Here is a 57,671-nt window from a genome sequence, read left to right as displayed (position 1 = left end):
CGGGCAGGAGCTCGCCCGCTACACGCTGGCCGGCGGCGGCGCCTACACCGCCCAGATCATGGCCAAGGTGCACCGCTCGGGCCCCGGCTGGACGATGACCGCCCTCGGCACCCCGGCCAACGGCCGCACCTTCCAGGACCTGATGCCGTCGATCCTGCCCCTGCTCTAGCAGGCGGTGCGGGGCGAGCGGACGAGCGGTACGGACGACGACACAGTGACACGGGGGGACGGAAGGCGATGACGGCCGAGCTGGTGCGGGGGCAGAACCACCCGCTCACCCAGGTCCGCCTGGAGGTCAGGGTCTCGGCCGGCACACCGGTCGTGGCCGCCGCCACCCTCAGCGACGAGCAGGGCACGATACGGGGCGTGGAGTGGGTGGCCCACCCCGGCGCCCCGGCCCTGCCCGGCCTGGAGGTGTCCCGGCAGGCGGCCGCCGACCACCGTCTCGCGGTGGACCTCGACGCCGTACCGGACGCCGTGCACCGCGTCGACGTACTGCTCGCCCTGCCCACCGACGGCCGGGGCCCGGTCCGTTTCGGTGCGGTCGCCGCGCCCTTCGTCGCGGTGACCGGCCTCGACGGCACCGAGGTCGCCACCTACACCATCACCGGGCTGGACGCCGAGACCGCCGTCGTCGCCCTGGAGCTGTACCGCCGCCAGGGCGCCTGGAAGGTGCGTGCCGTTGGCCAGGGGTACGCCGGCGGGCTCGCCGAACTCTTCGCCGACCAGGGGCTGGCCGAGGCCCACGCCCTCGCGAACTGCATCCAGTCGGCCGTGGCTCAGAGCCACGCCCGCGCGGTCCCGGCCCCCGCGTCCGGCACCACCGACACCGACCGCGTCCACCGCCACGCGGCAACCACCCCGGACTCCGGTGTCCACGCCACCCAGCCCGGCCAGCACGCCGGCCCCACGCAGCACGGCGGGCCCTACGGCCGCGACGCGTCGCACGGCATGCCCGCGGAACCCACTCCGGCCCAGGCCGGGCAGGGCGCCGACCCGGCCCGGCCGGGACCGGCGGGCCCCGTCGACTACACCCACCCCGGCCGGCAGCGCACCGCGCCCCCGCCGTCCCCGCCGACCGCTCCGCCGGCCCCGCAGGGGCAGCCCACGGGGCCCGTGGCGGGCGACGCGACCGGGTGGTCCATGGACGAGCGGCTCTACAACCAGGTGTGGGGCATGTTCGAGGATCTGGCCCGCACCACCGCGGCGTATCGCAGCGCGGTCGACTTCGCGGACTCGCGCATGGAGAAGGAGCTGGACCAGGTCCTGTCCGACCCGCGCAGCCGTATCGGCGGCCAGGGCGACGCGGCGCGTGAGGCGGCCCGGGCCCGGCACGCCGACCTCGTCGGCCAGGCCCGGCAGGCCCTGGACCGCGACCTCGCCCAGCTCCAGGCCGAGGCCGACGTCGTGGAACCGGCCCTGCCGCCCGCCTACGCCCGCTGGGACAACCCCGTCTGGCACGGCTACCGCGTGCCGATGGAGATGCCCATGGCGCTGCGCGTCGGCGACCTGCACCTGCCCGAGAGCGACCCTCTGCGCATTCCCCTGCTGGTCCGGCTGCCGCTCGAACGCGGACTGTGGATCGACAGCGGACGCGCGGGATCGCTCGACGGCTCCTTCGCCGACTCCCACGAGCTGCGGCAAGGTGCGATGGAGACAGCGGTGGCGCTCGCCGCCCGGCTGCTCGCGGTCCATCCGGCGGGCGAGTTCACGCTCCATGTCATCGACCCCGCGGGCTCCGCGGCCGGGTCGCTGGCCCCGCTGACCCGGTCCGGCGTCCTGGCCGGACCGCCCGCCGTGGGCGCCGCGGGGGTCTCCGAGGTCCTGGCCCGGCTCACCGAGCGGGTCGACCTCGTGCAGATGGCGGTGCGCGGCGGCGCGGCCGACGCCCTCCCGCCCGGCCTCGACACCGCCCAGCAACTGCTGCTGATCAACGACTTCCCGCACGGCTTCGACGATCGTGCCGTGACCCGGCTGCGCTACCTCGCCGACGAGGGCCCGGCCGTCGGCGTGCACCTGCTGATGGTGGCCGACCGGGAGGACGCCGCCGGTTACGGTCCGTTGCTGGACCCGCTGTGGCGTTCGCTGCTGCGGCTCACCCCGGTGGCCGACGATCATCTCGCCGACCCGTGGGTCGGGCACGCCTGGACCTATGAGCCGTCCCTTGTCCCGCCCGGCAGCCAGATCCTCCAGCAGGTGCTCACCCAGGTGGCCCAGGCCCGCACCAAGTACATGTAAAACCGTCTGACCAGGGAACTTGGCATTTTCTTTGCCGAGCACTTTACCTTTCCTTGGTGATTGGCTAAGCTGGTCACCACGGAGGGGAGTACTCCCTGTCACTGCGGTGTCCCCGTCAATACGGATCAGGCCAGATCCCGGGGCGCCGGCCCATCACGGGTGGAAGAGACCTCCGGCGCGCGACGACGCTGATCACCTGCCGTTACGACTGCCGGAGGCGCAGTGGAAGTTTCCGCGACCCTGTGGGTCCTGACCATCGTGGGCCTCGCCGCCCTGATCGCGGTCGATTTCTTCATCGGCCGCAAACCGCACGACGTGTCCATCAAGGAAGCCGGCATCTGGACGGCCGTCTGGATCGCCCTGGCCGGCCTCTTCGGCCTCGGCCTGCTCCTCTTCGGCGGCGGCCGGCCGGCCGGGGAGTTCTTCGCCGGCTTCATCACCGAGAAGTCGCTGAGCGTCGACAACCTCTTCGTCTTCGTCCTGATCATGGCGAAGTTCGCGGTGCCGTCGCAGTACCAGCAGCGCGTGCTCCTCATCGGCGTGCTCATAGCCCTGGTGCTGCGGGCGATCTTCATCGCCGCGGGCGCCGCGATCCTCGCCAGCTTCTCGTGGGTCTTCTACCTCTTCGGCGCCTTCCTGATCTGGACCGCCTGGAAGCTCATCCAGGAGGCCCGGGCCGACGAGGAGGACGAGGAGTACGAGGAGAACAAGCTGCTGAAGGCCGTCGAGCACCGCTTCGGTGTCGCCGACCGCTACCACGGCACCAAGCTGTGGATCCAGCAGAACGGCAAGCGGGTCATGACCCCGATGCTCGTCGTGATGCTGGCCATCGGCACCACCGACGTCCTGTTCGCGCTGGACTCCATCCCCGCGATCTTCGGCCTGACGCAGGACCCGTACATCGTCTTCACCGCCAACGCCTTCGCGCTGATGGGCCTGAGGCAGCTGTACTTCCTCATCGGCGGCCTGCTGAAGAAGCTGGTCCACCTGTCCTACGGCCTGTCGATCATCCTCGGCTTCATCGGCGTGAAGCTGGTGCTGCACGCCCTGCACGAGTCCGGGGTGCACGTCCCCGAGATCAGCATCCCGGTCTCGCTGGGCGTGATCTGCGCCGTCCTGATCGTCACGACGATCACCAGCCTGCGGGCCTCGAAGAAGCAGGCGGCGGCGCGGGAGGCGACGGAGACGTCCGTCGAGAGCGCCGCGAAGGACAGCGTCCAGAGCTGACCACCCGCGAACGCAGGAGCCGGCCCCCGGGAGCGGCACCGTTCGACGGCCGACCGCCGCTCCCGGTGGCGCGCCGGGGGCACTGCACGCCCCCGGCGCGCCAAGCGCACCGACCCCGACCTACAGGAGAGGACCGATTTCGCGCAGCACCCGGACTCACGACAAGCACACCGACCGGAATGCGAACCCCCAAGGCCTCTGCGACGATCGCCCCATGATCGCTCGGCTCAGGTCGCTCACCACCCGGTGGACCACCGTCGTGCCGGTCCTGGCGGTCGTCCTGCTGGCGTTCACCTGGGGGCGCGACCTGCCCGGCTGGCTGGTCGCCCTGGTGACGCTGGTCCTGGCCGGATCGGTCCTGGCCGCAGTCCACCACGCCGAGGTGGTCGCCCACCGGGTCGGGGAGCCGTACGGATCGCTCGTTCTCGCCGTCGCCGTCACCATCATCGAGGTGGCGCTCATCGTCACCCTCATGGCCGACGGCGGCGACAAGGGCGCGACCCTCGCCAGGGACACCGTCTTCGCGGCCGTGATGATCACCTGCAATGGCGTCGTCGGACTGAGCCTGCTGGTCGGTTCGCTGCGGCACGGCACGGCGATCTTCAACCCCGAAGGCACCGGAGCGGCCCTCGCCACCGTGGCGACGCTGGCCACCCTCAGTCTGGTGCTGCCGACCTTCACCACCAGCAAGCCCGGCCCCGAGTTCTCGACGGTGCAGCTCACCTTCGCCGCCGTGTCCTCATTGATCCTGTACGGCCTGTTCGTGGCGACCCAGACCGTGCGCCACCGCGACTACTTCCTGCCCCTCACCCGCGAGGGCCAGGTGATCACCGCCGACGACCACGCCGAGGCGCCGTCCGCCCGCACCGCCCTGGTCAGCCTGAGCCTGCTGGGTCTGGCCCTGGTGGGGGTGGTGGGGCTGGCCAAGGGCGTGTCACCGACCATCGAGTCCGGCGTGGAGGCGGCGGGCCTGCACCATGCGGTCGTCGGCGTGATCATCGCGCTGCTGGTGCTGCTCCCCGAGACCATCGCCGCACTGCGCGCCGCCCGCCGCGACCGCGTCCAGACCAGCCTCAACCTCGCGCTCGGTTCCGCCATGGCCAGCATCGGCCTCACCATCCCCGCGGTCGCGCTGGCCTCGGTCTGGCTCTCCGGTCCGCTCGTCCTCGGCCTCGGCCCGACCCATATGGTGCTGCTCGCGCTGACCGTCGTGGTCAGCTCGCTGACCGTGGTGCCCGGGCGGGCGACACCGCTCCAGGGCGGGGTGCACCTGGTGCTGTTCGCGGCGTACCTGGAGCTGGCGCTCAACCCCTGACCGCGAGGCCACCACCCTCACCCTCACCGCGAGCCTGCCACGCTCACTCCATGGCCGGCTCCGCCACCGGCACCCCCACCGGACGCGTCTCCGGCAGCCGGGCGAAGCAGGCGAGGCTGAGCAGCGCGACAGCGGTGAGGTACGCGCCGACACCCCAGGGGACCCGGCCGCCCTGCTCGGCGAGCGCGGTGGCCACGATCGGGGTCAGCGCGCCGCCGAGGACACCGCCGAGGTTGTAGCCGACCGCGGCGCCCGTGCAGCGCACCCGCGGCTCGTACAGCTCCGGCAGGTACGCGGCGATCACGGCGAACATGGTGATGAACGCGAGCATGGCGCCCAGGCAACCGAGGAACATCAGCAGGGGTTCACCGGTCGCCAGCAGCGCGACCATCGGGAACATCCACAGCGCCGTCGCCGCGCACCCGGCGAGGCACATCGGCCGGCGACCCAGGCGGTCGCCCAGGTGCGCGGCGACCGGTGTCAGCGCGCCCTTCACCACCACGGCGGCCATGACGCAGGCCAGCATGACGCCGCGGCTCACGCCGAGCCGCTCGGTGGCGTAGGCGAGGGACCAGGTCGTCACGGCGTAGAAGACGGCGTAGCCGACCGCGAGCGCGCCCGCCGTCAGCAGCACGAGCCGCCAATGATCGCGCACGACCTCGGCGAGCGGTACGCGCGCGTGCCGGTCGATCTCCAGGAAGTGCGGGCTCTCGACGAGGGACGACCGCAGCCACAGCCCCGCCACCGCGAGCACCCCGGCCACCCAGAACGGCACCCGCCAGCCCCACGCGGCGAACTGCGCGTCCGTGAGCGTCGCCGCCAGCCCGAGCACGACCCCGTTGGCGAGGAGGAACCCCACGGCCGGGCCGATCTGCGGGAAGCTCGACCACAGGCCGCGCCGCTCGGCGGGCGCGTGCTCCGCCGTCAGCAGCACCGCCCCGCCCCACTCCCCGCCCAGTCCCAGCCCCTGCAGGAACCGCAGCACCAGCAGCAGCAGGGGAGCGGCGACCCCGATCGCGTCGTACGCCGGCACACAGCCGACCGCGACCGTCGAGCCCCCGGTCAGCAGCAGCGAGGCCACCAGCACCGGCCGCCGCCCGCGCCGGTCCCCGATGTGCCCGAACAGCACCGAGCCGAGCGGCCGCGCGACGAAGCCCACGCCGAACGTCGCGAAGGCCGCCAGTGTCCCCGCGAGCGGGGAGAAGGTGGGGAAGAACAGCGGGCCGAGCACCAGCGCCGCGGCGGTGCCGTAGACGAAGAAGTCGTAGAACTCGATGGCCGTCCCGGCGAGCGAGGCGGTGGCGAGCCGGAGCATGGAGAGCGCCCTCACGGTGCGTACGTCGTGCATGCCGCGTCAACCAGCCACGGTGATCACGGGTTACGGGGGCGCGCGACGGGGCGCGCCCCCGGCCGGGAGCGCGCCCCGGCCGGTCAGTAGGTGACGGTGATGCGCCGGGCGGGCCCGTCGACGCGGATCGTGCCGCCGTAGGGGAGGACGAGCTGCGGATCGGTGTGGCCGTAGTCCACATCGAAGACGATCATCGTGTCGGGGGCGTACGTCCGCATCGCGCGCAGGATCGCCTCCCGCTGCTCGGCGGCGTAACGGGCGCCCTCCTCGGGCGAGTTGGGCTGCTCGAACGACCAGGTCTTCGGACGGCCCACCAGCAGGGCCGGGAACCGCCGGAGCAGCCCGCGCTCGCCCATGTTGCGCAGGGTGCGGAACACCTCCGTGCCGCTCGGCATCTCCTCGGAGGTCTCCAGGAGCAGCACACCGCCGTCGTACACCGACAGGTCGTGGGAGATCTCGCGGTCGGCCATCAGCAGCATGGCGAGGATCTCCACGCAGCCGCCCCAACTGCGGCCCTCCACCACCCGGTCGGCGTTCACCCAGTCCCAGCCGGTGCCGGGCCGGGTCTCCGGCTCCGCCTCGAAGGTCGCCGGGTCGGCCCAGTCGCGGTCGACGTCCCGCCAGCGCTCGGCGGGCCGCAGCTCGAACTCGCCCGGCGTGAACAGCGCCGCCCGCAGCGACTCCTCGGTCAGCGGGTGCATCGCGCCGGGGCGGCCGACCGCCGCCATCACGGTCGCGCCGTGGAAGCCGACGATGCCGGTGTTGTACAGGTACGCCAGCAGGTTGGTGTTGTCGCTCATCCCGAAGAACGGCTTCGGGTTGGCCCGGATCAACTCCCGGTCCAGATACGGCAGGACGGTGATCTGGTCGTCGCCGCCGATCGACGCCATGACCGCCTTCACGGACGGGTCGGCGAACGCGGCGTGGATGTCGTCGGCCCGCTCCCGCGGCGTGGCCCCCATCTTCCGGGTCGCCGGGTACTCCACCGGCTCCAGGCCGAAGTCCTCGCGCAGCCGCCGGAGCCCCAGTTCGTGGGGGAGCGGAAGGATGCCCGGCAGCCCGGCTCCCGGGGAGATGACGGCTATGCGGTCGCCGGGCGACGGCTTGGGCGGGTAGGAGATCGTCGTCATGCCCGGATGCTAGGGGCCCTGACCACGCCCGTGCACCGGGATAAAAGCGCAGCGTGATAGACCGGGTGCGAGCAGCGGCCCCGCCGGGCCGCCCCACCGCGAACGGACCGGAGGAACCGTGCCCCGCACCCTGGCCAACGCCCCGATCATGATCCTCAACGGCCCCAACCTGAACCTGCTGGGGCAGCGCCAGCCGGAGATCTACGGCTCCGACACACTCGCCGACGTCGAGGCCCTGTGCGCCAGGACGGCCGCCGCGCACGGCGGGACGGTGGACTTCCGCCAGTCCAACCACGAGGGCGAACTGGTCGAGTGGATCCACGAGGCGCGCCTCAACCACTGCGGGATCGTCATCAACCCGGCCGCCTACTCGCACACCTCGGTCGCCATCCTGGACGCCCTCAACACCTGCGACGGACTGCCGGTGATCGAGGTGCACATCTCCAACATCCACCAGCGCGAGGCGTTCCGGCACCACTCCTACGTCTCGCTGCGCGCGGACGGCGTCATCGCCGGGTGCGGGGTGCAGGGGTACGCGTTCGGAGTGGAGCGGGTCGCCGCGCTGGCCGGCCCGGCGCGGGCGGAGGCGTGAGGACCGCCGACGTGTAAGGACCGCCCTCCGTGGCGAGGCGCCCCTTACCGCGGCGGCCTGCGTACGCCCTACAGGCGTCCCGCCTCCACGATGCGTCGCAGGAAGCGTCGCGTGCGCTCCTGCTGCGGATCGCCGAAGACCTGCTCGGCGGTGCCGCGCTCCAGCACCACACCGCCCTCCAGGAAGCAGACCTGGTCGGCGACGTCCCGCGCGAAGCCCATCTCATGGGTGGCGAGCACCATGGTCATGCCCTCGTCCTTCAGGTCGCGCACGACCGCGAGGACCTCTCCCACCAGCTCCGGGTCGAGCGCGGCGGTGATCTCGTCGAGCAGCAGCAGCCGGGGGCGCACGGCGAGGGCGCGCACGATCGCCACGCGCTGCTGCTGCCCGCCGCTGAGCCGGTCCGGGTACTCGCCCGCCTTCGCCGCGAGCCCCAGCCGCTCCAGCAGCTCCCGCGCCCGCTCCTCCGCCTCCGCGCGGCCGACGCCGTGGACGCGGCGCGGGGCGAGGGTGATGTTCTCCAGCACCGTCATGTGCGGGAAGAGGTTGTAGGCCTGGAACACCACGCCGATACGGCGCCGTACCGCGTCCTGGTCGGCGCGCGGGTCGGTGATCTCCTCCCCGTCCAGCCAGATGGCGCCGTCGTCGATCTCCTCCAGCAGGTTGGCGCAGCGCAGCAGCGTCGACTTGCCGGAGCCGGACGCGCCGATGAGCGCCGTCACGGTGTGCGGGGCGACCTCCAGGTCCACGTCCCGCAGGACGACCGTGGAGCCGAACGTCTTGCGGACCGACTCCATCCGCAGCACGGGCGCCTCGCTCATGCCGTCCCTCCCTGGGTGCGCCTGCGGTCCAGCCGGGCCGTCACCCAGTCCGTGAACCGTGTCATCGGGATGGTCAGTGCCACGAAGACCAGCCCCGCGACGATGTACGGCGTGTAGTTCAGGCTGCGGCCCACGATGATGTCCGCGGCCCGTACGGCGTCCACCGCGCCGCCGATCGACACGAGCCCGGTGTCCTTCTGCAGCGACACCAGGTCGTTCAGCAGCGGCGGCACCTGACGCCGTACCGCCTGCGGCAGGACGACGTAGCGCAGCGCCTGCCGGTTGGTCAGGCCCAGCGAGCGGGCCGCGGCGCGCTGCGAGGGGTGCACGGACTCGATGCCGGCGCGGAACACCTCGGCGACGTACGCCGAGTACGTCAGCGTCAGCGCCGTGCCGCCCAGCAGCACCGGGTCGACGGTCACGCCCTGCAGCCGCAGCGCCGGCACGCCCAGCACCACGATCATCAGGTTGATGATCAGCGGCAGTCCGCGGAAGAAGTCGGTGTAGGCGGCGGCCAGGACCCGCAGCGGAAAGAACACCGGCCCGCGCAGCGTGCGCGCGATCGCGATGAGCATGCCGAGGACGAGCACGGCGGCCCCGCACACCAGCAGCAGCCGGACGTTCAGCCACAGCCCTTCGAGCACCTTGGGCAGCGCCTCGCGCGCGTACCGCCCGTCGAAGAACGTCTCCTTGGTGCGCGGCCAGCCGGGCGCCCCGACGACCACCAGGTACAGCGCGACGCCGGTGACGAGAGTGGACAGGGCCGCGATCGCGGTAGCGCGGCGCGCGCGGGCGCGCTTGAACCGCTCGCGCTCCAGGCGCCGCTCGGAGGGGACGTACGCGTCCTGCGTGTCCTTCGGGTCCTCGGTGAGCGTCACTTGAGCACCGGGGCGTCGACGGCGTCGGACAGCCACTGCTGCTCCAGCTTGGCCAGGGTGCCGTCCTTGCGCAGCGCGTCCACCGCGCCGCTCACGCACGGAGTGAGGGCGCTGCCCTTGTCCAGGACGAGGCCGAACTGCTCCGGCGCGCCGCCCTGGTTCTCGAACTGGCCGACGATCTTCGCGTCGGTCACCTCGGCGGCGGTGATGTAGAAGGCGGTCGGCAGGTCGGTGACGATCGCGTCGACCTGGCCGTTCTTCAGCGCGGACTTGGCCTGGTCGTTCTTCGCGTACACGGCGGCCGCCTGCTTCGGCTTCACCACGTCGTTGATGTAGTCGAGGCTGGTGGTGCCGACCTGGGCGCCCAGTTTGACGTCCTTCAGGTCGGCGATGCTCGTCGCCTTCGCGGCCTTGGAGCCCTTCAGCGCGATGACGGCCTGGCGCACGTCGTAGTAGCCGGAGGAGAAGTCCACGGCCTTCCTGCGCTCGTCGCTGATCGAGACCTGGTTGATGTCGAAGTCGAAGGTCTTCTCGCCGGGCGCGAACGCCTTGTTGAAGGGCACGCTCTGCCAGACCACGGCGTCCTTGCCGTAGCCGAGCCGCTGGGCGACGGCGTAGGCGACGGCGGACTCGAAGCCCTTGCCGTTCGCGGGCTTGTCGTCCTTGAACCAGGGCTCGTAGGCGGGCTCGTCGGTGGCGATCGTCAGCTTGCCGGACGTCTTCGTGGCCAACTCGCCCTTGGCGCAGCCGGTGCCGGCCGACCCGGACGGCTTGGCGGCGGCGTCCTGCTCCGGCTGCGGCGCACAGCCGACGGCGGCGGCGAGGAGAGCGGCGGTGGTGGCGACGGCGGCGCGGCGCAGGGTGCGAGCGACAGAGTGCATGGCGCGAGATTGGCAGCGCGCCGCGCGTTTGTCGAGGTCACACCAACGTTTGTCCGGATAGTGGGAACGGGTGTTGCGGCCGTGTGAACGGCGCGGACGTCGCCGGGGGCCGCCGGTCGAGGGCGGGGAAAAGGACCGGCGGCCCCGACCGCCCGGGAGCCGTCATCCCGTGCGGGGCTGCGTCCAGTTGACCGTGCCGCCCTGGCGCTCCGGGAGCGCGCGCGGGGCACCGGCGCGTGCACGCCGTTCACACGGGGCGCGCGCAAGGTGCCGCGCGCCCCCAATACGCGCCGGGCGCGCCGCCGTTCACCGACTCTCGGTGCCCGACGTGCCCCGCGGTCACCACCCGCGCGCGTGCCACTCCGGCAGATGCGGCCGTTCCGCGCCCAGCGTCGTGTCGTTGCCGTGGCCGGGGTAGACCCAGGTCTCGTCCGGCAGTACGTCGAAGATCTTGGTCTCCACGTCGTGGATCAGGCGGGCGAAGGCCTCGGGGTCCTGGCGTGTGTTGCCGACGCCGCCGGGGAAGAGGCAGTCGCCCGTGAAGACGTGCGGGTGGCCGTGCGGGTCGTCGTAGACCAGCGCGATCGAGCCCGGCGTGTGCCCGACGAGGTGGCGCGCGGTCAGCTCCACCTGCCCCACCCGGATGACGTCGCCGTCGTCCACCAGGACGTCGGTGGGCACCGGGATGCCCTCGGCGTCGTCGCGGCCGGCGTGGGTGCGGGCGCCGGTGGCCGCGACGACCTCGGCGAGCGCCTGCCAGTGGTCGGCGTGCCGGTGGGTGGTGACGACGGAGGCGATGCCGTCGTCACCGATCATGCCGAGCAGCGTCCGCGCCTCGGCGGCGGCGTCGATCAGGAGCTGCTGGTCGGTGGCCCGGCAGCGCAGCAGATAGGCGTTGTTGTCCATGGGCCCGACCGCGATCTTGGTGATCATCAGGTCCTTGAGCTCGTGCACGTCCGCCGGGCCGCCGACCGTCACCTGTCCGCTGTACGTCATGGACGTCAGCCTAGTGCCGAGCCCCCGCGAGCGACCGCCGGGCGGCCGCCCTCCGGGCCTCGGCGCCGCTCCGGGCCCGCACACGGGCCGCAGCCGCTCCGCGTCCTACAGCGGCGGCAACGCCGGCAGCGCGCCGCCGTCCACCCTCAGCGCACCGCCGTCGCGGCGGCCCGCCAGCCACCCCAGCAGGTCGGCCGGGGCACCGCTGACCGTCACCTCGGGCCCGGCCGCCTCCCGCCCGGTGCTCCACGCGCGCGTGCCGTCGGTGACCCGGGTCGGCGGCACATCGGGGTGCCCGGAGAAGCGGGCCGCCAGGAAGTCGATCTCGCGCTCGGTGAACTCCTCCGGCAGGTCCTCCAGCTCGTAGCCGATGCCCAGGTCCACGTGGTGCAGCTCGACCTCGGCCCAGCGCCGGAACGGCACCCGGGCCGCGCTGTCGGTGACGCCGTTGCGCAGCTCCACCGTGCGCGACCAGTCGGCCGGCGCCGCGCCCACGGCCTGGAAGCGGGCCGCGGTCTCGCGCACGTCGGCGAGCTGCGCCTCCAGCGGGCGCGGGGCGTCCCGCTCGATGTCGGCGTCCCGGGCCTCGCCCGAGACGTACATGGGGCGGCCCTCCAGGACGTTCACGAGGGCGTCCGCGTTGCGGGCGAGGTGGGCGAGGACGTGGCCGCGGGTCCAGCCGGGGAGCCGTGACGGTTCCGTCACGCTCGCGTTGTCCAGCTTGGCGGCTGCCGTGAGCAGCCGCTCGGTCGCGTCCTGTACAGACGCCAGGTCACGTGCGTGATCAATCATGCTGCTGACACTAGTCCGGCCACACCTTCGGGTGAAGGTGGTCGCGGCGGTGCCGTAAATCGAATGCACGTGCTATATGGTCGGACGTGGCGTCGGGCATGCTGGATGGCCGGGGATTGTTTGCATCCGGTGAACCAACCCGGGAATCCGACCGGCGTTGTCAGTGGCTCCCCCTAGTCTGGGAAAGACGGGGGCCCCGCCCCTGTCACTTCTCTCAAGAAAGGTGCGGACCGGCGTGGCCGACCGTCTCATCGTCCGTGGCGCGCGCGAGCACAACCTGAAGAACGTCTCGCTCGACCTGCCCCGTGACGCGCTCATCGTCTTCACGGGCCTGTCCGGGTCGGGCAAGTCCTCCCTGGCCTTCGACACCATCTTCGCCGAGGGCCAGCGGCGCTACGTGGAGTCGCTCTCCTCGTACGCCCGCCAGTTCCTCGGCCAGATGGACAAGCCGGACGTCGACTTCATCGAGGGTCTGTCGCCCGCCGTCTCCATCGACCAGAAGTCGACCTCGCGCAACCCGCGCTCGACGGTCGGCACCATCACCGAGGTCTACGACTACCTGCGCCTGCTCTTCGCGCGCATCGGCAAGCCGCACTGCCCGGAGTGCGGCCGGCCGATCTCCCGCCAGTCGCCGCAGGCCATCGTCGACAAGGTCCTGGAGCTGCCGGAGGGGAGCCGCTTCCAGGTGCTGTCGCCGCTGGTGCGCGAGCGCAAGGGCGAGTTCGTCGACCTCTTCGCCGACCTGCAGACCAAGGGCTACTCCCGCGCGCGTGTCGACGGCGAGACGATCCAGCTGTCCAACCCGCCGACGCTGAAGAAGCAGGAGAAGCACACCATCGAGGTGGTCGTCGACCGCCTCACGGTCAAGGACTCCGCCAAGCGCCGCCTCACCGACTCCGTGGAGACCGCCCTCGGCCTGTCCGGCGGCATGGTCGTGCTCGACTTCGTCGACCTCCCCGAGGACGACCCCGAGCGCGAGCGCATGTACTCGGAGCACCTGTACTGCCCGTACGACGACCTGTCCTTCGAGGAGCTGGAGCCGCGCTCCTTCTCCTTCAACTCGCCCTTCGGCGCCTGCCCCGACTGCACCGGCATCGGCACGCGCATGGAGGTCGACCCGGAGCTGATCGTCCCGGACGAGGACAAGTCCCTCGATGAGGGCGCCATCCACCCCTGGTCGCACGGCCACACCAAGGACTACTTCGGCCGCCTGATCGGCGCCCTCGCCGACGCCCTCGGCTTCCGCACCGACATCCCCTTCGCCGGGTTGCCCCAGCGCGCGAAGAAGGCCCTGCTCTACGGCCACAAGACGCAGATCGAGGTCCGCTACCGCAACCGGTACGGCCGCGAGCGCCGCTACACCACGCCCTTCGAGGGCGCCGTCTCCTTCGTCAAGCGCCGGCACAGCGAGGCCGAGTCCGACGCCAGCCGCGAGCGCTTCGAGGGCTACATGCGCGAGGTGCCCTGCCCCACCTGTGAGGGCACGCGCCTGAAGCCGATCGTCCTCGCCGTCACGATCATGGGCAAGTCGATCGCCGAGGTCTCAGGCATGTCCATCAGCGACTGCGCGGACTTCCTGGGCGAGCTGAAGCTCAACGACCGCGACAAGAAGATCGCCGAGCGGGTGCTGAAGGAGGTCAACGAGCGGCTGCGCTTCCTCGTCGACGTCGGCCTCGACTACCTCTCGCTCAACCGCGCCGCCGGCACGCTCTCCGGTGGCGAGGCCCAGCGCATCCGGCTCGCCACCCAGATCGGCTCCGGCCTCGTCGGCGTGCTGTACGTCCTCGACGAGCCGTCCATCGGCCTGCACCAGCGCGACAACCACCGGCTGATCGAGACCCTGGTCCGGCTGCGCGACATGGGCAACACGCTCATCGTCGTGGAGCACGACGAGGACACCATCAAGGTCGCCGACTGGATCGTCGACATCGGCCCCGGCGCCGGCGAGCACGGCGGCAAGGTCGTGCACAGCGGCTCCCTGAAGGAGCTGCTCGCCAACGCCGAGTCGCAGACCGGCCAGTACCTGTCGGGCAAGAAGGCCATCCCGGTGCCCGACGTGCGCCGCCCGCGCGACCCGTCCCGGCAGCTCACCGTGCACGGCGCCCGCGAGAACAACCTCCAGGACATCGACGTGTCCTTCCCGCTGGGCCTGTTCACCGCGGTCACCGGCGTCTCCGGCTCCGGCAAGTCCACGCTGGTCAACGACATCCTGTACACGCACCTGGCCCGCGAGCTGAACGGCGCGCGGAACGTGCCGGGGCGGCACACGCGCGTGGACGGCGACGACCTCGTCGACAAGGTCGTCCACGTCGACCAGTCGCCCATCGGCCGCACCCCGCGGTCCAACCCGGCGACGTACACCGGCGTCTTCGACCACATCCGCAAGCTGTTCGCCGAGACCACCGAGGCGAAGGTCCGCGGCTACCTGCCCGGCCGCTTCTCCTTCAACGTCAAGGGCGGCCGCTGCGAGAACTGCGCGGGCGACGGCACCATCAAGATCGAGATGAACTTCCTCCCGGACGTGTACGTCCCGTGCGAGGTCTGCCACGGTGCCCGCTACAACCGGGAGACCCTGGAGGTCCACTACAAGGGCAAGTCCATCGCCGAGGTCCTGAACATGCCGATCGAGGAGGCCATGAACTTCTTCGAGGCGGTCCCGGCGATCAACCGCCACCTCAGGACGCTCCACGACGTCGGCCTCGGGTACGTGCGCCTCGGCCAGTCCGCGACCACGCTGTCCGGCGGTGAGGCCCAGCGCGTCAAGCTCGCCAGCGAGCTGCAGAAGCGCTCCACCGGCCGCACGGTCTACGTCCTCGACGAGCCGACCACCGGTCTGCACTTCGAGGACATCAGCAAGCTGCTGAAGGTCCTCTCCGGCCTGGTCGAGAAGGGCAACACGGTCATCGTCATCGAGCACAACCTCGACGTGATCAAGACCGCCGACTGGATCGTCGACATGGGCCCCGAGGGCGGCGCGGGCGGCGGCCTGGTGGTCGCCGAGGGCACGCCGGAGGAGGTGGCCGGCGTTCCGGCCAGCCACACCGGCAAGTTCCTGCGGGAGATCCTCGGCGCCGACCGGATCAGCGACGCCTCGATCCCGGCGCCCCGCGCCAGGACGACGGCGAAGAAGACGGCGGCCGCCAAGAAGACCGCGGCCACCAAGAACAGCACGGCCGCGAAGAAGACCGCGACCGCGAAGAAGACCGCCACCAAGGCGGCGGCGAAGAAGACGAGCCGGTCCGCCAAGGCCTGACCGGCCCGGAAGTCCTCCGTACGACGCCCGCGGGCCCCACCGGACCATCCCCGGTGGGGCCCGCGGGCGTCTGCGTCCGCTCAGCCGCCGGCCGGCTGCACGAACTGCAGGTCGAGCTGGATCCCGACCACGTCCCCGAGCACCCCCGGCGCGAAGTCCAGCCCGAAGTCGCTGCGCCGGATCCGGCCCCTCGCCCCGAACCCGGCATGCCGGGCGCTGCCGACGGGCGAGTCGCCGAGCCCGCCGAAGTCCACCGCGAGCGACACCGGCCGGGTCACGTCCCCGATCGTCAGCTCGCCGTCCACGGTCCATTCCGCGCCCCCGCCCCGCACCCGGGTCGAGCGGTACGTCATCGTCGGCCGCCTCGCCACGTCCAGCCGGTCGGCGGCCCGCAGGTGCGCGTCCCGCTCGGGGCTGCCGGTGTCGACGGAGGCCAGCTCGATCGTCGCCGACACCCGCACGTCGTCGGCGGTCGCACCGACGTACAGCTCGGCCCCGAAGGCGGAGAAACGTCCCCGCACCGTGGAGATGCCCAGGTGGCGGATGGTGAAGTGCACCGAGGAGTGCAGGGGGTCCATGGTCCAGTGCCCCGGAGCGAGCGGCAGCGCGGCCGTCGTGATCGCGTCGTTGGTCATGCCGCCACCCTGCGGCCCGCGCGCCGGGCCAGGGAGGCCGGGCGCAGCCTGGTAGCGACAGGGCCACCCTCGGACGGAGGGGCGTTGGTACGTTCGACGCCGTGAGCGACAACGAGTTGGGCACGTTCCTGCGCGGCCGGCGCGAAGCCGTCACCCCGGCCGAGGCCGGGCTGCCCGCCGGCGTCCGCCGCCGCACCCCGGGCCTGCGCCGCGCCGAACTGGCCACGCTCGCCGGCATCAGCGTCGAGTACCTGACCCGTCTGGAGCAGGGCCGCGACCGCCACCCCTCGGCGCAGGTGCTCGGCGCCCTCGCCGACGCGCTGCGGCTGACCCTGCGGGACCGGCTGGCACTGCGCCGCTACGCCAAGGAGGCGGAGGGCGGCGACCCGCTGATCTGCGCGGCCGCCCCGCCGCACACCCGCACCGCGCGCCCCGCCGTACGGGCCGTCGTGGACCGGCTGGAACCCGCGCCCGCCGCGGTCCTCAACCGGATCGGTGACGTCCTGCACCGCACCACCGGCTACGAGCGCCTGTGCGGGCCGCTCGGGCTGTTCGACACGGACCGCCCCAATCTGCTCCGCCACCTGTTCACCGACCCGCGCGCCCGCCGCGCCTACCCGGCCTGGGACCGCGTCGCCGACGACCTGGTCGCCCACCTGCGGCACGAGGCCCCGGTGAACGACCCGTACGTGGCCGAGCTGGCCGAGGAGCTGACCCTGACGGCGGGGGCGGAGTTCGCCGACCGGTTCGCCGACCTGTCCGTGACGCCCCGGCGCACCGGGAACCGGCGGATCGAGCACCCGGAGGCGGGCCCGCTCGACCTGCTGTACGAGACGCTGATGCTGCCCGACGACGGGCAGCGGGTGCTGGTCCACCTCCCCGCCGACGAGGCCACCGCCGCCGCCCTGGACCGCCTCACGGGCCTGCGCCCCGGCGCGCTGCGGGCGGTGGGCCGGGCCGGCTGAACGGCGCCGGGGTCAGTCCGACGGGCCGTCCAGCTCATGGGCGTACGGCGGTTCCGCTCCCGCCCGGGAGCAGGTGACGGCCGCCGCGCGGGCCGCGAACCGCAGCAGCCGGGTCCAGCCCTGCGCGCCCAGGGCGGTCAGGGCCTCGGGGGAGAGGGCGTCGCGGGCGGCCAGGCCGTGCAGCAGGGCCGCGTTCACCGTGTCCCCGGCGCCGATGGTGTCGACGACGTCGACCCGCTCGCCCGGCACGGCGTGCACGGCGCCGTCCGCCGTGTAGGCGGTCAGCCCGTCGCCGCCGTGCGTGATCACGACGGCCGCGGGACCGGCGGCCAGCCACTCCTGCGGGGTGCCGCCCAGCCAGCGGGCGTCCTCCTCGGACAGCTTGAGCAGTGTCACCGACGGCAGCCAGTTCTTGAACCGCGCCCGGTAGGCGTCCGCGTCCGCGATGAGCCCCGGCCGGATGTTCGGGTCGAGAGCGGTGAACACACCCCGCGCCGAGGCGTGCCGCATCAGCTCCTCGTACGCGCTCGCCCCCGGCTCCAGCACCAGCGAGCACGTGCCGAAGGACACCGCGCGGGTGCCGGCGGGCAGCGTGGCGGGCGCGGTGAAGAGCCGGTCGGCGGTGCCCTCGACGTAGAAGGAGTAGGCGGCCGAACCGCCCGCGTCGAGTGTGGCGACCGCGAGCGTGGTCGGCTCCGGCCCGCGCCGTACGGCCGTGACGTCCACCCCGGCCCGGCGCAGCCCGTCGAGCAGGGCCTCGCCGAACGCGTCGTACGACACCCGGGAGCAGAAGGCGGCGGGCGAGCCGAGGCGGCCGAGCGCCACGGCGGTATTGTACGGGCCGCCGCCGAGTGCCGGGGTGAGAGCGGCCAGGGCGCCCGTGCCCTGCGGTACCAGGTCGATCAGGGCCTCACCGGCGACGACGATCACGAGTCGGTTCCTTTCTCGGGGCACCCGCAGGAGGTGCGGTGTACGAAGGCGCACGGCAGCCGTACGGTCCGGGCGGGCCGGTCCGGCCGGCCGAGCCGGTCGAGCAGCACCCGCACCGCCCGCGCGCCGATCTCCCGGCTGGGCTGGGCGATCGCGGTGAGCCGGGGCGAGAACAGGTCCGCCCAGGCGAAGTCGTCGAAACAGCACAGCGCGATGTCCCCGGGCACGGACAGGCCGTGCGCGCGCAGGGCCCGCAGGGCGCCGAGGGTCATCGCGTTGTTGGCGCTGACCAGGGCGGTGGGCCGGGAGCCGAGGGACAGCAGGGCGGCGGTGGCCTGTTCGGCGCCGGCCGAGGCGGAGTCGCCGTGCACGACGAGCCGCTCGTCGTACGGCAGCCCGGCGGCGGCCAGGCCCTGCCGGTACCCGCTGATCCGCTCGGCGGTCGTGCTCAGCCCGGGCAGGCCCGCGACGAGGCCGATGCGCCGGTGCCCCAGCTCCGCGAGGTGGGTGACGAGCCGGGCCGTCGGAGCGGCGTTCTCGGCGCACACCTGGTCGAAGGGCGGCGCCCCCTCGGCCGTGGTGTCGAGCACCCGGTCGAGGAGGACGGCGGGCACCCGGTGCCGTTCGAGGTAGGCCACCAGCGCGGCCGGCCGGGCGGACGGGGCGACGATCATGCCGTCCACCCGGCGCTCGTGCAGCAGCTGGACGACCTTGCGCTCGTGGTCCGGATCGTCGTGCGGGTCGGCGATGAGCAGGCCGTACCCGTGCTCCAGGGCCGCCGCCTCGACGCCCTGGAGGATCTCCGTGAAGTAGGGGTTGCTGATCGCGGACACCGCCAGCCCGATGGAGCGGGTGCGGGACGTCACCAGGGAGCGGGCGAGGGTGTTCGGGGTGTAGCCCAGCTCCTCGATGGCGTCCAGGACGGCCTGGCGGGTGTGGGGGAGCACCGGGCGGGTGCCGTTCAGCACGTGCGAGACGGTCGCCACGGAGACCCCGGCGGAGCGTGCGACGTCGGCCATGGTCGGCATGCGGTCTCCCTTCCGGACGGCGGCCCGCGGGGCCCGGCGGGTGGGCCCTGGCCGGGAAGCTATCCCATCCGAGGGGTGGACGTAAACGCTTGCGCAAGCGTTTACGTCCCCGAGACCGGCGTGCCGCCCCCTGATCGTCACCGGGTATCGTCGGCACCCACCCCGTCGGACCAGCGATCCCCTGGAGACCCCCTATGCCCGGCCGCCCCGCCCCGAGCCGTCGCGCCCTGCTGAAGGGAGCGGCCGTCACGCCCGTCGCCGGGTTCGGGCTGGCCGCCTGCTCGGCCGGGGACTCGCCGGGCCGGCCCACGGGGCCGGTGGAGCTGGGCGCGGAGAGCGAGGTCCCGCAGGGCGGCGCCCGGCTGTACCGTGACCACAACGTGGTCGTCAGCCGGGACGCGAGCGGCGGGCTGAAGGCCTACAGCACCATCTGCACGCACGCGCAGTGCCCCATCAACAAGCTGGAGGGCACCAAGCTGATCTGCCCGTGTCACGGCAGCCAGTTCGACGCCACGACCGGCGAGGTCCTCCAGTCCCCGGCCACCACGCCGCTCAAGCAGCTGCCCGTGCAGGTGAAGAACGGCAAGATCGTCGCCGGGCCCGACGCCTGAGCCGGGCCCCGCTCCCTCACCCGCTCACCGCCCCCCGCGGGCTACCGCCTCACTCCCACTCCCAGCCGATCCCCACCACCCCCGCCCGCACCCGTGGCTCCACCAGGTGCACGGAGCGGTGCCGTCCGCTCAGCGGCAGATCGTGGCGGGCGCTGCGCGGGGCCGCGGGCGAGTTCTGGGTGAAGCGCTGGCAGCGCGCCGGCAGCGCGTTCTCGTCGAACCGCACCTGCAGCGCGTACTGCCCGCCCGGGACGCCGAAGTCCCGGACGTACTCGTGGCAGACACCCGCGGTGCCGTCCTCGACGGCGTACCGGAACAGGAAGGTGTCCCCGGCCCGCAGCCGCGTGTCGAACAGCAGCTCGGCCACCAGGATGCCGGTGCCGTGGTGCAGCCGGATCCGGCCGGTGCGGCAGTTCTCCAGGGCGTGCACGGCCATGCGCTCCGGCACGCACCCCGGGTCGCCGTGGTGGACGGCCAGAAAGCGGTCCACGCCGTCGCGGTGGGCCCGCACGATGTGGTGGGACTCACGGGCCAGCAGCTCGCGGCGCGCCCCGATCCGCACCCGCTCGTGGTGGCCGAGGGCGTGCAGCCCCCCGTCGGGCGGCGCGTCCAGCTCGCCGAGCAGCCGCTCCAGGGTGCCGGAGGCCTCGACGAGGGAACGGTAGGAACGGGCCGCGGGCCGGTCCGGCCCGGTGCGCCCGTCGGTACCGGCCAGCAGCCGGATCAGTGACTCGTCCGGCAGCTGGAGGATCTCCTCCAGCGCGCGGACGGCGCGCAGGGACTCCGGGCGCTGCGGGCGCCGGGCCCCCTGCTGCCAGTAGCTCAGGCTGGTGACGCCGACTCTCACCCCGTACCGCGTCAGATGGTGCTGCACCCGCTGGAGCGGCAGTCCGCGGGCGGCGATCGCGGCGCGCAGCGCGACATGGAAGGGGCCGCCCCGCAGGGCCGTGTCCAGTTCGGTGGCGGCGACGTCCGCGTGCTGTGTGGCGTGCGGCATGCAGGCGCCTTTCTGTGAATGATCACAACGGCTGGTCAGACCGTTGGCTGGTGGTCGGGGCCGCCCGTCGGCGCGGGACGGTTCTTCACATCCGTAAGCCGGCGTTCCCGGCCCCGAGTTCCCCCGCATTGAAGCGTGTTGACCAAGTCCCGACAACACCCGCAACCCGGCCGCCGCGCGCCTCTGGCCGAGACGGAACGCCTCCGGCGCCGCCGCGGACGCGGACGGGGCGTTGTCCACAGGCCCGCCGCGCTGTCACCCCTCGCCAGTAGGGTGTGAGACATGGCCGATCCCTCCAGCTACCGCCCCAGGCCGGGCGAGATCCCGGACTCCCCCGGGGTGTACAGGTTCCGCGACGAGCACCGCCGGGTGATCTACGTCGGAAAGGCGAAGAGCCTGCGCCAGCGCCTGGCCAACTACTTCCAGGACCTCGCGGGCCTGCACCCGCGCACCCGCTCCATGGTCACCACGGCCGCGTCCGTGGAGTGGACGGTCGTGTCCACGGAGGTCGAGGCGCTGCAGCTGGAGTACTCCTGGATCAAGGAGTTCGACCCCCGGTTCAACGTCAAGTACCGCGACGACAAGAGCTACCCGTACCTCGCGGTGACGATGAACGAGGAGTTCCCGCGCGTGCAGGTGATGCGCGGTCACAAGAAGAAGGGCGTCAGGTATTTCGGCCCGTACGCGCACGCGTGGGCCATCCGCGACACCGTCGACCTGCTGCTGCGGGTCTTCCCGGTGCGCACCTGCTCGGCCGGAGTCTTCAAGAACGCCTCCCGCACCGGCCGCCCCTGCCTGCTCGGCTACATCGGCAAGTGCTCCGCGCCCTGCGTCGGCCGGATCGACCCCGTGGACCACCGGGACCTGGCCGAGGAGTTCTGCGACTTCATGGCCGGCCGCACCGGCACCTACCTCCGCCGTCTGGAGAAGCAGATGATGGAGGCGGCCGACGAGATGGAGTACGAGCGGGCGGCGCGCCTGCGCGACGACATCGAGGCGCTGAAGAAGGCGATGGAGAAGAACGCGGTCGTGCTGGCCGACGCGACCGACGCCGACCTCATCGCCGTCGCCGAGGACGAGCTGGAGGCGGCCGTCCAGATCTTCCACGTGCGCGGCGGCCGGGTGCGCGGCCAGCGCGGCTGGGTCACCGACAAGGTCGAGGAGGTCACCACCGGCGCCCTCGTCGAGCACGCCCTCCAGCAGCTCTACGGCGAGGAGACCGGCGACGCCGTCCCCAAGGAGGTCCTGGTCCCGGCCCTGCCCGACCCGGTGGAGCCGGTCCAGGAATGGCTGACCGGCCGCCGCGGATCCGGCGTGTCGCTGCGCATCCCGCAGCGCGGGGACAAGAAGGCGCTGATGGAGACCGTGCAGCGCAACGCCCAGCAGGCGCTCGTGCTGCACAAGACCAAGCGCGCCTCCGACCTGACCACCCGCTCGCGCGCCCTGGAGGAGATCGCCGAGGCCCTGGCCCTGGACAGCGCCCCGCTGCGGGTCGAGTGCTACGACATCTCCCACCTCCAGGGCGACGACGTGGTGGCCTCCATGGTCGTCTTCGAGGACGGCCTGGCCCGCAAGAGCGAGTACCGCCGCTTCCAGATCAAGGGCTTCGCGGGCCAGGACGACGTCCGGTCCATGCACGAGGTGATCACCCGCCGTTTCCGCCGCTACCTCGCCGAGAAGGAGCGGACGGGGGAGTGGGGCGACGGCGACGACCTCAAGGACGACGAGGGGCTGCTCACGGCGGGCGGCCTGAAGGACGAGGACGGCCGGCCGAAGAAGTTCGCCTACCCGCCGCAGCTGGTCGTCGTCGACGGCGGCGCCCCGCAGGTCGCCGCGGCGAAGAAGGCGCTGGACGAGCTGGGCATCGACGACATCGCGGTGTGCGGTCTGGCCAAGCGGCTGGAGGAGGTCTGGCTGCCGGACGAGGACGACCCGGTCGTCCTGCCCCGCACCAGCGAGGGCCTCTACCTGCTGCAGCGCGTCCGGGACGAGGCGCACCGGTTCGCGATCACCTACCAACGAGCCAAACGCGCCAAGCGCTTCCGCTCCAGCCCCCTGGACGACGTACCGGGTCTCGGCGAGACCCGCAAGCAGGCGCTGATCAAGCATTTCGGGTCGTTGAAGAAGCTGCGGTCCGCGACAATCGATCAGATCTGCGAGGTTCCGGGCATAGGCCGCAAGACGGCCGAGACCGTCGCCGCGGCCCTCGCCCAGGCGGCCCCGGCCGCACCCGCCGTGAACACGGCGACCGGAGAGATCATTGAAGACGGGGAGCCCGTCGCCGCGGGCGCCCCGGACGAACGACGGGGGCAGGAGCCATGAACGAGCACGACGCACGGCCCGCGGACCGAGATCCCGCGCAGCACGACACGGACGGGCAGAGCGCCCGACGGGGCGACGGCGAGCACGCCGCCCGCCCGGACCAGGGCGAGCAGACCGCCCGCCACGACAACGGAGCACAGGTGAGTACGGGCATCGAGACAGCCGGGGTCCCCGAGGCGGCCATCCCCGAGCTGGTGATCATCTCCGGCATGTCCGGAGCCGGCCGCTCCACGGCCGCCAAGTGTCTGGAGGACCTCGGCTGGTTCGTCGTCGACAACCTGCCGCCCGCCCTGATCCCCACCATGGTGGAGCTGGGCGCCCGCTCCCAGGGCAACGTGGCCAGGATCGCCGTCGTCGTCGACGTGCGCGGCCGGCGCTTCTTCGACAATCTGCGCGAGTCCCTCGCCGACCTCGACAGCAAGGGCGTCACCCGGCGCATCGTCTTCCTGGAGTCCTCCGACGAGGCCCTGGTGCGCCGCTTCGAGTCGGTGCGCCGCCCGCACCCGCTCCAGGGCGACGGCCGCATCGTCGACGGCATCGCCGCCGAGCGGGAGCTGCTGCGCGAGCTGCGCGGCGACGCCGACCTGGTGATCGACACCTCCAGCCTCAACGTGCACGAGCTGCGGGCCAAGATGGACGCCCAGTTCGCCGGCGAGGAGGAGCCCGAGCTGCGGGCCACCGTGATGTCCTTCGGCTTCAAGTACGGCCTCCCCGTCGACGCCGACCTCGTCGTGGACATGCGGTTCCTGCCCAACCCGCACTGGGTCCCGGAGCTGCGCCCGTTCACCGGCCTCAACGAGGAGGTCGCGGCGTACGTCTTCAACCAGCCCGGCGCGAAGGAGTTCCTCGACCGGTACGCCGAGCTGCTCCAGCTGGTCGCCGCGGGCTACCGCCGCGAGGGCAAGCGCTATGTGACCATCGCGGTCGGCTGCACCGGCGGCAAGCACCGCTCGGTCGCCATGTCGGAGAAGCTCGCCGCGCGGCTCGCCGCCGAGGGCGTGGAGACGGTGGTCGTGCACCGGGACATGGGACGCGAATGACAGGACGTTCTCCGCGGCTGAGCCGGCTGCGTCGCGTGGTGCCCGACGGGCGCGCGAGCCGGCCCGCCGAGGCCCGCGGCGGCAGACCGCGCCGCCGGGGCACCCAGCCCAAGGTGGTCGCCCTCGGCGGCGGCATGGGCCTGTCCGCCTCGCTCGCCGCGCTGCGCCGGATCACCGGCGACCTCACGGCCGTCGTCACCGTCGCCGACGACGGCGGCTCCAGCGGCCGGCTCCGGGACGAGCTGGGCGTCCTGCCGCCCGGCGACCTGCGCAAGGCGCTGGCCGCGCTGTGCGGCGACGACGACTGGGGCCAGACCTGGGCCCGGGTCATCCAGCACCGCTTCCAGTCCAAGGGCGAGATGCACGGCCACGCGGTCGGCAACCTGCTGATCGTCGCGCTGTGGGAGCAGCTCGGCGACCACGTGCAGGCCCTCGACCTGGTGGGCAAGCTGCTCGGCGCGCAGGGCCGCGTGCTGCCCATGTCCGCCGTGCCGCTGGAGCTGCAGGCCCTGGTCAAGGGGCACGACCCGGAGCGACCCGAGGACGTGGACACCGTCCGCGGCCAGGCCACCGTCGCGCTCACCCCCGGCGAGGTGCAGTCCGTGCACCTCGTGCCGCACGACCCGCCCGCCGTCCCCGAGGCGGTCGAGGCGGTCCTCGACGCGGACTGGGTCGTCCTCGGCCCCGGCTCCTGGTTCTCCTCGGTCATCCCGCACCTGCTCGTGCCGCAGCTGCTGGACGCCCTCCAGGAGACCAAGGCACGCCGGGTACTCTCACTGAACCTCGCCCCGCAGCCGGGAGAAACCGAAGGCTTCTCCCCGCAGCGTCATTTGGAGGTTTTGGGCCGACACGCCCCTAAACTCGCCCTGGACGTGGTGCTGGCCGACGAGGCCGCCGTGCCCGACCGCGACTCGCTGACCGACGCCGCCAAGCGGTTCGGCGCCGCGGTGGAGCTGGCGCCGGTGGCCCGGACCGACGGCAGCCCCCGGCACGACCCGGAGCTGCTGGCCGCCGCGTACGACCGTAGTTTTCGGATGCATGGAAGGATCGGCCCATGGCGATGACGCCAGCGGTGAAGCACGAGATCTCCCGGCTCCCCGTCACCCGCACCTGCTGCCGGAAGGCGGAGGTCTCCGCCATCCTGCGGTTCGCCGGCGGCCTTCACCTGGTGAGCGGGCGCATCGTGATCGAGGCGGAGCTGGACACGGCGATGGCGGCCCGACGCCTCAAGCGGGACATCCTGGAGATCTTCGGCCACAGCTCGGAACTGATCGTGATGGCGCCCGGCGGGCTGCGCCGCGGCTCGCGCTACGTCGTGCGCGTCGTCGCGGGCGGCGACCAGCTGGCCCGCCAGACCGGCCTGGTCGACGGCCGGGGCCGCCCGATCCGCGGCCTGCCCCCGCAGGTCGTCTCCGGCGCCACCTGCGACGCCGAGGCCGCCTGGCGCGGGGCGTTCCTGGCGCACGGCTCGCTCACCGAGCCCGGCCGATCCTCCTCCCTGGAGGTGACCTGCCCGGGCCCGGAGGCCGCGCTCGCCCTGGTCGGCGCCGCCCGCCGGCTGTCCATCGCCGCCAAGGCGCGCGAGGTGCGCGGCGTGGACCGGGTCGTGGTCCGCGACGGCGACGCGATCGGCGCGCTGCTCACCCGGCTCGGCGCCCATGAGTCGGTGCTGGCCTGGGAGGAGCGCCGGATGCGCCGCGAGGTGCGCGCCACGGCCAACCGCCTCGCCAACTTCGACGACGCCAACCTGCGCCGCTCGGCCCGCGCGGCCGTCGCGGCGGGCGCCCGCGTGCAGCGCGCGCTGGAGATCCTCGGCGACGAGGTGCCCGAGCACCTGGCCGCCGCCGGCCGGCTGCGCATGGAGCACAAGCAGGCCTCCCTGGAGGAGCTGGGCGCGCTCGCCGACCCGCCGCTGACCAAGGACGCGGTCGCGGGCCGGATCCGCCGGCTGCTGGCGATGGCCGACAAGCGCGCCGCCGACCTCGGCATCCCGGGCACGGAGGCCAACCTCAGCGAGGAACTGGCCGACAACCTCGCCGGCTGACGCCCCGCCGGGAACAGCCGAAACACCGTCAGAACGCCGGTGCCTGCGCCCGATCGGGTGCGGTCACCGGCGTTTTGCCGTCTTTGACGCGGTCTTGACTGGATCATGGACTGTCATGAGCCTGGCAGAGTTCGCTGCTGTGGCGGACCCACTCCAGGGGGGTTCATGAGACCTAGAGCGAGATCGATCCTCGCTGTCGGCGCGCTCCTGATCGGCGGAGCGTCCCTCTCACCCGTCGCCCAGGCACAACCCGGAAGCCCACCCCGCACCTCCGACGCGGACGAAGTGAAGGTGTTCCGCGCCGACGTCACCCGGCAGCAGGTCCCCCTGCTGCTGGCCGCCGGACAGGACGGCCACGAGCTCGGCGAGCAGATCCCCGCCAAGGGCCGGGGCACCGTCGAGGTCTACCTCACCGACAAGCAGGCGACGGCACTGCGCGAGCAGGGCGTCGCCCTCACCGAGCACACCCTCTCCGCCCGGTCCGAGAGCCGCGTCGAGGCCGCCGCCGACGGCGTGTTCCGGCCGTACAGCGGCAGCGGCGGCCTGAAGGAGGAGATCCTCCGCACCGCACAGCAGCACCCCGACCTCACGAAGGTCGTCTCCATCGGAAAGACCGTCAAGGGCCAGGACATCCTCGCCGTCAAACTCACCAGGAACGCCCGGAAGTCCGAGGACGGCAGCCGGCCCGCCGTCCTCTACATGTCCAACCAGCACGCGCGCGAGTGGATCACGCCGGAGATGACCCGCCGGCTGATGCACCACTACCTGGACCACTACAAGAGCGACAAGCGGATCAAGCGGATCGTCGACTCCACCGAGCTGTGGTTCGTGCTCTCGGCCAACCCCGACGGCTACGACTACACCTTCCAGGACGACTCCACCCGCCTGTGGCGCAAGAACCTGCGCGACGTCAACGGCGACGGCGTCATCTCCACGGGCGACGGCGTCGACCTGAACCGCAACTTCGCCTACAAGTGGGGCTACGACGACGAGGGTTCGTCCCCCAACCCCACCAGCCAGACCTACCGCGGCGCCGCCCCCGCCTCCGAGCCCGAGACCCGGGCGCTGGACGCCTTCGAGAAGCGGATCGGCTTCCGGTACGCCATCAACTACCACTCCGCGGCCGAACTCCTCCTGTACGGCGTCGGCTGGCAGGTCGCCACCCCGACCCCGGACGACGTCCTGTACAAGGCGCTGGCCGGCACATCGGAGAACTCGGCGATCCCCGGCTACCACCCGCAGGTCTCCTCCGAGCTGTACACCACCAACGGCGAGGCGGACGGCCACGCGGGCAACGTCAACGGCATCGCCATGTTCACCCCGGAGATGTCGACCTGCCAGACCGCCTCCGACGCCGACCCGGGCGACGCCTGGAACGCGGCCGACTGCCGGTCGGTCTTCACGTTCCCGGACGACGAGAAGCTGATCCAGCAGGAGTTCGCCAAGAACGTCCCGTTCGCGCTCTCCGTCGCCGAGACGGCCGCCCACCCGGACACCCCGTCCTCCTCGGTCGGCTTGAGCGCCGCCGACTTCACCCCGGCGCCGTTCACCACGTCGTACTCCCGCGGCGCGGACCAGGAGGTCGCCGTCACCGTCCGCAAGGCGGTGCGCGACAAGGAGCTGAAGTACCGCGTCAACGGCGGCCGCACCGAGGACATGGCGCTGCGCCCGTGGCGCGGCGGCGAGAGGTACGGCGGCGCCGACAACCTGTACTTCGACGAGTACCGGGCCAAGATCCAGGACGGCGACCCGGGCGACACCGTCGAGGTGTGGTTCACCGGCGAGACCCGCGGCGGCAAGAAGGTCTCCAGCGAGCACTTCACCTACACCGTCGCCGAGCGCCCCCGCGCGGACGTCCTCGTCGTCGCCGAGGAAGGCGCCGCGGCCAGCCAGGCACAGCTCTACACCGACGCGCTGAAGGCGGCCGGCCGCAAGGCGGTCGTCTGGGACGTCGCCACCCAGGGCGCGCCCGACGCGCTCGGCGTGCTGAGCCACTTCGACACCGTCGTCCACTACACGGGCGGCTCGGTGCCCGGCAACGCCACCCAGCTCCAGCTGCGCGCCTTCCTCAACGAGGGCGGCCGGCTGATCGAGGCGGGCGAGCGGGCGGGCGGCAGCGTCGACCTCGGCGGCGGCAACCTGTCGGACGACTTCAGCCAGTACTACCTGGGCGCCTACTCCCGCACCTCCACCCCGGGCGCCTCCGGCTTCACCGGCTCCGGCCTGCTCGGCGGCTTCTCCGGCGCCCTCGGCGACGCGCCCGGCAACCCGCTCGACCGCGCGGGCACCTACGGCGTCACCTCCGAGGAACTGCCCGCCGACCGCTACCCGCAGTTCGCGAGCGCCGGCGCCGGACAGTTCGCCGGCACGGTCAACCCGTACGGGCCGTACGCGGGCTCCTTCATGGCGGCCGCCGTGCACACCGACGACGCCTACAAGCGGCTCACCCGCACCATCGACCTCACCGGTGTCACCGCGGCCGAGGCGCCCGCGCTGCGCACCCGGCTGCTGTGGGACACCGAGCCCGGCTACGACCACGCGATCGTCGAGGCGCACACGGCCGGCGCCGACGACTGGACGACCCTGCCCGAGGCGGGAGGCGCCACGAGCGACGCCGTCCCGGAGGAGTGCGGGGCCGGGTTCTACGTAGGGGAGCACCCCTGGCTCACCCACTACCTGACCCTGACCGCGAGCGGCTGCACCGCGAGCGGCACCAGCGGCGCCTGGCACAGTCTCACCGGCGCCTCCAGCGGCTGGCAGCAGGTGGCCTTCGACCTCGGCGCCTACGCCGGCAAGCGGGTCGAGGTGTCGATCAGCTACGTCACCGACCCGGGCACCGGCGGCCACGGCGTCCTCGCCGACGACGCCCAGCTCGTCACCGGCGGCACGGCCCGCGAGACCGAGGGCTTCGAGACCTCGCTCGGCGCCTGGCAGGTCGCGGGCCCGCCCCCGGGCAGCCCCGCCGTCCTGAAGGACTGGACCCGCACCGGGACCCTGTTCCGCACGTACGGCGCGGTCACCACCGACGACACCGTGCTCCTCGGCTTCGGGCTGGAGCACATGGCATCCGCCGCCGATCGCGCGGCCCTGCTGCGGAAGGCGCTCGCCGCGCTCGACGCGTGACGCGCGCCTCCCGGAGAGAGTGAGGGACGCGATATTGACAGAACTCCGCTCACCTTGCTCGACAGGTGAGCGGAGTACCTCTCAGGGGTGCGGGAACAGGGTCGGTATCAGGTGAGCCGACCCGCTCACGAACGAGTGATGACGCCGCCGAAAGGGGTAGGCATTCCATAGGAAAAGCGGGCGAATCCATCGCCGTTCCACGAGGTCCGTACCCCTACCGGCGGGTACGGAACGCCTGCCCGTGTATGTGGCATCTCGATGTCACCCTGGGGCCCTCCGGGAGGTAGGGTCGGGGGTGGTCGGGGACATCCCAATACAGCTCGCCGGCGACAACGGAGCCGGCGTACCAACGAGGAGATCGGTTCGTGACGATCCGCGTAGGCATCAACGGCTTTGGCCGCATCGGTCGTAACTACTTCCGCGCGCTGCTGGAGCAGGGTGCAGACATCGAGATCGTGGCTGTCAACGACCTGGGTGACACCGCGACCACCGCTCACCTGCTGAAGTACGACACCATCCTGGGTCGTCTGAAGCAGGAGGTGTCGCACACCGCCGACACCATCACCGTCGACGGCAAGACCATCAAGGTCCTCTCCGAGCGCAACCCCGCCGACATCCCCTGGGGCGAGCTGGGCGTCGACATCGTGATCGAGTCGACCGGCATCTTCACCAAGAAGGAAGACGCCGCGAAGCACATCGCCGGCGGCGCCAAGAAGGTCCTCATCTCGGCTCCTGCCAAGGACGAGGACATCACCATCGTCATGGGCGTCAACCAGGACAAGTACGACCCGGCGAACCACCACGTCATCTCCAACGCCTCCTGCACCACCAACTGTGTGGCGCCGATGGCCAAGGTCCTCGACGAGAACTTCGGCATCGTCAAGGGCCTGATGACGACGGTCCACGCGTACACGAACGACCAGCGCATCCTGGACTTCCCGCACAAGGACCTGCGCCGCGCCCGTGCCGCCGCGGAGAACATCATCCCGACCACCACGGGTGCCGCCAAGGCCACCGCGCTGGTCCTGCCGCAGCTCAAGGGCAAGCTGGACGGCATCGCCATGCGCGTCCCGGTCCCGACCGGCTCGGTCACCGACCTGGTCGTCGAGCTCGGCCGCGAGGTCACCAAGGAAGAGGTCAACGCCGCCTTCCAGAAGGCCGCCGAGGGCGAGCTGAAGGGCCTCCTCGACTACACCGAGGACCCGATCGTCTCCTCCGACATCGTCAACGCCCCGGCGTCCTGCACCTTCGACTCCTCCCTGACCATGGTCCAGGAGGGCAAGAACGTGAAGGTCATCGGCTGGTACGACAACGAGTGGGGCTACTCCAACCGCCTCGTCGACCTGACGGTCTTCGTCGGCAACCAGCTCTGATCCCCAGAGCAGGCACTTCGATGTGAGAGCAGGGCCCGGCCAGCGCACCGCCGCGCTGACCGGGCCCTGACTCACGTGCGGCCCGGCCGTCCCACGGCGTGCCGGGCGTCTCTACGATCTAGAGCAGCACAAGCCCTCACCAGGAGTCCTCTTCCATGAAGACGATCGACGAACTTCTCGCCGACGGAGTGGACGGCAAGCGGGTCTTCGTCCGCGCCGACCTCAACGTGCCGCTCGACGGCGGCACCATCACCGACGACGGCCGCATCCGCGCCGTCCTGCCCACGGTGAAGGCCCTCGCCGACGCGGGCGCCAAGGTGGTCGTCGCCTCGCACCTGGGCCGCCCCAAGGGCGCCCCGGACCCGGCCTTCTCCCTCGCCCCCGCCGCCGCGCGCCTCGGCGAACTCCTCGGCCGTGACGTCGCCTTCGCGACGGACACCGTCGGCGAGTCCGCGCAGGCCACCGTCGCCGGCCTGACCGGCGGCCAGGTCGCCGTCCTGGAGAACCTGCGCTTCAACCCCGGCGAGACCGCCAAGGACGACGCCGAGCGCGCCGCCTTCGCCGAGCAGCTCGCCGCGCTCGCCGACGCCTACGTCGGCGACGGCTTCGGCGCCGTGCACCGTAAGCACGCCTCCGTGTTCGACCTGCCGAAGCGGCTCCCGCACTACGCCGGCTACCTCATCGCCACCGAGGTCGGCGTCCTGAAGCAGCTCACCGAGGACGTCAAGCGGCCCTACGTCGTCGCGCTCGGCGGCGCCAAGGTCTCCGACAAACTCGCCGTCATCGACCAGCTCCTCGGCAAGGCCGACCGCCTCCTCATCGGCGGCGGCATGGCCTACACCTTCCTCAAGGCCAAGGGCTACGAGGTCGGTATCTCCCTGCTGCAGGAGGACCAGGTCCCGGTCGTCCAGGAGTACATGGAGCGCGCCGAGAAGAACGGCGTCGAGCTGGTCCTGCCGGTCGACGTCCTGGTCGCCACCGAGTTCCCGGACCTGAAGACCAAGGCCCCGGCGACCTTCACCACCGTCGACGCCGACGCCATCCCGGCCGACCAGGAGGGCCTGGACATCGGCCCGAAGACGCGCGAGCTGTACGCGTCCAAGCTCGCCGACGCCGCCACCGTGTTCTGGAACGGACCGATGGGCGTCTTCGAGCACCCCGACTACGCCGGCGGCACCCGGGCCGTCGCGCAGGCCCTCGTCGAAGCGGACGGCTTCACCGTCGTCGGCGGCGGCGACTCGGCCGCGGCCGTGCGTACGCTCGGCTTCGACGAGAACGCTTTCGGCCACATCTCGACCGGCGGCGGCGCCTCCCTCGAATACCTCGAGGGCAAGACGCTCCCCGGCCTCGCCGCACTGGAGGACTGAACCCCGTATGAGCACCCGTACGCCGCTGATGGCGGGCAACTGGAAGATGAACCTCAACCACCTGGAGGCCATCGCCCACACCCAGAAGCTCGCCTTCGCCCTGGCCGACAAGGACTACGAGGCCGTCGAGGTCGCCGTCCTGCCCCCCTTCACCGACCTGCGCTCCGTGCAGACCCTGGTCGAGGGCGACAAGCTCAAGATCAAGTACGGCGCCCAGGACATCTCGGCGCACGACGGCGGCGCCTACACCGGCGAGATCTCCGGCCCGATGCTGGCCAAGCTGAAGTGCACCTACGTGGTCATCGGCCACTCCGAGCGCCGCCAGTACCACAACGAGACCGACGAGCTGGTCAACGCCAAGGTCAAGGCCGCCTACAAGCACGGCCTCACCCCGATCCTGTGCGTCGGCGAGGAGCTGGACGTCCGCGAGGCGGGCAACCACGTCTCCCACACCCTCGCCCAGGTCGAGGGCGGCCTGAAGGACCTCCCGGCCGACCAGGCCGAGACCATCGTGATCGCCTACGAGCCCGTGTGGGCCATCGGCACCGGCAAGGTCTGCGGCGCCGAGGACGCCCAGGAGGTCTGCGCCGCGATCCGCGCCAAGGTCGCCGACCTGTACGACCCGGACGTGGCCGACAAGGTCCGCATCCAGTACGGCGGCTCCGTGAAGTCCGGCAACGTCGCCGAGATCATGGCGCAGGCCGACATCGACGGCGCGCTGGTCGGCGGCGCCTCGCTGGACGCCGACGAGTTCGTCAAGATCGTGCGTTTCCGCGATCAGTGAGCCGGGCTGTGAGTATGCGGTAACGGCGATTCGTCGTACCCTTGCGGGGTCCAGCGGTGTCCGCTGGGCCCCGTCGTCCATCCGAATCCGAGGAAGTTGGTCCAGCCGTGGTTTTGGGGTTCTCGATCGCCCTGATCGTCTTCAGCCTGCTGCTGATGCTGCTGGTGCTGATGCACAAGGGGAAGGGCGGCGGCCTCTCCGACATGTTCGGTGGCGGCATGCAGTCGTCCGTCGGCGGTTCGTCGGTCGCCGAGCGCAACCTCGACCGCATCACCGTCGTGATCGGTCTGCTGTGGTTCGCCTGCATCGTCGTCCTCGGCATCCTGATGAAGTCGAACAGCTGACCCGCCTCTTCCCCACGTAAGGCCCCATGTCGGGTACGCGCCGCGCGGCGCGGCCTATCATGGGGCTTGCGTCTGGGTGCGGGGGGCTTGTAACTCCTATCACTGGACGCGCGTTGGGCCTTACGTAGACTGAGGCGCTCGCAGCGAAGCGAAACGCCGACTCGCTTCGCGGCACCATCACGCAGGGAGTTACGACCGTGGCAAGTGGCAACGCGATCCGAGGAAGCCGGGTCGGGGCGGGGCCGATGGGCGAGGCCGAGCGCGGCGAGTCCGCGCCGCGTCTGCGCATCTCCTTCTGGTGCTCCAACGGGCACGAGACGCAGCCGAGCTTCGCCAGCGACGCGCAGGTGCCCGATACCTGGGACTGCCCGCGCTGCGGCTTCCCCGCAGGACAGGACCGGGACAACCCGCCGGACCCGCCGCGCACCGAGCCCTACAAGACGCACCTCGCGTACGTCAGGGAGCGGCGCAGCGACGCGGACGGCGAGGCGATCCTCGCCGAGGCACTCGCCAAACTCCGGGGCGAGATCTAGACACCGACGACCGGCCGGGCACCGAAAGGTGCCTGGCCGGAGCTGTTCCGGGACCGACTGCCGCCGCTCTTCGGCATGCCCTCCTCCGCCCGCACCGCCCCGGCCGATCAACTAGGTTGGGACGCGCCAGAACAGGCAGCCGGAGCAGGCTGAAGAGAAGCTGAAGAGGGCTAAGTCGGACATGAACGCAGACGGTCGTACCAGGCTCAACCAGACGCCCGAGTGGACCGCGCTGGCCGAGCACCGCGAGGCGCTCGGCCAGGTGCGGCTGCGTGAGCTGTTCGCCGCCGACCCCGGACGCGGCACGGGATACGCGCTCCAGGTCGGCGACCTGTACGTCGACTACTCCAAGCACCTCGTCACCGACGAGACGCTGCGGCTGCTGCGCGAGCTGGCCGCCGCCACCGATGTGTTCGGGCTGCGCGACGCCATGTTCCGCGGCGAGAAGATCAACACCACCGAGCACCGGGCCGTACTGCACACGGCGCTGCGCGCCCCGCGCGACGCGGTGATCGAGGTCGACGGCGAGAACGTCGTCCCGGCCGTGCACGCCGTCCTGGACAAGATGGCCGGCTTCGCCGGGCGGGTCCGCTCCGGCGAGTGGACCGGCCACACCGGCAGGCGCATCCGCAACGTCGTCAACATCGGCATCGGCGGCTCCGACCTGGGCCCGGCGATGGCCTACGAGGCGCTGCGCGCCTTCACCGACCGCGATCTGACCGTGCGGTTCGTCTCCAACGTGGACGGCGCCGACCTGCACGAGGCCGTGCGCGACCTGGACCCGGCAGAGACCCTGTTCATCATCGCCTCGAAGACCTTCACCACCATCGAGACGATCACCAACGCCACCTCCGCGCGCAACTGGCTGCTCGGCGAGCTGAAGGCCGGTCAGGAAGCCGTCGCCCGGCACTTCGTGGCGCTCTCCACCAACGCCGAGAAGGTCACGGAGTTCGGCATCGACCCGGACAACATGTTCGAGTTCTGGGACTGGGTCGGCGGCCGCTACTCCTACGATTCGGCGATCGGCCTCTCCCTGATGATCGCCATCGGCCCGGACGCCTTCCGCGAGATGCTCGACGGCTTCCGCCTCGTCGACGAGCACTTCCGCACCGCGCCCCCCGAGTCCAACGTGCCGCTCCTGCTCGGGCTCCTCGGCATCTGGTACGGCAACTTCCTCGGCGCCCGGTCGCACGCCGTGCTGCCGTACTCCCACTACCTGTCGAAGTTCACCGCCTACCTCCAGCAGCTCGACATGGAGTCCAACGGCAAGTACGTCGGCCGGGACGGCCACGAGGTCGACTGGGCGACCGGGCCCGTCGTGTGGGGCACGCCCGGCACCAACGGGCAGCACGCCTATTACCAGTTGCTCCACCAGGGCACCCAGCTGATCCCGGCCGACTTCATCGGCTTCGCCGAGCCGGTCGCCGAGCTGAGCGAGGAACTGAAGGCGCAGCACGACCTGCTGATGGCCAACTTCTTCGCGCAGACCCAGGCCCTCGCCTTCGGCAAGACGCCGGAGGAGGTGCGGGCGGAGGGCGTGCCCGAGGAGCTGGTGCCGCACAAGACGTTCCAGGGGAACCACCCCACGACGACGATCCTGGCGCGCGAGCTGACCCCGTCGGTCCTCGGCCAGCTCGTCGCGCTGTACGAGCACAAGGTGTTCGTGCAGGGCGCCGTCTGGAACATCGACTCCTTCGACCAGTGGGGCGTGGAGCTGGGCAAGGTCCTCGCCAAGCGCGTCGAACCCGCCCTCACCGAGGGCACCGAGGTGCCGGGACTGGACGCCTCCAGCACGGCACTGGTCGCCCGGTACCGGGAGCTGCGCGGCCGGCGCTGAACGTCCCGTAGACTCCCCGCGATCATGCACACGATCGCTCGGGGGAGCACAACGTGACATACCAGCAGGGGAGTTGGGTCGGCGACGAGCTGACCGCGAAGAGCTTCCTGAAGCCCCATCAGGTGGCGCGGGCGGTGTTCCACCCGCGCTGGATCCCGGAGTCGCTTGACCCGACGGTCGAGCAGCTCAAGCGCATCAGGGTGATCGGCGGGGCGGTCGCCGCCCTCGGCGTCTACACGTTCGTCGAGGGCGGCTTCGCCTTCGACGAGATGCTGGACAACGCCGTGACCGCCTCCGTCGTCCTGTTCTTCCTCACGCCGCTCACGGTCGGCGTGATGCTCTGGGTGTGGCGGCGCACCGGAACCGTGCGCCAGCTGAAGGGACCGCTGTTCAACGCGCTGAAGCTGCTGATGCTGTTCATCGGCGCGATCCTCTCGACCGTCCTGCTGTTCCGGATCTACGGCGCGTTCGGGCTGCTCGCCCAGCTGGTGCTGACGCTCGTCGGGCTGTGGATGGCCGTCTTCGTCATCGCGGGCGCGGTGAAGCTGTCCGGGAACTTCTTCGGCACCGCCGTGGTGCACCGCTGTCTGCCGCCGCTGCTCGCCACCGTGACGACGTGGCTGATGGCCATCCCCGACCTGGTGACGGGGGACCTGCACGGGCTGAGCCTGACGATGGGCGTCGTCTTCATCCTGGGCGCCCCGGTCACGGTCACCGCCATCTCCGTCCTGGAGATGCGCCGCCTGCGGCAGCGGTACGGCATCCGGCTGGGCGTCCACCCGGCGGCGCTGCCGCCCCTGCCCCCGCCGCCTCCGCCGTACGCCCCGGGCCCGCGGGTGCCGCCGCAGGGCAACCCGTACGGGAACCCGTACGGCACCCCCTCCGGGAACCCGTACGGCACCCCCTCCGGGAACCCGTACGGCAATCCGTACGGCCGCTGAGGGTTGTGGTGGCCCCGCCGCTTCCCCCGCTGCTCAGGCCACCGCGCTGAGCGTGTCCGCCAGGCGGCGGCGGGCCGCGCGGGACGCGGGCACGGCGGCGAGGGCGGCGGCGCCGAGCACCGCGGCGGCGCCGAGCAGCAGCAGCGCCATCGGCGCCGGTCCCACGGCGATGCCGGCGCCGATGCCGCTGGAGCGGCCCTGCGCGTCGATCAGCCAGTGCGCCAGCGGCAGGCCGAGGGCCGTACCGGCGAGGGCGGCGGCCAGCGCCACAGCGCCCGTCGCCGTGACGGTGACGGCGGTGATCTGCCGCGGTGACAGGCCGATCGCCTTCAGCGCGAGCACGTCCCGCTCGCCCTCGCGCACGGTGCCGCCGATCGCGGTCAGCAACTCGATCAGCCCGATCAGCGCGAGCACGGCGATCAGTCCGACGACGACCCCGCGCAGCGGCGACAGCCCGTCGGCCGGGTTGGTCACGGTGTGCACGTCGAGCCGGCCGTGCCCGGCGGCCGCCAGCCGGCCGGCCACCTCGTGCGGGTCGGCGCCCGGGCGCAGCCGGACCTGGTAGAGGCCGGGGGACAGGCCCGGGTCGTTCTCGCGGAGGGTGTCGAGCGAGGTGGAGATGACGCGGCCGGCGTTCTCCGGCTCGATGCTGCGGCCGACGATGTGCAGGATCTGCGGCTGGTCGCCGACGGTCATCCGCACCCAGTCGCCCACCCGCACGTCCAGCAGGTCCAGCAGCCCCTGCCCGGCCACCGCCTCGTCGCTGCCGCGCGCGGGACGGCCCTCGGCGAGGGTGTACGGGTAGGGCTCGGCGCGGGTGCCGAGGCCCCGCAGGGCGATCGTGGCGGTCTGGCCGGGGACCAGCGCGGCCACCTCGACGCCCGGGTAGGCGGCGGCGACCTGCGGGTCGCGGGCGAGCAGGGCGCGGGTGTCCCGGTCGGCGAGCGGGGCCTCGGCGTGGACGGTGAGCTGGGCGGGCAGTCCGATCCGCTCGGGGCTGCCGTGGAAGCGGTCGATGGTGGTCCACGCGCTCAGCGCGACCACGATGAGCAGCAGCGGCAGCGCCAGCCGCGCGACGGTCGCGAGCGACCGGGGCCGCCGGCCGAACGCCCGGTGCAGACCCAGCACCAGCGCGGGCGACACGGGCACGCCGAGCACCCGCCCCCCGAGCGCGACCCGCGCCACCTGCGGCAGGCCGCCGGCCGCCCGTCGGGACCCGGCGCCCGTCGGGGAGCGGTCGGGCACGGCTCCCGCCGTCACCTCCGGGCGTCGGCCATGCGCTGTTTCCGCCGGTGCCGGAGCGGCTGCCCGGGCAGGCGCCCCGGTCAGTGCGGGCTCGTCGGCGGACGTGGAGCGTCGTCCCGTGGGGGCTCCGACCGGGCGGGTGAGAGGGCGAGGGGTGGGGCGGGCCAGGGGCACCGGCGGGACACGGCCCGCTCGCCAGGACGCCAGGCCCGTCGTCGCCGCGATGAAGAGGACCGCCGCCACCGGGATCGCGAACAGCGCCACCGTGTGGCCCGGCAGCCCCTGCCACACCCCGACCGCGTCCCCGAGCCGGCCCGGGACGCGGCTGCCCAGGGCCTCGGTGAGCGCGGCCGCCGCCACCGCGCCGAGCAGGGCGTACGCGATGTGCTGGAGCAGGAAGACCCGGACCACCTGGCCCGGCGTGAAGCCGATCGCCTTCAGGACGGAGATGTCCCGCAGGTGGCCCCGGATACGGGTGGCGATCGCCCCGTGCACGGCGAGTCCGGCCGCCGCCAGCGCCCCCAGCCCGAACAGCCCGAGCACCTGCCCCAGCAGCCGGGTGTCGCCCTGCGCCTCGGCGCGCGCCTGCTGCCAGGTGGAGACCTCGCCGATCGCGCCCGCGCCGAGCACGGTGACGGCCCGCTGGACGGCGTAGTCCGTGTCGCCGGGGTCGGTCAGGCGCAGTCCGACCACCTGCCCCTGCGGGTCGCGCACCGCGGACGGCGGTGCCCAGACCAGGCCCGGCTGCTCACCGGGGCGGTAGCGGGGCTCGGCGCTGTCGGCCACGCCGAGGACGGTCACCGACCGCGCGCTGCCCGGCAGGGTGAGCGTGTCGCCGGGACCGGCCAGCAGGGCGCGGGCCAGGCTGGACTCCAGGACCACGCCGTCGGGGGCGGCGGGGTCCAGCCAGCGCCCGGAGGTCAGCAGCGGGCGGCCGACCGCGGGCCGCTCCGGCGTGGCGCGCAGCTCCACCGAGGCGCGGGCGCCGCGTGAGGCGAGGGTCGCGGACTCGGTGGCGTACGGCCCGGCCAGCGCCTCGACCCCGCCGATCCCGGACAGCCGGGCGGCCTCGGCCGACTCGGCGGTGTGCAGCCACACGTGCGCCCCGCGGGCCTGGGTGAACACGCGCTGCCAGGGGTTGGTGGCGTACCCGAACAGGGCCGTGGCCAGCAGCAGCGACACCACGATCCCGGCGGTGGCGAGGACCAGGAACAGCGCCTCGCCGCGGTGTGTCCGCAGGTCGGAGTGGGCCCAGCGCAGGGTGGCTCGCATCTCAGTCCCTGAGCTCCAGCACGCCGGATATGCCCTTGCCGCGTGCCGGGGTGCCCTCCAGCGTCGCGTCGTCGGCTATCCGCCCGTCGAAGAAGCTGATCACCCGGTCCGCGGCGCTCGCCAGCCGGGCGTCGTGGGTGACCAGCACGATCGTCTGGCCGCGCTGGTGGAAGCGGGACAGCAGCCGCATCACCTCGCGCGTGCCCTTGCTGTCCAGGCTGCCCGCGGGTTCGTCGGCCAGCAGCAGCGGAGGGTGGTTGACCAGGGCGCGGGCCAGCGCCACGCGCTGCTGCTCGCCGCCGGACAGCTCGCCCGGCATGCTCCGCTCCTTGCCGGCCAGGCCCAGCTCGCCGAGCAGCGCCTCCCGCTCGGCGCGCGCCCGCTTCGGCGGCAGGCCGGCGAGCAGCGCGGGCAGCTCCACGTTGTCGGCGACCGACAGGTTCGACACCAGGTTGAAGAACTGGAACACGATCCCGATCCGCTTGCGGCGCTCCACCGCCCAGCGGGCCTCGCTCCAGCCGTCGGCCCGCACCTCGTCCAGCCAGATGCTGCCCTCGTCCGGCCGCTGCAGCCCGCCCAGCAGGTGCAGCAGCGTCGACTTGCCGGCGCCGGACGGGCCGGTGACGGCGACGAACTCGCCCCGCCGCACGGACAGGTCCACCCCGCGCACGGCATGCGCCGGGGCGCCCTCGCCATGGTGCGTCTTGACCAGGCCCTCGGCGCGCAGCACGGGAGCGGAACCGTCGCCCGGAGTTGCGCTCACTCCAGTTCCTCCAGCTCTTCCTGGCACCGCTCCAGCCAGTCGAGATCGGCCTGCAGGTGCAGCATCGCGCCCTCGATCAGCAGATGGGCCATGCGGTTGTCCCGGTCCTCGGCCGCGGCCAGTTTCGACAGACTGCGCATGGTGTTGAGGTACTGGCGCCGCTGCCGGTTGATCAGGGCGATCTGGTCGGCGAGACCGGTCTGCGGGGCGAGCGCCAGCTTCATGAAGAACTCGTCCCGTACCCGCGGCTCGTCCTCGGTCTCCTCGAACCAGGCGTGCAGCGCCTCCCGCCCGGCGTCGGTGAGGTGATAGACCTTCTTGTTGGGCCGGCTCGACTGCTCCACGTCCTCGCCCTCGATCAGCCCGGATTTCTCCAGGCGGCCGAGGGTGACATAGATCTGGCCGACGTTCGGCTGAGGGTACGCGGAGCCCAGCAGTTGCTCAAGGTCCTGCTTCAGCTCGTAGCCGTGGGCCGGGCCACGGGCGAGGAGTGCCAGGAGGGGCAGGCGCACGCCGTCGGTCCTCCTGTCTCGTCCAATGTGCTCCAGGCCCTAGTATCGCGCATACCTAACAGGTATACATGGCCTCTGACCCCGGGCGAGGATGCCCGTGGCCGGTGTACAGGGAGGAACCTATGCGGTGGATACACGCCGCCGGTAGGGGCCTTCTCGTTCTGCTCGTCGTGCTCACCGGCTACGTCGCCTCCGGGGCCCGCGCCGACGTGGGCGCCGGCGGCGGGCGCGGGCCGCTCACGCTGGCCACCGCCGGTGACCTCACCGGCTATCTCGGGCCGCTGCTGGAGGGCTGGAACCGCACCCATCCCGGCGAGCGGGTCACCCTCGTCGAGCTGCCGGACTCCGCCGACGAGACCCGCGCGCAGATGGTCACCGACCTGCGCGGCGGACGCGGCCGGTTCGACGTCCTCAACATCGACGTCGACTGGACGCCGGAGTTCGCCGCGGCCGGCTGGATCCGCCCGCTGGAGCGCGACCGCTTCCCGCTGGACGCCTTCCTGCCGCCGGTCGTCGGCACGGCCACCTACGACGGACACCTCTACGCCGTCCCGTACGTCACCAACGCCGGACTCCTGCTGTACCGCAAGGACGTCCTGGACCGCGAGGGCCTGCCGCCGCCGCGCACCTGGGCCGAGCTGGAGCGCGACGCCCGCACGGTCGCGCCGAAGTACGGCCTCGACGGCTACGCCGGGCAGTTCCTGCCGTACGAGGGGCTGACCGTGAACGCGGCCGAGGCGGTCTACTCGGCGGGCGGCACCATCCTCGGCGACGAGGGCGCCCGCGTCACCGTCGACTCCGCCGCCGCCCGCGAGGGGCTGGGCTTCCTGGTGCGCGGCGTACGCGAGGGCTGGATCCCGAAAGAGGCGCTGACGTACAAGGAGGAGGAGTCCAAGCAGGCCTTCCAGGACGGCCGGCTGCTCTTCCTGCGCAACTGGCCCTACGCCTACGCCGTGGCCTCCGCGCCCGGCTCGAAGGTCGCCGGGAAGATCGGCGTCGTCCCGCTGCCCGGTCCCGACGGCCCCGGCACCAGTGTGCTCGGCGGCTCCAACCTCGCCGTCAGCAGCCACAGCCGGCATCCCGAGTCCGCGGCCCGGCTGATCGCGTACCTGACCAGCGAGCCGGTCCAGCGGCAGGTCCTCACCCGCGGCGCGCTGCCGCCGGTCCGCGCCGCGCTCTACGACGACCCCGGGCTGATCCGGCGGTTCCCCTATCTGCCGACCCTGCGCGAGAGCGTGCTGAACGCCGCCCCGCGCCCCAAGAGCCCGCGTTACGACCAGGTCAGCCTCGCGGTGCAGGCGGTCGTGCACGACGCGCTGACCGGGCACGAGACGGCCGCGACCGCCGTGCGGCGCCTCGCCCGCGAGCTGGCGGCCCTCTCCCGACGCTAGTTACCTGTTAGGTAACGCGGACGTCTCATCTGCCCTCAGGATGCCCGGATTGGTCCGGCTTTGGCAGATCAACCAGCCAGTAGCTTCTGTTCCTTTCATTGACACCCTGACGACACGCCTACCTAACATGCATGCATGTTCGTTAAGTACCGCTGGTGGCGTGACGCGGTGATCTACCAGGTCTACGTCCGCAGCTTCCTCGACAGCACCGGTGACGGCATCGGCGACCTCGCCGGCGTCCGGGCCGGGCTGCCGTACCTCAAGAAGCTCGGCGTCGACGGGATCTGGCTGAGCCCCTTCTACCCCTCACCGCAGCACGACCACGGCTACGACGTCGCCGACTACTGCGACGTCGACCCGCTCTTCGGCGACCTCGCCGAGTTCGACCTGCTGATGGCGGCCGCCCGGCGGCTCGGCATCAAGGTCCTGCTGGACATCGTCCCCAACCACTGCTCCAGCGAGCACCCGTGGTTCCGGGAGGCACTGCGCAGCGAGCCCGGCAGCCCGGCCCGCGCCCGCTTCCACTTCGCCGACGGCCGCGGCCCCGACGGCAGCGAGCCGCCCAACAACTGGCACGCGATGTTCGGCGGACCGGCCTGGACCCGCATCACCGAGGCGGACGGCCGGCCCGGCCAGTGGTACCTGCACATGTTCACGCCCGAGCAGCCCGACTGGAACTGGCGCACCCCCGAGGTCGCCGCCGAGTTCGAGCGCGTCCTGCGGTTCTGGCTGGACCGGGGCGTCGACGGCTTCCGCATCGACGTCGCCGCGGGCCTGTACAAGCACCCCGACCTGCCCGACTCCGACGACCCGGAGGCCGACGCCCGCACCCGCGACTCGGTCAACCCGCTCGCCTGGAACCAGCCCGAGGTGCACGACGTGTGGCGGCGCTGGCGCTCCGTCTGCGAGGAGTACCGCGAGCGCGACGGCCGTGAGCGGCTCCTCGTCGGCGAGGTCTCCGTGCCGACCGCCCGTGAGCACGCCCGCTACGTCCGCCCCGACGAGCTGCACCAGGCCTTCTTCTTCGACCTGCTCAGCGCCCCCTGGGACGCCGACGCCTTCCGCAAGGTCGTCACCGAGGCCATGCAGGACATCGCCGGGACCGGCTCCACGGTCACCTGGGTCCTCAACAACCACGACCAGGTCCGCACCGTCACCCGCTACGGCGAGCCCGCCCCGCACGGCAGCGGCCTCGGCGCCGCCCGTGCCCGCGCCGCCGCGCTGCTGATGCTGGCGCTGCCCGGTGCGGCGTACATCTACCAGGGCGAGGAGCTGGGCCTGCCCGAGGTCGTCGACCTGCCCGACGACGTCCTCACCGACCCGATCTTCCGCCGCACCGGCAGCCGTGCCCGCATCCGCGACGGCTGCCGGGTGCCGCTGCCCTGGTCGGGGCAGGCCTCCCCGTTCGGCTTCACCGCCGGCACCGAGAGCGCCAAGCCCTGGCTGCCGCAGCCGGAGTGGTTCGCCGAGTACGCCACCGACCGCGCCCTCGCCGACACCCGCTCCTTCTGGCACCTGTACCGCGACGGCCTCCAGCTGCGCAAGGAACTCCCGCAGCTCGGCGAGGGCACCCTGCGCTGGCTGGACACCCCGCCCGGCGTCCTCGGCTTCGTCCGCGGCGACGGCCTGGTCTGCGCCGTCAACTTCGGTACGGCCCCCACGCCCGCGCCGGTGCCCGGCACCCCGCTGCTGTCCAGCGGACCGTGCCCGCCCGGCGTGCTCCCCGGCTCCACCGCCGCCTGGTGGATCGCCGACCTCTGAGCCCCGTCTGTTCTCCCACCTTCGAAGGGACATCAACGATGATGCAACGACGCACCACCCTGCTCACCGGCTGCACCGCGCTGGTCCTCGCCCTCGGCGCGACCGCCTGCGGCGGCGGCCCCGTCTCGGCGGGCGGCGGCGACAAGGCGCTCAGCGGGCAGACCGTCACCGTGGCCGGCGTCTGGTCCGGCAGCGAGCAGAAGAACTTCCAGAAGGTGCTGGACGCCTTCACCGAGAAGACCGGCGCCAAGACGCAGTTCGTCTCCACCGGCGACAACGTCTCCACCGTCGTCGGCAGCAAGATCGAGGGCGGCAACGCCCCCGACGTCGTCATGGTCCCGCAGGTCGGCGTCCTGCAGCAGTTCGCGCAGAAGGGCTGGCTCACGCCGCTGTCCGCGACCGCGACGAAGTCCGTGGACGCCGGGTACGCGCCCGTGTGGAAGAAGTACGGCAGCGTCGACGGCAAGCTGTACGGCCTCTACTTCAAGGCCGCCCACAAGTCGACCGTCTGGTACAGCCCCGACGCCCTCACCCAGGCCGGCGTGCAGCCGCCCAAGACCTTCGACGACCTGCTGAAGGCCGGCCACACCGTCTCCGACTCCGGCCTCGCCGCCTTCTCCGTCGCAGGCCAGGACGGCTGGACCCTCACCGACTGGTTCGAGAACGTCTACCTCTCCCAGGCCGGACCCGAGAAGTACGACGCGCTCGCCGCGCACAAGCTGAAGTGGACGGATGCCTCCGTCGTCCAGGCGCTGGACACTCTCGGCAAGCTGTTCAAGGACAAGCAGCTCATCGCCGGCGGCCAGAAGGGCGCCCTCAACACCGACTTCCCCGGCTCGGTGGAGAAGGTGTTCGGACCCAAGCCCGAGGCCGGCATGGTCTACGAGGGCGACTTCGTCGCCGGTGTCGCCAAGGACCAGTTCGGCAGGTCCATCGGCAAGGACGCGAACTTCTTCCCGTTCCCCGCGGTCGGCGGCGGCACCGCCCCCGTGGTCAGCGGCGGTGACGCGGCCGTCGTCCTGAAGGACGGCAAGAACGCCGACGCCGGCATGAAGCTCGTCGAGTACCTCGCCACCCCGGAGGCCGCGGCCGTGTGGGCCGGCGCCGGCGGCTTCCTCTCCCCGAACAAGCAGCTCGACCTCGCCTCCTACGGTGACGACGTCACCCGGGCCACCGCCAAGTCCCTCGTCCAGGCCGGGGACTCGGTCCGCTTCGACATGTCCGACCAGGCCCCGGCGGCCTTCGGCGGCACCAAGGGCGCCGGCGAGTGGAAGATCCTCCAGGACTTCCTGCGCGACCCGTCCGACCCGAAGGCGACCGCGGCCAAGCTGGAAGCCGCCGCGGCCAAGGCCTACCAGGGCTGATCGTCATGACCGCGACCGTCGTCACCAAAGAGACGCGGCCGGGGACGACCCCCGCGCCCGACCGGGTACGCCGTACCCGGCGGCGCGGGCGGACCGTCGCCCTGCTCTTCGTCTTCCCCGCGCTGCTCCTGCTGGGCGCGCTCGTCGTCTACCCGGTGCTGTTCTCCGTCGGACGCAGCTTCTTCGACGCCTCCGGCACCCGGTTCGTCGGCGGCGAGAACTACGCCGAGATGTTCCGCGACCCGGCCACCCTCAAGGCCATCCGCAACACCACGATCTGGGTGGTGGTGGCCCCCGCGCTGCTCACCGGCCTCGGCCTGATCCTCGCCGTGCTGGTGGAGAAGGTCCGCTGGGCGACCGCCTTCAAGCTGCTGCTGTTCATGCCGATGGCGGTGTCCTTCCTCGCCGCCGGCATCATCTTCCGCCTCGCCTACGACGAGGACCCCGACAAGGGCGTCCTGAACGCGGCCGTGGTCTCCGTCCACGACGCCTTCGCCGGGACCTCGTCCTACCCGACGGCCCGGGCCCGCGACGGGCAGGGGCTGACCAAGGAGGCGGACGGCTCCTACCGGACGAGCGCGAGCGTGACGCCGGGCCGCACGGTCGCCCTCGGCCTGGTCGGCGTCCTCCCCGGCGACCTGCCGGGCGACGCGAAGCGGGCCTCCGCGGCGGCCGGCCGCACGGCGGGCCACGGCGAGCTGGGCGGCGTGGTCTACCTGGACTTCACGCCCGGCGGGGGAGGGCGGCAGGGCCGGGTCGACCCCGAGGAGAGCGGCCTGCCCGAGATGAAGGTCCAGGCGGTCCGCGACGGGAAGACCGTCGCCTCCACGACCACCGCCGCCGACGGCTCCTTCCGCTTCGAGGACCTGGACGACGGCGCGTACACGCTGAAGCTGCCCGCCTCCAATTTCGCCCCGCCCTACGAGGGCGTCTCCTGGCTCGGGCCGACGCTGGTCACCCCGGCGATCATCGGCGCGTACCTGTGGATCTGGACCGGCTTCGCGATGGTCCTCATCGGCGCCGGGCTCTCCACCCTGCCCCGGGACGCGCTGGAGGCGGCGCGGATGGACGGCGCGAACGAGTGGCAGATCTTCCGGCGGATCACCGTGCCGCTGCTGGCACCCGTCCTCACGGTCGTCTTCGTCACCCTCGTCATCAACGTGATGAAGGTCTTCGACCTCGTCTACATCATCGCGCCCGGGCCCGTGCAGGAGGACGCGACCGTCCTCGCGACCCAGATGTGGCTGGTGTCGTTCGGCGGCGGCAACAACCAGGGCCTCGGCAGCGCGCTCGGCGTCCTGCTGCTGCTCCTGGTCATCCCCGCCATGGTCTTCAACGTCCGCCGTTTCCGAAGGAGTCAGCGATGAACACGGCCATGAACCGGGTCAGGCGCGGCCTGGGCAACGGGCTCGTGCAGGCCTTCCTCGTGGTGGTCGGGCTGGTGTGGATGACACCGCTCGCCGGGCTGTTCCTGTCGTCGCTGCGGTCGGCCGAGGACTCGGCGAAGGGCGGCTGGTGGACGGTGTTCTCCAGCCCCGGGCAGCTGTCCTTCGACAACTACTCGGCACTGCTGAAGAACGCCGGGATCACCCAGGCCTTCTGGAACACCGTCCTCATCTCGGTGCCGACGACCGTGCTGGTCGTGGTGCTGGCCGCCCTCGCCGGATACGCCTTCGCCTGGCTGGACTTCCCGCTGCGCGAGCCACTGTTCCTGCTGGTGGTCGCCCTGCTGGTGGTGCCCGTGCAGATCGGCCTGCTGCCGGTCGCCAAACTCTTCGGCCAGCTGGGCCTGTTCGGCACGATCCCCGGCGTGGTCCTCTTCCACGTCGCCTACGGCCTGCCCTTCGCCGTGTTCCTGCTGCGCAACTACTTCGCCGAGATGCCGAAGGAGATGCTGGAGGCGGCGCGGATGGACGGCGGCAGCGAGTGGCGGATCTTCACCCGGCTGGTGCTGCCGGTGGGCCGGCCGGCGATCGCCTCCCTGGCGATCTTCCAGTTCCTGTGGGTGTGGAACGACATGCTGGTGGCGCTGCTCTTCGCGGACAGCTCCTCCCAGCCGCTGACCGTGCAGCTCCAGTCGCAGATACGGCAGTTCGGCAGCAACGTCGATGTGCTGGCGCCCGGCGCGTTCGTGTCGCTGGTGGTGCCGGTGGTGGTGTTCTTCGCCTTCCAGCGGCACTTCGTGCAGGGCGTGATGGCGGGGTCGGTCAAGTAGCGGCCGGCTCCTGGGCGTCAGCCGAGGACCAGCAGCACCGCGAGCGCCCCCAGCAGGGAGTCGATCCGGTCCAGCAGGCCGCCCGAACCGGGCAGCCAGCCGCCCGCGTCCTTGGCCCCCGCCCCCCGCTTGACCATGGACTCGAGGAGGTCACCGGTCGGCCCGCCCACCGCCACCGCGACCGCCGCCGGCCAGGACAGGGCCGACAGCACGGCGAGGACGGCGACCCCGGCCGCGGACCCGGCCAGGGTGCCGCTCCACCGCTTGGCCGGGGACAGCGGCGACAGCCGCGGCCCGCCGAGGCGACGGCCGGCGAAGTACGCGGCGATGTCGGCCACCGACACCGCCACGAACAACGCCAGGGCCGTCGTCCCCAGCGGCACGAGCGCCGCCAGCACACCCAGCCACACCAGGCCCAGCAGTCCGGCCGCCAGCCGGTACCCGCCCCGCTCGCCGTCACCGGCCAGCAGCGGCACCGCCGCCACCGCGAGCGCGCCCGCCGCGGCCACCCGCGCCACCTCGCCCGGCACCAGCCAGGCGGCCAGCACCACCCCCGCCACGGCCGCCGCCAGCACCGCCCGGTCGGACCGCTGCAGCCGCATCAGACGGCCGTACTCCACCACCGCCACCACCCCGGCCACCACCCCGAGGAGCGCGGTGCCCGGGCGGCCCCACCAGAAAGCCGCCGTGAGCAGCGGCACCCCGGCCGCCCACGCGCACCACCGCACCCTCAGCTCCCGGCGCCGCGACGCCACCACCGCCACACCGCTCACCCCCAGCGCCCCGCCCAGGTACGGCACGAGCGCCGCCACCGACGTCATCGCACGCCCGCCGAAACCGGGCCCAGCGCCTCCAGCGCCGCCCCGCACGCGGCCACGATCCGGGCGTTCTCCGCCGCGTCCCGCACCGCGATCCGGACGGTACGGCCCTCGTACCGCGGCGACAGCGGGGACAGGTCGCGCAGGTACACGTCGTGCCGGCGGCACTCGGCGACCAGCCGGGCGGCGCTCGGCGCCCCGCCGGCCGGCAGTGTCACGTTCAGGAAGTTGGCGACGGACTCCTCGACCAGCAGCGCCGGGTCCAACCCGGCCAGGTCGCGGGCCAGTTCGCGGCGCAGGTCGTGGGTGCGGCGCCAGCGGTCCGCGTAGTACGCCGGGTCACGCAGCGCCGCCACCGCCGCCAGCTGCGCCGGCAGGCTCACCGGCCACGGCGGCGTCCAGCGGCGCAGCTCCGCCGCGGTGCGAGGCTCGGCCACCAGGTAGGCGGCCCGCATCCCGGACAGCGCGTACATCTTCGACAGCGAGGCGCACACCGTCACCCGCGGGTCCGCCGCCGCCAGGTCCGCCAGCGACTCCGCCGGCCCCACATAGCCGAGGTACGCCTCGTCGATCCACCACCGGGTCCGCTCCGGCGCGCCCGCGATCACCGCGCGCAGCCCGGCCGCCGGAGCGTGCCGCCCCGTCGGGTTGTTCGGGTTGACGACCACCACGAGGTCGTAGCGCCCGTCGGCCACCGCCGCGGACAGCCGCGCGGGATCGATCCGCCAGCCCTCCGCGCGGCGCAGCCGGAACCGGTCCACCCGGCAGCCGATCACCCGCTCGGTGACGTGCGCGTACTCGCCGTACCCCGGGTCGACCAGCAGCACCCTGCTCTGCGGGGTCAGCCACCGGCCGAACGCCCGGAAGATCAGGTCCGAGGAGCCCGCGCCCACCGCCAGCGCCTCCACCGGCAGCGCCCGCACCGCCGCGATCTCCGCCAGCAGCCCCTCCGCCCCGGGGGGCGGCGAGGTCCGGGCGGACCAGGCCGGATCCTCCGTCAGCGCCGCCCGCACGCCGGGCGCGGGCGGGAACCAGGCGTCCAGCACGTCCGCCGCGACGACCTCACGGCGCCGGTGCAGGGTACGGAAGTCGGTGCCGATCGCGGTGAAGGAGGCGCCGCCGTGCTCGCAGCCGTCCGCCCGGGGCGTGAACGGCACGTCCAGTCGCCAGTCCACCGCCGCCGACAGCCGCCGCAGCGTTCGGCCGTGCCGCTCCCGGGCCCGCCGGGTCAGCTCGGCCACCTCACCGGTCAGCACCTCGAACGTCACCGCCCCGCAGGTCACCGTCCGGCCGACCGCGCGCAGTCCCGCCGCCCGGTACATCGGCAGCAGGTCGCTGCGGCCCATCGCCACCACGTGCCGGCCGCCCCGCGCGGCGATCCAGCGCAGCGCCGCCCACATCAGCAGCGGCGCCGCCGCCGTGGCCCGCAGGCGCGGCTCGACGGTGAGGATCCGCACCTCGAACGGGTCGTCCCCGTCCAGCAGCGGCAGCTCGGCCCGGGTCAGGTACTTGTCCAGCCCGTACCGGCCCACCCAGGGCGGGGTCAGGCTGACGAAGCCGACACGGGCCGTGCCGCGCGCCGCCACCAGGTAGACGTTCGCGCCGTCCAGCCCGTCCCGCAGCCGCCCGCTCGGATCCGGGGCGTGCTGGCCCAGCTCCTCCGCGTAGACCCGGTGCCGGAGTTCATGGATCCACTCCAGGTCCTCCGGTGTGGCAGCGCGCAGTTGCAGGGCCCGGCCCATGGATTACCTCTTCCGACGCCTCGTCCGCCGCGCCGGTGGGACGCGGGGCACTCATCGTCGGGGGTGCGGGCCGCGCCGGTGAGGGTCCGGTGACCCAGACCGTCTGAGTACGCGTACTCAGGCGCCCGCCGGCCCGGAAAGGAAAACGCCGGGCGGGCCGAAGCCCACCCGGCGTCTCAGCCGGTCCGGTTCACGGGGAAGCCGGCGGATACAGCGACCTCGGCAGCTGCGAGGCAGCGGCCGCGTCCAGCAGCCACAGGGTGCGGGAGCGGCCCCGGGCGCCCGCCGCCGGGGCCTGGATCTCGCCCGCGCCCGACAGGGCGATCGCCGCGGCCCGCGCCTTGTCCTCACCGGCCGCCAGCAGCCACACCTCGCGGGCGGCCCGGATCGCCGGCAGGGTCAGGGTGACCCGGGTCGGCGGCGGCTTCGGCGCGCCGTGCACACCGACGACCGTCCGCTCCGTCTCCCGCACCGCGGGCAGCTCCGGGAACAGGGACGCCACGTGCGTGTCCGGGCCGACGCCCAGCATCAGCACGTCGAACACCGGGACCGGGCCGTGGTTCTCGGGGCCGGCCGCGCGGGCCAGCTCCTCGGCGTACCCGGCCGCCGCCGCATCCGCGTCCGCGCCGTACGGGCCGTCCGACGCGGGCATGGCGTGCACGCGCTTCGGATCCAGCGGCACCCGGTCCAGCAGGGCCTCACGGGCCTGCGTGACATTGCGCTCCGGGTCGCCCTCGGGCAGGAACCGCTCGTCGCCCCACCACAGGTCCAGCCGCGCCCAGTCGACCGCGTCCCGCGCGGGGGCCGCGGCGAGGGCGGCGAGGACGCCGTTGCCGTTGCGGCCGCCGGTCAGGACCACCGAGGCGTAGCCCCGCGAGGACTGCGCGTCGACGATCTTGGTGATGAGGCGGGCCGCCGCGGCCTGGGCCATCAGGTCCTTGTCGTGGTGCACGACCAGCTGCGGAGTGCTCACTTCGCGGCCGCCTTCCTCGACGGGGACTTCCGGGCCGTCTTCGAGGCCGCCCGCTTCGCGGGGGCCTTGGCCGCGTCCTCGACCGGGGTCTCCACCGCGACGGGTTCGTCCGCGGAGGCCACCGGCTCCTCCGCCGGCTTCCCCTCGGCCGCTTCCGCGGTCTCCGCCGCCAGCAGCCGCTCCACCCCGTACCGCAGCGCCGACGCGTACGTGTCGTCCGGGTCCAGGCGGCGCAGCTCCTCCGCGACCAGGTCGGCCGTCTCCCGGCGCTTGAGCGCCACCGCCCGGTCCGGCTGGCCCTCGATCGACAGGGTCGCGAGCGTGCCGTCGGGACGGTCCAGGCTGATCCGGCCACAGGTGGTGTCCATGCGGACCGCGGTCAGGCCCGGCCCCTCGGACAGCGAACGCCGCACCGGCACGTCCAGCCGGTCCGCGAGCCACATGGCCAGCAGCTCGCAGCTCGGGTTGAACTCCTCGCCCTCGACCTCGACGGCCTTCACCTCACAGGTGACCTGGTCGAGCGCGGCGGCCAGCATCGACCGCCACGGCGTGATGCGGGTCCAGGCGAGATCGGTGTCGCCGGGCGTGTACGCGCTCGCCCGGGCGGCGAGGTCGCGCACCGGCTGCTCGGCGGCGTAGCTGTCCGTCACCCGGCGCTGGGCCAGCGCGCCCAGCGGGTCGTTCGCCGGGTCGAGCGGGGCGTTCACCGGCCACCACACCACCACCGGCGCGTCCGGCAGCAGCAGCGGCAGCACCACCGACTGGGCGTGGTCGATCACCTCGCCGTACAGGCGCAGCACCACGGTCTCGCCGGTGCCCGCGTCCGCGCCCACCCGCACTTCCGCGTCCAGCCGGGACTGGGTGCGGTCGCGGGGCGTGCGCGAGACGCGCTTGATGACCACCAGGGTGCGCGAGGGGTGCTCGCGCGAGGCGTCGCCGGCGGCCTTGAGCGCGTCGTACGCGTTCTCCTCGTCGGTGACGATGACAAGGGTGAGCACCATGCCGACGGCCGGGGTGCCGATCGCCCGGCGGCCCTGCACCAGCGCCTTGTTGATCTTGCTGGCGGTGGTGTCGGTCAGGTCTGTCCTCATGGCCGGCGCCAGCTCCGTCCGTCTCGCTCAAGCATCTGTTCGGCCTCGACCGGACCCCAGGTGCCCGCCTCGTACCGCGCGGGCCGGCCGTGCGTGTCCCAGTACTCCTCGATCGGGTCGAGGATCTTCCAGGACAGCTCGACCTCCTCGGTGCGCGGGAACAGGTTCGCGTCGCCGAGCAGGACGTCGAGGATGAGGCGCTCGTACGCCTCCGGGCTGGACTCCGTGAACGACTCGCCGTACGCGAAGTCCATCGACACGTCCCGGATCTCCATCGAGGTGCCGGGGACCTTCGAGCCGAAGCGGACCGTCACGCCCTCGTCGGGCTGGACGCGGATGACGATCGCGTTCTGGCCCAGCTCCTCCGTCGCCGTGGTGTCGAAGGGGGAGTGCGGGGCGCGCTGGAAGACCACCGCGATCTCGGTGACCCTGCGGCCCAGCCGCTTGCCGGTGCGCAGGTAGAAGGGGACGCCCGCCCAGCGGCGGTTGTCGATGCCCAGCTTGAGCGCGGCGTAGGTGTCGGTCTTGGAGGCCGGGTCGATGCCCTCCTCCTCCAGATAGCCGACCGCCTTGGCGCCGCCCTGCCAGCCCGCCGTGTACTGGGCGCGCACGGTGTCGCGGCCCAGGTCCTTCGGCAGCCGGACCGCGCCGAGCACCTTGGTCTTCTCCGCCGCGAGCGCGTCGGCGTCGAAGGAGGCGGGCTCCTCCATCGCGGTCAGCGCCATCAGCTGCAGCAGGTGGTTCTGGATGACGTCGCGGGCGGCGCCGATGCCGTCGTAGTAGCCGGCGCGGCCGCCGATGCCGATGTCCTCGGCCATCGTGATCTGCACGTGGTCGACGTACGACCGGTTCCAGATCGGCTCGAACATCTGGTTGGCGAAGCGCAGCGCCAGGATGTTCTGGACGGTCTCCTTGCCCAGGTAGTGGTCGATCCGGAACACCTGGTCCGGCGCGAACACCTCGTGGACGATCGAGTTCAGCTCCTCGGCCGACTTCAGGTCGTGCCCGAAGGGCTTCTCGATCACCGCGCGGCGCCAGGAGCCGTTCTTCTGGTCGGCCAGCCCGTGCTTCTTCAGCTGCTGGATGACCACCGGGAAGGACTTCGGCGGCACCGACAGGTAGAAGGCGAAGTTGCCGCCCGTGCCCTGCGCCTTGTCCAGGTCCTCGATGGTGCCGCGCAGCCGCTCGAACGCCTCGTCGTCGTCGAAGGTGCCCTGGACGAAGCGCATGCCCTGGATGAGCTGCTGCCAGACCTCCTCGCGGAACGGGGTACGGGAGTGCTCCTTGACGGCGTCGTGCACGACCTGCGCGAAGTCCTCGTGCTCCCAGTCGCGGCGGGCGAACCCGACCAGCGAGAAGCCCGGCGGCAGCAGGCCCCGGTTGGCGAGGTCGTACACGGCCGGCATCAGCTTCTTGCGTGACAGGTCACCCGTGACGCCGAAGATGACCAGACCCGACGGCCCCGCGATACGCGGGAGCCGTCGGTCTGCGGGGTCACGCAGCGGGTTGCTGCTTGACAATTCAGTCCTCCGAGGGAGCCAGGCGCTCGAGCTCCGCCTGCGTCGACTTCAGCAGGTCGTTCCAGGACGCCTCGAACTTCTCGACGCCCTCGTCCTCCAGGAGCTGCACGACCTCGTCGTACGAGATGCCCAGCTTCTCCAGCCCGTCGAGCTCGGCACGGGCCTGCTCGTACGTACCGGCCACGGTGTTGCCGGTGATCTCGCCGCTCTCCTCCGTGGCCTGCAGCGTGGCCTCCGGCATGGTGTTCACGGTGTTCGGCGCGACCAGCTGGTCGACGTACATGGCGGGCTTGTACGCCTTGTCCTTCACACCGGTCGACGCCCACAGCGGACGCTGCGTGCGGGCGCCCGCCTTCTCCAGCGCCTGCCAGCGGTCCGAGGAGAAGACCTCCTCGTACGCCTGGTAGGCCAGCCGGGCGTTGGCGATGGCCGCCTTGCCGCGCAGCGCCTTGGCCTCGTCGGTGCCCAGCGCGTCGATCCGCTTGTCGATCTCGGTGTCCACGCGGGACACGAAGAAGGACGCCACGGAGCGGATCTGCGACAGGTCCAGGCCGCGCTCCTTGGCCTTCTCCAGGCCGGACAGGTACGCGTCCATGACCTCGCGGTAGCGCTCCAGCGAGAAGATCAGCGTCACGTTGACGCTGATGCCGAGGCCGATGACCTCGGTGATCGCCGGCAGACCCGCCCGGGTGGCCGGGATCTTGATCAGGGTGTTGGGCCGGTCGACCAGCCAGGCCAGCTGCTTGGCCTCGGCGACGGTCGCCCGGGTGTCGTGGGCCAGGCGCGGGTCGACCTCGATGGAGACCCGGCCGTCCTGGCCGTCGGTCGCGTCGAAGACCGGGCGCAGGATGTCGGCGGCGTCGCGGACGTCCGCCGTGGTGATCATGCGGATGGCCTCTTCGACGGTGACCTTGCGGGCGGCGAGGTCGGCGAGCTGCTGGTCGTAGCCGTCGCCCTCGGAGATCGCCTTCTGGAAGATCGTCGGGTTGGTGGTGACGCCCACGACGTGCTGCTGGTCGATCAGCTCGGCGAGGTTGCCGGACGTGATCCGCTTGCGCGACAGGTCGTCCAGCCAGATCGCGACGCCTTCGTCGGAGAGGCGCTTCAGTGCGTCTGTCATGGAAATTACATCTCCTACGTGTCGTATGTGAGCGTCAGCGCTGTGCGGCTTCGAGGGATTCCCGCGCCTTCGCGGCCACGTTCTCGGCGGTGAAGCCGAACTCGCGGAAGAGGACCTTGGCGTCCGCGGAAGCACCGAAGTGCTCCAGGGAGACGATGCGGCCCGCGTCCCCGACGTACTTGTGCCAGGTCAGACCGACCCCGGCCTCCACCGCCACCCGCGCCCTGACGGAGGGCGGAAGGACGCTGTCCCGGTACCCCTGGTCCTGCTGCTCGAACCACTCCACGCACGGCATCGACACCACGCGGGTGGGGATGCCGGCCGCCTGGAGCTGCTCGCGGGCCTCGACCGCGACGTGCACCTCGGAGCCGGTCGCGATGAGCAGGACCTGCGGGTCGCCGCCGTCGGCCTCGAACAGCACGTACCCGCCGCGGGCCGCGTTCTCGTCGGGCTCGTACGTCGGCACGCCCTGCCGGGTGAGCGCCAGGCCGTGCGGCTGGCCCTTGCCGAACTCCTTCGTCCAGCGCTTGAGGATCTCCCGCCAGGCGATCGCCGTCTCGTTGGCGTCGGCCGGGCGCACGATGTTCAGGCCCGGGATGGCGCGCAACGAGGCCAGGTGCTCGACCGGCTGGTGGGTCGGGCCGTCCTCGCCGAGGCCGATCGAGTCGTGCGTCCACACGTACGTCACCGGCAGGTGCATCAGCGCCGACAGCCGGACGGCGTTGCGCATGTAGTCGGAGAACACCAGGAAGGTGCCGCCGTAGATGCGGGTGTTGCCGTGCAGGGCGATGCCGTTCATCTCGGCGCCCATGGAGTGCTCGCGGATGCCGAAGTGGATCGTGCGGCCGTACGGCGACGCCTCCGGCAGCGGGTTGCCCTCCGGCAGGAACGAGCTGGTCTTGTCGATCGTGGTGTTGTTGGAGCCGGCCAGGTCGGCCGAGCCGCCCCACAGCTCCGGGATCACCGCGCCGAGCGCCTGGAGCACCTTGCCGGAGGCGGCACGGGTGGCGACACCCTTGCCCGGCTCGAACACCGGGACCTTCTCCTCCCAGCCGGCCGGCAGCTCGCCCGCGGCGATGCGGTCGAACTCGGCGGCCCGCTCCGGGTTGGCGTCGCGCCACTGCTGGAGGGACTTCTCCCACTCCGCCTTGGCCTGCGCGCCGCGCTCCAGCGCCTTGCGGGTGTGGGCGATGACCTCGTCGGCCACCTCGAAGGTCTGCTCCGGGTCGAAGCCGAGGACGCGCTTGGTGGCCGCGACCTCCTCGTCGCCCAGCGCCGAGCCGTGCGCGGCCTCGGTGTTCTGGGCGTTCGGCGCCGGCCAGGCGATGATCGAGCGCATCGCGATGAAGGACGGCCGGTCGGTGACCTTCTTCGCCTCCTCGATCGCGTCGTAGATCGCGTGCGGGTCGAGGTCGCCGTCCGGCTTCGGGGCGACGCGCTGCACGTGCCAGCCGTAGGCCTCGTACCGCTTGACGGTGTCCTCGGAGACGGCCGTCTCGGTGTCGCCCTCGATCGAGATGTGGTTGTCGTCCCACAGCAGGATCAGGTTGCCCAGCTTCTGGTGGCCGGCCAGCGAGGACGCCTCCGCGGAGATGCCCTCCTGCAGACAGCCGTCACCGGCGATGCAGTACACGAAGTGGTCGAAGGGCGACTCGCCCTGCGGGGCCTCCGGGTCGAACAGGCCGCGCTCGTAGCGGGCGGCCATCGCCATGCCCACGGCGTTGGCGACACCCTGGCCCAGCGGGCCGGTCGTCGTCTCCACGCCCTTGGTGTGGCCGTACTCCGGGTGGCCCGGGGTCTTCGAGCCCCAGGTGCGGAAGGCCTTCAGGTCGTCCAGCTCCAGGCCGAATCCGGCCAGGTACAGCTGGGTGTAGAGGGTCAGGGACGAGTGACCGGCGGACAGCACGAAGCGGTCGCGTCCGACCCAGTCCGGGTCGGACGGGTCGTGCCGCATCACCTTCTGGAAGAGGGTGTACGCGGCGGGCGCGAGGCTCATCGCCGTACCGGGATGGCCGTTGCCGACCTTCTGTACGGCGTCGGCGGCCAGGACGCGGGCGGTGTCGACGGCCCGCTGGTCCAGCTCGGTCCACTCGAGGTCTGTGGTGGTCGGCTTGGTGCTCACCCTGATTCAGGGCTCCTCTCCACATGTCGAATACCGGTGTTCCGGGCACGCGCCCACCGGCTGCCGGTGCGCTTCTCACCCACCGGCCGCAGTCGAGCCTACCCTCGTAAAGACGTGCGTTTTTGCGCCTCGAACCAGACTGCCGGGCCTGTCGCCGATCCGCCTGTCGACCGGGCCGTTTCCCTGTTCGGCACATGAATACGGACCCGCTCATCTGACCGCTCAATCGAGCTTCGGCGCGCCCGAAGGAACACCCGGAGGAACACCTTCCGAACACCCGGAAACGGACCCCTTCGGAACACGACCCCACCCCCGCGAAGATCGGGGTGTGGGCAACGTCTACAGTGGCGTGGTACGCGCGAGCCTTTACCGGCGCTTCACACCGGAAGGGCTCGCTGGGATGTCTCTGTAGGGGTGTGCGTGACGGCCGTTGAATCCCGTCCGGCGGATGGGGGCACCACCCATGCCATTAAGGCTATGGGGGAGATCGGGACCAGTCAGAGCCCGGCCCGGCGGCCGTTCGGGGCCCGAGTCAAGGCATTCGTGGCGCTGACCAAGCCGCGGATCATCGAGCTGCTCCTGATCACCACCGTTCCGGTGATGTTCCTGGCGCAGCAGGGCGTGCCCGACCTGACGCTGGTGCTGCTGACCTGCGTCGGCGGCTACCTGTCCGCGGGCGGCGCCAACGCGCTGAACATGTACATCGACCGGGACATCGACGCGCTCATGGACCGCACGTCGCAGCGCCCGATCGTGACCGGCATGGTCAGCCCGCGCGAGGCGCTCGTCTTCGGCATCACCCTCGCCGTGGTCTCGACGCTGCTGTTCGGCCTCACCGTCAACTGGCTGAGCGCCTGGCTCTCGCTCGGGGCCCTGCTGTTCTACGTCGTCGTCTACACGATGATCCTCAAGCGGCGTACGGCGCAGAACATCGTGTGGGGCGGCATCGCGGGCTGCATGCCCGTGCTGATCGGCTGGTCCGCGGTGAAGGACTCGCTGTCCTGGGCGCCGGTCATCCTCTTCCTGGTCATCTTCTTCTGGACGCCGCCGCACTACTGGCCGCTGTCGATGAAGGTGAAGGAGGACTACGCGCGCGTGGGCGTGCCGATGCTGCCGGTCATCGCCTCCAACAAGGTGGTCGCCCGGCAGATCGTGATCTACAGCTGGGTCATGGTCGCCGTGTCGCTACTGCTCACCCCGCTCGGCTACACCGGCTGGTTCTACACCGCGGTGGCGCTGGCCGCGGGCGGCTGGTGGCTGTGGGAGGCGCACGCGCTGCAGAACCGGGCCAAGGCCGAGGTGACGGGCGGGAAACTGAAGGAGATGCGGCTGTTCCACTGGTCCATCACCTATGTGTCGCTGCTGTTCGTGGCGATCGCGGTGGACCCCTTCCTGCGCTAGCACCTCCCTGTGTACG

General features: G+C 72.2%; 47 protein-coding genes (1 of these 47 only partly in view). 26 read left to right on the top strand and 21 right to left on the bottom strand.

What is annotated here, in order from left to right; translation table 11 throughout:
- The 4 genes from IE308_RS34415 to IE308_RS34400 form a co-directional block, all read left to right on the top strand.
- Positions 1–169: the 3' end of a TerD family protein gene (locus IE308_RS34415; RefSeq protein WP_110627398.1), read on the top strand. It extends 410 nt beyond the left edge of the window; 169 of the gene's 579 nt are visible here — the last part of the coding sequence; the start codon falls outside the window, past its left edge; the stop codon is at positions 167–169.
- Between the two features lie 68 nt (positions 170–237).
- Positions 238–2,238, top strand: a complete 2,001-nt coding sequence (locus IE308_RS34410) for a TerD family protein (protein ID WP_190220893.1) — start codon at positions 238–240, stop codon at positions 2,236–2,238.
- 222 nt (positions 2,239–2,460) lie between these two features.
- Positions 2,461–3,465, top strand: coding sequence for a TerC/Alx family metal homeostasis membrane protein (locus IE308_RS34405; protein ID WP_190220892.1), 1,005 nt, complete (start codon positions 2,461–2,463; stop codon positions 3,463–3,465).
- 214 nt (positions 3,466–3,679) lie between these two features.
- The gene (locus IE308_RS34400) at positions 3,680–4,780 is read left to right on the top strand and encodes a calcium:cation antiporter (RefSeq protein ID WP_190220891.1); all 1,101 of its coding nucleotides are present in this window, start codon (positions 3,680–3,682) and stop codon (positions 4,778–4,780) included.
- Positions 4,781–4,823: 43 nt separating this feature from the next.
- Here the strand turns inward: IE308_RS34400 and IE308_RS34395 are convergent, their stop codons facing one another.
- Both IE308_RS34395 and IE308_RS34390 read right to left on the bottom strand, forming a co-directional pair.
- The gene (locus IE308_RS34395) at positions 4,824–6,128 is read right to left on the bottom strand and encodes an MFS transporter (RefSeq protein ID WP_229909340.1); all 1,305 of its coding nucleotides are present in this window, start codon (positions 6,126–6,128) and stop codon (positions 4,824–4,826) included.
- An 83-nt stretch (positions 6,129–6,211) separates the two neighbouring features.
- Positions 6,212–7,258 carry a S66 family peptidase gene (locus IE308_RS34390; RefSeq protein WP_190220890.1) on the bottom strand — a complete coding sequence of 349 codons (1,047 nt, stop codon included), beginning with the start codon at positions 7,256–7,258 and terminating at the stop codon, positions 6,212–6,214.
- 118 nt (positions 7,259–7,376) lie between these two features.
- Here IE308_RS34390 and aroQ point away from each other — a divergent pair, with 118 nt between their 5' ends.
- Complete coding sequence (aroQ, locus tag IE308_RS34385; protein ID WP_190220889.1) at positions 7,377–7,850, top strand: type II 3-dehydroquinate dehydratase; 474 nt, start codon at positions 7,377–7,379, stop codon at positions 7,848–7,850.
- Between the two features lie 68 nt (positions 7,851–7,918).
- Here aroQ and IE308_RS34380 read toward each other — a convergent pair whose 3' ends face one another.
- The 5 genes from IE308_RS34380 to IE308_RS34360 form a co-directional block, all read right to left on the bottom strand.
- Positions 7,919–8,671, bottom strand: a complete 753-nt coding sequence (locus tag IE308_RS34380; protein WP_190220888.1) for an amino acid ABC transporter ATP-binding protein — start codon at positions 8,669–8,671, stop codon at positions 7,919–7,921.
- Positions 8,668–9,549 (bottom strand): amino acid ABC transporter permease, encoded by an 882-nt coding sequence (locus tag IE308_RS34375; protein ID WP_190220887.1) that lies wholly within the window; start codon positions 9,547–9,549, stop codon positions 8,668–8,670. The genes IE308_RS34380 and IE308_RS34375 overlap by 4 nt, the downstream gene beginning before the upstream one ends.
- On the bottom strand, positions 9,546–10,430 hold the full coding sequence (locus IE308_RS34370; protein ID WP_190220886.1) for an ABC transporter substrate-binding protein: 885 nt from the start codon (positions 10,428–10,430) through the stop codon (positions 9,546–9,548). The genes IE308_RS34375 and IE308_RS34370 overlap by 4 nt, the downstream gene beginning before the upstream one ends.
- Positions 10,431–10,769: 339 nt before the next feature.
- Positions 10,770–11,426 carry an MBL fold metallo-hydrolase gene (locus IE308_RS34365; RefSeq protein ID WP_190220885.1) on the bottom strand — a complete coding sequence of 219 codons (657 nt, stop codon included), beginning with the start codon at positions 11,424–11,426 and terminating at the stop codon, positions 10,770–10,772.
- Between the two features lie 105 nt (positions 11,427–11,531).
- Positions 11,532–12,218 (bottom strand): maleylpyruvate isomerase family mycothiol-dependent enzyme, encoded by a 687-nt coding sequence (locus IE308_RS34360; RefSeq protein WP_110627387.1) that lies wholly within the window; start codon positions 12,216–12,218, stop codon positions 11,532–11,534.
- Positions 12,219–12,453: 235 nt separating this feature from the next.
- Here IE308_RS34360 and uvrA point away from each other — a divergent pair, with 235 nt between their 5' ends.
- Entirely contained in the window at positions 12,454–15,471 is a 3,018-nt protein-coding gene (gene uvrA, locus IE308_RS34355) for an excinuclease ABC subunit UvrA (protein ID WP_190220884.1), read from the top strand.
- A gap of 80 nt (positions 15,472–15,551) precedes the next feature.
- Here the strand turns inward: uvrA and IE308_RS34350 are convergent, their stop codons facing one another.
- Positions 15,552–16,106, bottom strand: coding sequence for a YceI family protein (locus tag IE308_RS34350; RefSeq protein ID WP_190220883.1), 555 nt, complete (start codon positions 16,104–16,106; stop codon positions 15,552–15,554).
- Between the two features lie 101 nt (positions 16,107–16,207).
- On the opposite strand from IE308_RS34350, the gene IE308_RS34345 reads away from it, so the two are divergent.
- Entirely contained in the window at positions 16,208–17,071 is an 864-nt protein-coding gene (locus tag IE308_RS34345; RefSeq protein ID WP_190220882.1) for a helix-turn-helix domain-containing protein, read from the top strand.
- A 12-nt stretch (positions 17,072–17,083) separates the two neighbouring features.
- On the opposite strand, the gene IE308_RS34340 is transcribed toward IE308_RS34345, so the two are convergent.
- Positions 17,084–18,001, bottom strand: a complete 918-nt coding sequence (locus IE308_RS34340; RefSeq protein ID WP_190220881.1) for a carbohydrate kinase family protein — start codon at positions 17,999–18,001, stop codon at positions 17,084–17,086.
- Positions 17,998–19,029 (bottom strand): LacI family DNA-binding transcriptional regulator, encoded by a 1,032-nt coding sequence (locus IE308_RS34335; protein WP_190220880.1) that lies wholly within the window; start codon positions 19,027–19,029, stop codon positions 17,998–18,000. Before IE308_RS34335 ends, IE308_RS34340 begins: the two co-directional genes overlap by 4 nt.
- A gap of 194 nt (positions 19,030–19,223) precedes the next feature.
- Between IE308_RS34335 and IE308_RS34330 the strand changes: the two genes are divergently transcribed.
- Positions 19,224–19,640, top strand: coding sequence for a Rieske (2Fe-2S) protein (locus IE308_RS34330; protein ID WP_190220879.1), 417 nt, complete (start codon positions 19,224–19,226; stop codon positions 19,638–19,640).
- Positions 19,641–19,689: 49 nt separating this feature from the next.
- Here IE308_RS34330 and IE308_RS34325 read toward each other — a convergent pair whose 3' ends face one another.
- Positions 19,690–20,637 (bottom strand): hypothetical protein, encoded by a 948-nt coding sequence (locus IE308_RS34325; RefSeq protein ID WP_110627380.1) that lies wholly within the window; start codon positions 20,635–20,637, stop codon positions 19,690–19,692.
- A gap of 282 nt (positions 20,638–20,919) precedes the next feature.
- Between IE308_RS34325 and uvrC the strand changes: the two genes are divergently transcribed.
- The 12 genes from uvrC (at position 20,920) to IE308_RS34265 (ending at position 36,345) form a co-directional block, all read left to right on the top strand.
- Complete coding sequence (gene uvrC, locus IE308_RS34320; RefSeq protein ID WP_110627379.1) at positions 20,920–22,959, top strand: excinuclease ABC subunit UvrC; 2,040 nt, start codon at positions 20,920–20,922, stop codon at positions 22,957–22,959.
- Positions 22,956–23,999 carry an RNase adapter RapZ gene (gene rapZ, locus IE308_RS34315; RefSeq protein ID WP_110627378.1) on the top strand — a complete coding sequence of 348 codons (1,044 nt, stop codon included), beginning with the start codon at positions 22,956–22,958 and terminating at the stop codon, positions 23,997–23,999. Before uvrC ends, rapZ begins: the two co-directional genes overlap by 4 nt.
- The gene (locus IE308_RS34310) at positions 23,996–25,063 is read left to right on the top strand and encodes a gluconeogenesis factor YvcK family protein (RefSeq protein ID WP_190220878.1); all 1,068 of its coding nucleotides are present in this window, start codon (positions 23,996–23,998) and stop codon (positions 25,061–25,063) included. The genes rapZ and IE308_RS34310 overlap by 4 nt, the downstream gene beginning before the upstream one ends.
- Positions 25,054–26,043 (top strand): DNA-binding protein WhiA, encoded by a 990-nt coding sequence (whiA, locus tag IE308_RS34305; RefSeq protein WP_190220877.1) that lies wholly within the window; start codon positions 25,054–25,056, stop codon positions 26,041–26,043. The genes IE308_RS34310 and whiA overlap by 10 nt, the downstream gene beginning before the upstream one ends.
- A gap of 165 nt (positions 26,044–26,208) precedes the next feature.
- Complete coding sequence (locus tag IE308_RS34300) at positions 26,209–29,166, top strand: M14 family metallopeptidase (protein ID WP_190220876.1); 2,958 nt, start codon at positions 26,209–26,211, stop codon at positions 29,164–29,166.
- A 365-nt stretch (positions 29,167–29,531) separates the two neighbouring features.
- Entirely contained in the window at positions 29,532–30,539 is a 1,008-nt protein-coding gene (gap, locus tag IE308_RS34295; protein WP_110627374.1) for a type I glyceraldehyde-3-phosphate dehydrogenase, read from the top strand.
- Between the two features lie 155 nt (positions 30,540–30,694).
- Entirely contained in the window at positions 30,695–31,906 is a 1,212-nt protein-coding gene (locus IE308_RS34290; protein WP_190220875.1) for a phosphoglycerate kinase, read from the top strand.
- 7 nt (positions 31,907–31,913) lie between these two features.
- A complete protein-coding gene (gene tpiA, locus IE308_RS34285; RefSeq protein WP_190220874.1) occupies positions 31,914–32,690 on the top strand; it encodes a triose-phosphate isomerase in 777 nt (258 codons plus the stop codon).
- A gap of 107 nt (positions 32,691–32,797) precedes the next feature.
- Entirely contained in the window at positions 32,798–33,034 is a 237-nt protein-coding gene (gene secG, locus IE308_RS34280; protein WP_110627372.1) for a preprotein translocase subunit SecG, read from the top strand.
- A 197-nt stretch (positions 33,035–33,231) separates the two neighbouring features.
- Positions 33,232–33,567 carry an RNA polymerase-binding protein RbpA gene (locus tag IE308_RS34275; RefSeq protein ID WP_003957010.1) on the top strand — a complete coding sequence of 112 codons (336 nt, stop codon included), beginning with the start codon at positions 33,232–33,234 and terminating at the stop codon, positions 33,565–33,567.
- Between the two features lie 181 nt (positions 33,568–33,748).
- Positions 33,749–35,404 (top strand): glucose-6-phosphate isomerase, encoded by a 1,656-nt coding sequence (gene pgi / locus IE308_RS34270; RefSeq protein WP_190220873.1) that lies wholly within the window; start codon positions 33,749–33,751, stop codon positions 35,402–35,404.
- Positions 35,405–35,457: 53 nt separating this feature from the next.
- Positions 35,458–36,345: a hypothetical protein gene (locus tag IE308_RS34265; RefSeq protein ID WP_190220872.1), complete on the top strand. Its 888-nt coding sequence runs from the start codon at positions 35,458–35,460 to the stop codon at positions 36,343–36,345.
- 33 nt (positions 36,346–36,378) lie between these two features.
- Here the strand turns inward: IE308_RS34265 and IE308_RS34260 are convergent, their stop codons facing one another.
- From IE308_RS34260 to IE308_RS34250, 3 genes are read right to left on the bottom strand one after another with little or no spacing between them, the layout of a single operon-like run.
- Positions 36,379–38,862 (bottom strand): ABC transporter permease, encoded by a 2,484-nt coding sequence (locus IE308_RS34260; RefSeq protein ID WP_190220871.1) that lies wholly within the window; start codon positions 38,860–38,862, stop codon positions 36,379–36,381.
- 1 nt (position 38,863) lies between these two features.
- The gene (locus IE308_RS34255) at positions 38,864–39,625 is read right to left on the bottom strand and encodes an ABC transporter ATP-binding protein (protein WP_190220870.1); all 762 of its coding nucleotides are present in this window, start codon (positions 39,623–39,625) and stop codon (positions 38,864–38,866) included.
- On the bottom strand, positions 39,622–40,137 hold the full coding sequence (locus tag IE308_RS34250; RefSeq protein ID WP_110627367.1) for a PadR family transcriptional regulator: 516 nt from the start codon (positions 40,135–40,137) through the stop codon (positions 39,622–39,624). The genes IE308_RS34255 and IE308_RS34250 overlap by 4 nt, the downstream gene beginning before the upstream one ends.
- Before the next feature lie 122 nt (positions 40,138–40,259).
- Between IE308_RS34250 and IE308_RS34245 the strand changes: the two genes are divergently transcribed.
- The 5 genes from IE308_RS34245 to IE308_RS34225 all read left to right on the top strand — a co-directional run bounded on the left by IE308_RS34245 (position 40,260) and on the right by IE308_RS34225 (position 46,868).
- Positions 40,260–41,528: an ABC transporter substrate-binding protein gene (locus IE308_RS34245; RefSeq protein ID WP_190220869.1), complete on the top strand. Its 1,269-nt coding sequence runs from the start codon at positions 40,260–40,262 to the stop codon at positions 41,526–41,528.
- 135 nt (positions 41,529–41,663) lie between these two features.
- On the top strand, positions 41,664–43,289 hold the full coding sequence (locus tag IE308_RS34240; protein ID WP_190220868.1) for a glycoside hydrolase family 13 protein: 1,626 nt from the start codon (positions 41,664–41,666) through the stop codon (positions 43,287–43,289).
- 38 nt (positions 43,290–43,327) lie between these two features.
- Positions 43,328–44,653 carry an ABC transporter substrate-binding protein gene (locus IE308_RS34235; protein WP_190220867.1) on the top strand — a complete coding sequence of 442 codons (1,326 nt, stop codon included), beginning with the start codon at positions 43,328–43,330 and terminating at the stop codon, positions 44,651–44,653.
- Positions 44,654–44,658: 5 nt separating this feature from the next.
- On the top strand, positions 44,659–46,020 hold the full coding sequence (locus IE308_RS34230) for an ABC transporter permease subunit (RefSeq protein WP_190220866.1): 1,362 nt from the start codon (positions 44,659–44,661) through the stop codon (positions 46,018–46,020).
- A gap of 8 nt (positions 46,021–46,028) precedes the next feature.
- On the top strand, positions 46,029–46,868 hold the full coding sequence (locus IE308_RS34225) for a carbohydrate ABC transporter permease (protein WP_110636255.1): 840 nt from the start codon (positions 46,029–46,031) through the stop codon (positions 46,866–46,868).
- A 17-nt stretch (positions 46,869–46,885) separates the two neighbouring features.
- On the opposite strand, the gene IE308_RS34220 is transcribed toward IE308_RS34225, so the two are convergent.
- The 7 genes from IE308_RS34220 to tkt form a co-directional block, all read right to left on the bottom strand.
- Entirely contained in the window at positions 46,886–47,689 is an 804-nt protein-coding gene (locus tag IE308_RS34220; RefSeq protein WP_190220865.1) for a phosphatidate cytidylyltransferase, read from the bottom strand.
- Positions 47,686–49,428: a histidinol-phosphate aminotransferase family protein gene (locus IE308_RS34215; protein ID WP_190220864.1), complete on the bottom strand. Its 1,743-nt coding sequence runs from the start codon at positions 49,426–49,428 to the stop codon at positions 47,686–47,688. The genes IE308_RS34220 and IE308_RS34215 overlap by 4 nt, the downstream gene beginning before the upstream one ends.
- A gap of 190 nt (positions 49,429–49,618) precedes the next feature.
- Positions 49,619–50,401 carry a 6-phosphogluconolactonase gene (gene pgl / locus IE308_RS34210; protein WP_190220863.1) on the bottom strand — a complete coding sequence of 261 codons (783 nt, stop codon included), beginning with the start codon at positions 50,399–50,401 and terminating at the stop codon, positions 49,619–49,621.
- Positions 50,398–51,492, bottom strand: coding sequence for a glucose-6-phosphate dehydrogenase assembly protein OpcA (gene opcA, locus IE308_RS34205; protein WP_190220862.1), 1,095 nt, complete (start codon positions 51,490–51,492; stop codon positions 50,398–50,400). The genes pgl and opcA overlap by 4 nt, the downstream gene beginning before the upstream one ends.
- Positions 51,489–53,012, bottom strand: coding sequence for a glucose-6-phosphate dehydrogenase (gene zwf, locus IE308_RS34200; RefSeq protein ID WP_110627359.1), 1,524 nt, complete (start codon positions 53,010–53,012; stop codon positions 51,489–51,491). Before zwf ends, opcA begins: the two co-directional genes overlap by 4 nt.
- A gap of 1 nt (position 53,013) precedes the next feature.
- Positions 53,014–54,132, bottom strand: a complete 1,119-nt coding sequence (tal, locus tag IE308_RS34195; protein WP_110627358.1) for a transaldolase — start codon at positions 54,130–54,132, stop codon at positions 53,014–53,016.
- A 34-nt stretch (positions 54,133–54,166) separates the two neighbouring features.
- Positions 54,167–56,254: a transketolase gene (gene tkt, locus IE308_RS34190; protein ID WP_190220861.1), complete on the bottom strand. Its 2,088-nt coding sequence runs from the start codon at positions 56,252–56,254 to the stop codon at positions 54,167–54,169.
- A gap of 414 nt (positions 56,255–56,668) precedes the next feature.
- Between tkt and IE308_RS34185 the strand changes: the two genes are divergently transcribed.
- Positions 56,669–57,655, top strand: coding sequence for a heme o synthase (locus IE308_RS34185; protein WP_190220860.1), 987 nt, complete (start codon positions 56,669–56,671; stop codon positions 57,653–57,655).
- Positions 57,656–57,671: the final 16 nt, after the last annotated feature.

Source organism: Streptomyces griseosporeus, assembly GCF_014656055.1.
GTDB classification, from domain to species: Bacteria; Actinomycetota; Actinomycetes; order Streptomycetales; family Streptomycetaceae; genus Streptomyces; species Streptomyces griseosporeus.
Note: the sequence above shows the minus strand (reverse complement) of the source record. Positions and strands in the feature narration are given on the sequence as shown.

Coding starts and splice junctions, on each gene's coding strand:
- IE308_RS34410 (WP_190220893.1), top strand. CDS start 238: ATGACGGCCGAGCTGGTGCGGGGGCAGAACCACCCGCTCACCCAGGTC.
- IE308_RS34400 (WP_190220891.1), top strand. CDS start 3,680: ATGATCGCTCGGCTCAGGTCGCTCACCACCCGGTGGACCACCGTCGTG.
- IE308_RS34395 (WP_229909340.1), bottom strand. CDS start 6,128: ATGCACGACGTACGCACCGTGAGGGCGCTCTCCATGCTCCGGCTCGCC.
- IE308_RS34390 (WP_190220890.1), bottom strand. CDS start 7,258: ATGACGACGATCTCCTACCCGCCCAAGCCGTCGCCCGGCGACCGCATA.
- IE308_RS34380 (WP_190220888.1), bottom strand. CDS start 8,671: ATGAGCGAGGCGCCCGTGCTGCGGATGGAGTCGGTCCGCAAGACGTTC.
- IE308_RS34370 (WP_190220886.1), bottom strand. CDS start 10,430: ATGCACTCTGTCGCTCGCACCCTGCGCCGCGCCGCCGTCGCCACCACC.
- IE308_RS34365 (WP_190220885.1), bottom strand. CDS start 11,426: ATGACGTACAGCGGACAGGTGACGGTCGGCGGCCCGGCGGACGTGCAC.
- IE308_RS34360 (WP_110627387.1), bottom strand. CDS start 12,218: ATGATTGATCACGCACGTGACCTGGCGTCTGTACAGGACGCGACCGAG.
- IE308_RS34350 (WP_190220883.1), bottom strand. CDS start 16,106: ATGACCAACGACGCGATCACGACGGCCGCGCTGCCGCTCGCTCCGGGG.
- IE308_RS34335 (WP_190220880.1), bottom strand. CDS start 19,029: ATGCCGACCATGGCCGACGTCGCACGCTCCGCCGGGGTCTCCGTGGCG.
- IE308_RS34330 (WP_190220879.1), top strand. CDS start 19,224: ATGCCCGGCCGCCCCGCCCCGAGCCGTCGCGCCCTGCTGAAGGGAGCG.
- IE308_RS34325 (WP_110627380.1), bottom strand. CDS start 20,637: ATGCCGCACGCCACACAGCACGCGGACGTCGCCGCCACCGAACTGGAC.
- uvrC (WP_110627379.1), top strand. CDS start 20,920: ATGGCCGATCCCTCCAGCTACCGCCCCAGGCCGGGCGAGATCCCGGAC.
- rapZ (WP_110627378.1), top strand. CDS start 22,956: ATGAACGAGCACGACGCACGGCCCGCGGACCGAGATCCCGCGCAGCAC.
- IE308_RS34310 (WP_190220878.1), top strand. CDS start 23,996: ATGACAGGACGTTCTCCGCGGCTGAGCCGGCTGCGTCGCGTGGTGCCC.
- whiA (WP_190220877.1), top strand. CDS start 25,054: ATGGCGATGACGCCAGCGGTGAAGCACGAGATCTCCCGGCTCCCCGTC.
- IE308_RS34300 (WP_190220876.1), top strand. CDS start 26,209: ATGAGACCTAGAGCGAGATCGATCCTCGCTGTCGGCGCGCTCCTGATC.
- IE308_RS34290 (WP_190220875.1), top strand. CDS start 30,695: ATGAAGACGATCGACGAACTTCTCGCCGACGGAGTGGACGGCAAGCGG.
- tpiA (WP_190220874.1), top strand. CDS start 31,914: ATGAGCACCCGTACGCCGCTGATGGCGGGCAACTGGAAGATGAACCTC.
- pgi (WP_190220873.1), top strand. CDS start 33,749: ATGAACGCAGACGGTCGTACCAGGCTCAACCAGACGCCCGAGTGGACC.
- IE308_RS34260 (WP_190220871.1), bottom strand. CDS start 38,862: ATGCGAGCCACCCTGCGCTGGGCCCACTCCGACCTGCGGACACACCGC.
- IE308_RS34245 (WP_190220869.1), top strand. CDS start 40,260: ATGCGGTGGATACACGCCGCCGGTAGGGGCCTTCTCGTTCTGCTCGTC.
- IE308_RS34240 (WP_190220868.1), top strand. CDS start 41,664: ATGTTCGTTAAGTACCGCTGGTGGCGTGACGCGGTGATCTACCAGGTC.
- IE308_RS34235 (WP_190220867.1), top strand. CDS start 43,328: ATGATGCAACGACGCACCACCCTGCTCACCGGCTGCACCGCGCTGGTC.
- IE308_RS34230 (WP_190220866.1), top strand. CDS start 44,659: ATGACCGCGACCGTCGTCACCAAAGAGACGCGGCCGGGGACGACCCCC.
- IE308_RS34225 (WP_110636255.1), top strand. CDS start 46,029: ATGAACCGGGTCAGGCGCGGCCTGGGCAACGGGCTCGTGCAGGCCTTC.
- IE308_RS34220 (WP_190220865.1), bottom strand. CDS start 47,689: ATGACGTCGGTGGCGGCGCTCGTGCCGTACCTGGGCGGGGCGCTGGGG.
- IE308_RS34215 (WP_190220864.1), bottom strand. CDS start 49,428: ATGGGCCGGGCCCTGCAACTGCGCGCTGCCACACCGGAGGACCTGGAG.
- opcA (WP_190220862.1), bottom strand. CDS start 51,492: ATGAGGACAGACCTGACCGACACCACCGCCAGCAAGATCAACAAGGCG.
- tal (WP_110627358.1), bottom strand. CDS start 54,132: ATGACAGACGCACTGAAGCGCCTCTCCGACGAAGGCGTCGCGATCTGG.